The sequence below is a fragment of the Dinoroseobacter shibae DFL 12 = DSM 16493 genome (assembly GCF_000018145.1).
GTDB lineage: Bacteria > Pseudomonadota > Alphaproteobacteria > Rhodobacterales > Rhodobacteraceae > Dinoroseobacter > Dinoroseobacter shibae.
The window spans coordinates 1577481-1633229 of the sequence record NC_009952.1 but is presented as its reverse complement, the minus strand read 5'-3'; the positions used below and the strand labels follow the sequence as shown (position 1 = coordinate 1633229).

The 55749-nt window shown below is 66.3% G+C and carries 55 protein-coding genes (2 of these 55 running past the window's edge); 24 read left to right on the top strand and 31 right to left on the bottom strand.

The genetic code is table 11. From position 1 onward, the window contains the following. The 3 genes from DSHI_RS07980 to hflX all read left to right on the top strand — a co-directional run. Positions 1-196 carry the 3' end of a TrkH family potassium uptake protein gene (locus DSHI_RS07980; RefSeq protein WP_012178240.1) on the top strand. It extends 1313 nt beyond the left edge of the window, so the window shows 196 of its 1509 coding nt (coding positions 1314-1509); the start codon falls outside the window, past its left edge; it ends in the stop codon at positions 194-196. A 125-nt stretch (positions 197-321) separates the two neighbouring features. After that, entirely contained in the window at positions 322-555 is a 234-nt protein-coding gene (gene hfq / locus DSHI_RS07975) for an RNA chaperone Hfq (protein WP_044027689.1), read from the top strand. A 41-nt stretch (positions 556-596) separates the two neighbouring features. Further along, positions 597-1844 carry a GTPase HflX gene (gene hflX / locus DSHI_RS07970; RefSeq protein ID WP_012178238.1) on the top strand — a complete coding sequence of 416 codons (1248 nt, stop codon included), beginning with the start codon at positions 597-599 and terminating at the stop codon, positions 1842-1844. A gap of 103 nt (positions 1845-1947) precedes the next feature. On the opposite strand, the gene DSHI_RS07965 is transcribed toward hflX, so the two are convergent. The 3 genes from DSHI_RS07965 to hemB form a co-directional block, all read right to left on the bottom strand. Further along, positions 1948-4431 (bottom strand): penicillin acylase family protein, encoded by a 2484-nt coding sequence (locus DSHI_RS07965; RefSeq protein WP_012178237.1) that lies wholly within the window; start codon positions 4429-4431, stop codon positions 1948-1950. Between the two features lie 74 nt (positions 4432-4505). After that, positions 4506-5075: a lipid-binding SYLF domain-containing protein gene (locus tag DSHI_RS07960; protein WP_012178236.1), complete on the bottom strand. Its 570-nt coding sequence runs from the start codon at positions 5073-5075 to the stop codon at positions 4506-4508. A 188-nt stretch (positions 5076-5263) separates the two neighbouring features. Further along, positions 5264-6265, bottom strand: coding sequence for a porphobilinogen synthase (gene hemB / locus DSHI_RS07955; RefSeq protein WP_012178235.1), 1002 nt, complete (start codon positions 6263-6265; stop codon positions 5264-5266). Positions 6266-6409: 144 nt separating this feature from the next. Between hemB and DSHI_RS07950 the strand changes: the two genes are divergently transcribed. Both DSHI_RS07950 and mfd read left to right on the top strand, forming a co-directional pair. Beyond that, the gene (locus tag DSHI_RS07950; RefSeq protein ID WP_012178234.1) at positions 6410-6940 is read left to right on the top strand and encodes a hypothetical protein; all 531 of its coding nucleotides are present in this window, start codon (positions 6410-6412) and stop codon (positions 6938-6940) included. A 404-nt stretch (positions 6941-7344) separates the two neighbouring features. After that, positions 7345-10827 carry a transcription-repair coupling factor gene (gene mfd / locus DSHI_RS07945; protein ID WP_012178233.1) on the top strand — a complete coding sequence of 1161 codons (3483 nt, stop codon included), beginning with the start codon at positions 7345-7347 and terminating at the stop codon, positions 10825-10827. Positions 10828-10959: 132 nt separating this feature from the next. On the opposite strand, the gene DSHI_RS07940 is transcribed toward mfd, so the two are convergent. Beyond that, positions 10960-11391, bottom strand: coding sequence for a hypothetical protein (locus DSHI_RS07940; RefSeq protein ID WP_012178232.1), 432 nt, complete (start codon positions 11389-11391; stop codon positions 10960-10962). Positions 11392-11528: 137 nt separating this feature from the next. Next, on the bottom strand, positions 11529-12737 hold the full coding sequence (locus tag DSHI_RS07935) for a multidrug effflux MFS transporter (RefSeq protein ID WP_012178231.1): 1209 nt from the start codon (positions 12735-12737) through the stop codon (positions 11529-11531). Positions 12738-12852: 115 nt separating this feature from the next. Between DSHI_RS07935 and DSHI_RS21345 the strand changes: the two genes are divergently transcribed. Then, a complete protein-coding gene (locus tag DSHI_RS21345) occupies positions 12853-13173 on the top strand; it encodes a hypothetical protein (protein WP_012178230.1) in 321 nt (106 codons plus the stop codon). Here DSHI_RS21345 and DSHI_RS07925 read toward each other — a convergent pair. Both DSHI_RS07925 and DSHI_RS07920 read right to left on the bottom strand, forming a co-directional pair. Next, the gene (locus DSHI_RS07925) at positions 13140-13808 is read right to left on the bottom strand and encodes a DsbA family oxidoreductase (RefSeq protein WP_012178229.1); all 669 of its coding nucleotides are present in this window, start codon (positions 13806-13808) and stop codon (positions 13140-13142) included. The genes DSHI_RS21345 and DSHI_RS07925 overlap by 34 nt on opposite strands. After that, entirely contained in the window at positions 13795-15306 is a 1512-nt protein-coding gene (locus DSHI_RS07920; protein WP_044027687.1) for a class I adenylate-forming enzyme family protein, read from the bottom strand. The genes DSHI_RS07925 and DSHI_RS07920 overlap by 14 nt, the downstream gene beginning before the upstream one ends. A 66-nt stretch (positions 15307-15372) precedes the next feature. On the opposite strand from DSHI_RS07920, the gene DSHI_RS07915 reads away from it, so the two are divergent. Then, positions 15373-15999, top strand: a complete 627-nt coding sequence (locus DSHI_RS07915) for a helix-turn-helix domain-containing protein (protein WP_012178227.1) — start codon at positions 15373-15375, stop codon at positions 15997-15999. A 69-nt stretch (positions 16000-16068) separates the two neighbouring features. On the opposite strand, the gene DSHI_RS07910 is transcribed toward DSHI_RS07915, so the two are convergent. The 3 genes from DSHI_RS07910 to otnK are packed head-to-tail and all read right to left on the bottom strand — an operon-like array spanning position 16069 to position 18733. Beyond that, complete coding sequence (locus DSHI_RS07910; protein ID WP_012178226.1) at positions 16069-16833, bottom strand: hydroxypyruvate isomerase family protein; 765 nt, start codon at positions 16831-16833, stop codon at positions 16069-16071. Further along, complete coding sequence (otnC, locus tag DSHI_RS07905) at positions 16830-17480, bottom strand: 3-oxo-tetronate 4-phosphate decarboxylase (RefSeq protein WP_012178225.1); 651 nt, start codon at positions 17478-17480, stop codon at positions 16830-16832. Before otnC ends, DSHI_RS07910 begins: the two co-directional genes overlap by 4 nt. Continuing rightward, positions 17477-18733, bottom strand: a complete 1257-nt coding sequence (gene otnK / locus DSHI_RS07900; RefSeq protein ID WP_012178224.1) for a 3-oxo-tetronate kinase — start codon at positions 18731-18733, stop codon at positions 17477-17479. Before otnK ends, otnC begins: the two co-directional genes overlap by 4 nt. A gap of 174 nt (positions 18734-18907) precedes the next feature. Between otnK and aroQ the strand changes: the two genes are divergently transcribed. Continuing rightward, the gene (aroQ, locus tag DSHI_RS07895) at positions 18908-19360 is read left to right on the top strand and encodes a type II 3-dehydroquinate dehydratase (RefSeq protein WP_012178223.1); all 453 of its coding nucleotides are present in this window, start codon (positions 18908-18910) and stop codon (positions 19358-19360) included. After that, a complete protein-coding gene (locus DSHI_RS07890) occupies positions 19357-20139 on the top strand; it encodes a LuxR family transcriptional regulator (protein WP_012178222.1) in 783 nt (260 codons plus the stop codon). The genes aroQ and DSHI_RS07890 overlap by 4 nt, the downstream gene beginning before the upstream one ends. Before the next feature lie 301 nt (positions 20140-20440). Here the strand turns inward: DSHI_RS07890 and tsf are convergent, their stop codons facing one another. Beyond that, complete coding sequence (gene tsf, locus DSHI_RS07885; protein ID WP_012178221.1) at positions 20441-21316, bottom strand: translation elongation factor Ts; 876 nt, start codon at positions 21314-21316, stop codon at positions 20441-20443. Positions 21317-21411: 95 nt separating this feature from the next. Continuing rightward, complete coding sequence (gene rpsB, locus DSHI_RS07880) at positions 21412-22191, bottom strand: 30S ribosomal protein S2 (protein ID WP_012178220.1); 780 nt, start codon at positions 22189-22191, stop codon at positions 21412-21414. Between the two features lie 395 nt (positions 22192-22586). Between rpsB and DSHI_RS07875 the strand changes: the two genes are divergently transcribed. Both DSHI_RS07875 and DSHI_RS07870 read left to right on the top strand, forming a co-directional pair. Then, positions 22587-23471 carry a PfkB family carbohydrate kinase gene (locus DSHI_RS07875; protein ID WP_044027686.1) on the top strand — a complete coding sequence of 295 codons (885 nt, stop codon included), beginning with the start codon at positions 22587-22589 and terminating at the stop codon, positions 23469-23471. 55 nt (positions 23472-23526) lie between these two features. Next, entirely contained in the window at positions 23527-24339 is an 813-nt protein-coding gene (locus DSHI_RS07870) for a DUF502 domain-containing protein (protein ID WP_012178218.1), read from the top strand. Positions 24340-24542: 203 nt separating this feature from the next. Here the strand turns inward: DSHI_RS07870 and DSHI_RS07865 are convergent, their stop codons facing one another. Further along, positions 24543-26363: an extracellular solute-binding protein gene (locus tag DSHI_RS07865; RefSeq protein WP_012178217.1), complete on the bottom strand. Its 1821-nt coding sequence runs from the start codon at positions 26361-26363 to the stop codon at positions 24543-24545. Between the two features lie 305 nt (positions 26364-26668). On the opposite strand from DSHI_RS07865, the gene DSHI_RS07860 reads away from it, so the two are divergent. Beyond that, a complete protein-coding gene (locus DSHI_RS07860) occupies positions 26669-27442 on the top strand; it encodes a 3-hydroxybutyrate dehydrogenase (RefSeq protein ID WP_012178216.1) in 774 nt (257 codons plus the stop codon). Positions 27443-27465: 23 nt separating this feature from the next. Continuing rightward, positions 27466-28506: a patatin-like phospholipase family protein gene (locus DSHI_RS07855; protein ID WP_012178215.1), complete on the top strand. Its 1041-nt coding sequence runs from the start codon at positions 27466-27468 to the stop codon at positions 28504-28506. A gap of 12 nt (positions 28507-28518) precedes the next feature. On the opposite strand, the gene DSHI_RS07850 is transcribed toward DSHI_RS07855, so the two are convergent. The 11 genes from DSHI_RS07850 to DSHI_RS07800 all read right to left on the bottom strand — a co-directional run bounded on the left by DSHI_RS07850 (position 28519) and on the right by DSHI_RS07800 (position 40742). Beyond that, positions 28519-29046: a hypothetical protein gene (locus DSHI_RS07850; RefSeq protein WP_012178214.1), complete on the bottom strand. Its 528-nt coding sequence runs from the start codon at positions 29044-29046 to the stop codon at positions 28519-28521. 64 nt (positions 29047-29110) lie between these two features. Then, entirely contained in the window at positions 29111-31057 is a 1947-nt protein-coding gene (locus DSHI_RS07845) for an amidohydrolase (RefSeq protein WP_012178213.1), read from the bottom strand. Positions 31058-31176: 119 nt separating this feature from the next. Then, positions 31177-32211: a S1C family serine protease gene (locus tag DSHI_RS07840; RefSeq protein WP_012178212.1), complete on the bottom strand. Its 1035-nt coding sequence runs from the start codon at positions 32209-32211 to the stop codon at positions 31177-31179. Between the two features lie 72 nt (positions 32212-32283). Further along, on the bottom strand, positions 32284-33240 hold the full coding sequence (locus DSHI_RS07835; protein ID WP_012178211.1) for a calcium/sodium antiporter: 957 nt from the start codon (positions 33238-33240) through the stop codon (positions 32284-32286). Between the two features lie 157 nt (positions 33241-33397). Beyond that, positions 33398-34084: a phosphate regulon transcriptional regulator PhoB gene (gene phoB / locus DSHI_RS07830; protein ID WP_012178210.1), complete on the bottom strand. Its 687-nt coding sequence runs from the start codon at positions 34082-34084 to the stop codon at positions 33398-33400. Between the two features lie 4 nt (positions 34085-34088). After that, positions 34089-34802 (bottom strand): phosphate signaling complex protein PhoU, encoded by a 714-nt coding sequence (phoU, locus tag DSHI_RS07825; protein WP_012178209.1) that lies wholly within the window; start codon positions 34800-34802, stop codon positions 34089-34091. Continuing rightward, entirely contained in the window at positions 34802-35596 is a 795-nt protein-coding gene (pstB, locus tag DSHI_RS07820) for a phosphate ABC transporter ATP-binding protein PstB (RefSeq protein ID WP_012178208.1), read from the bottom strand. Before pstB ends, phoU begins: the two co-directional genes overlap by 1 nt. 16 nt (positions 35597-35612) lie before the next feature. Further along, the gene (gene pstA / locus DSHI_RS07815; RefSeq protein WP_012178207.1) at positions 35613-36965 is read right to left on the bottom strand and encodes a phosphate ABC transporter permease PstA; all 1353 of its coding nucleotides are present in this window, start codon (positions 36963-36965) and stop codon (positions 35613-35615) included. Then, a complete protein-coding gene (gene pstC / locus DSHI_RS07810) occupies positions 36962-38431 on the bottom strand; it encodes a phosphate ABC transporter permease subunit PstC (RefSeq protein WP_012178206.1) in 1470 nt (489 codons plus the stop codon). Before pstC ends, pstA begins: the two co-directional genes overlap by 4 nt. A 71-nt stretch (positions 38432-38502) precedes the next feature. Further along, positions 38503-39528 carry a substrate-binding domain-containing protein gene (locus tag DSHI_RS07805; protein ID WP_012178205.1) on the bottom strand — a complete coding sequence of 342 codons (1026 nt, stop codon included), beginning with the start codon at positions 39526-39528 and terminating at the stop codon, positions 38503-38505. A gap of 152 nt (positions 39529-39680) precedes the next feature. Then, entirely contained in the window at positions 39681-40742 is a 1062-nt protein-coding gene (locus DSHI_RS07800; protein WP_012178204.1) for an ATP-binding protein, read from the bottom strand. A gap of 162 nt (positions 40743-40904) precedes the next feature. Between DSHI_RS07800 and DSHI_RS07795 the strand changes: the two genes are divergently transcribed. Next, complete coding sequence (locus tag DSHI_RS07795; protein WP_044027683.1) at positions 40905-41327, top strand: hypothetical protein; 423 nt, start codon at positions 40905-40907, stop codon at positions 41325-41327. A gap of 103 nt (positions 41328-41430) precedes the next feature. Here DSHI_RS07795 and DSHI_RS07790 read toward each other — a convergent pair whose 3' ends face one another. The 3 genes from DSHI_RS07790 to DSHI_RS07780 all read right to left on the bottom strand — a co-directional run bounded on the left by DSHI_RS07790 (position 41431) and on the right by DSHI_RS07780 (position 43556). Next, the gene (locus tag DSHI_RS07790; RefSeq protein WP_012178202.1) at positions 41431-41955 is read right to left on the bottom strand and encodes a gamma carbonic anhydrase family protein; all 525 of its coding nucleotides are present in this window, start codon (positions 41953-41955) and stop codon (positions 41431-41433) included. Continuing rightward, positions 41952-42605, bottom strand: coding sequence for a guanylate kinase (gene gmk, locus DSHI_RS07785; protein ID WP_012178201.1), 654 nt, complete (start codon positions 42603-42605; stop codon positions 41952-41954). Before gmk ends, DSHI_RS07790 begins: the two co-directional genes overlap by 4 nt. Before the next feature lie 66 nt (positions 42606-42671). Then, entirely contained in the window at positions 42672-43556 is an 885-nt protein-coding gene (locus DSHI_RS07780; RefSeq protein WP_012178200.1) for a YicC/YloC family endoribonuclease, read from the bottom strand. A 163-nt stretch (positions 43557-43719) separates the two neighbouring features. Here DSHI_RS07780 and DSHI_RS07775 point away from each other — a divergent pair, with 163 nt between their 5' ends. Continuing rightward, the gene (locus DSHI_RS07775; RefSeq protein ID WP_012178199.1) at positions 43720-44457 is read left to right on the top strand and encodes a PAS domain-containing protein; all 738 of its coding nucleotides are present in this window, start codon (positions 43720-43722) and stop codon (positions 44455-44457) included. 78 nt (positions 44458-44535) lie between these two features. Here DSHI_RS07775 and DSHI_RS07770 read toward each other — a convergent pair whose 3' ends face one another. Next, the gene (locus tag DSHI_RS07770; protein WP_012178198.1) at positions 44536-45912 is read right to left on the bottom strand and encodes a class II 3-deoxy-7-phosphoheptulonate synthase; all 1377 of its coding nucleotides are present in this window, start codon (positions 45910-45912) and stop codon (positions 44536-44538) included. 174 nt (positions 45913-46086) lie between these two features. On the opposite strand from DSHI_RS07770, the gene DSHI_RS07765 reads away from it, so the two are divergent. Together DSHI_RS07765 and DSHI_RS07760 are read left to right on the top strand one after the other, a co-directional pair. After that, positions 46087-47106 carry a GlxA family transcriptional regulator gene (locus tag DSHI_RS07765; RefSeq protein ID WP_012178197.1) on the top strand — a complete coding sequence of 340 codons (1020 nt, stop codon included), beginning with the start codon at positions 46087-46089 and terminating at the stop codon, positions 47104-47106. Positions 47107-47196: 90 nt separating this feature from the next. Beyond that, positions 47197-47766, top strand: a complete 570-nt coding sequence (locus tag DSHI_RS07760; RefSeq protein ID WP_012178196.1) for a hypothetical protein — start codon at positions 47197-47199, stop codon at positions 47764-47766. 17 nt (positions 47767-47783) lie between these two features. Here the strand turns inward: DSHI_RS07760 and DSHI_RS07755 are convergent, their stop codons facing one another. Beyond that, positions 47784-48893 (bottom strand): PQQ-dependent sugar dehydrogenase, encoded by a 1110-nt coding sequence (locus DSHI_RS07755; protein ID WP_012178195.1) that lies wholly within the window; start codon positions 48891-48893, stop codon positions 47784-47786. Between the two features lie 235 nt (positions 48894-49128). On the opposite strand from DSHI_RS07755, the gene DSHI_RS07750 reads away from it, so the two are divergent. From DSHI_RS07750 to DSHI_RS07725, 6 genes are read left to right on the top strand one after another with little or no spacing between them, the layout of a single operon-like run. Continuing rightward, entirely contained in the window at positions 49129-50316 is a 1188-nt protein-coding gene (locus tag DSHI_RS07750) for an ABC transporter substrate-binding protein (protein WP_012178194.1), read from the top strand. Between the two features lie 59 nt (positions 50317-50375). Then, a complete protein-coding gene (locus tag DSHI_RS07745; protein WP_012178193.1) occupies positions 50376-51158 on the top strand; it encodes an ABC transporter ATP-binding protein in 783 nt (260 codons plus the stop codon). After that, positions 51155-51988, top strand: coding sequence for an ABC transporter ATP-binding protein (locus DSHI_RS07740; RefSeq protein ID WP_012178192.1), 834 nt, complete (start codon positions 51155-51157; stop codon positions 51986-51988). Before DSHI_RS07745 ends, DSHI_RS07740 begins: the two co-directional genes overlap by 4 nt. Before the next feature lie 3 nt (positions 51989-51991). After that, complete coding sequence (locus DSHI_RS07735; RefSeq protein ID WP_012178191.1) at positions 51992-52351, top strand: hypothetical protein; 360 nt, start codon at positions 51992-51994, stop codon at positions 52349-52351. Continuing rightward, positions 52351-53361, top strand: a complete 1011-nt coding sequence (locus DSHI_RS07730; protein ID WP_012178190.1) for a branched-chain amino acid ABC transporter permease — start codon at positions 52351-52353, stop codon at positions 53359-53361. Before DSHI_RS07735 ends, DSHI_RS07730 begins: the two co-directional genes overlap by 1 nt. Continuing rightward, on the top strand, positions 53358-54662 hold the full coding sequence (locus DSHI_RS07725) for a branched-chain amino acid ABC transporter permease (RefSeq protein WP_012178189.1): 1305 nt from the start codon (positions 53358-53360) through the stop codon (positions 54660-54662). The genes DSHI_RS07730 and DSHI_RS07725 overlap by 4 nt, the downstream gene beginning before the upstream one ends. A 109-nt stretch (positions 54663-54771) precedes the next feature. Here DSHI_RS07725 and DSHI_RS07720 read toward each other — a convergent pair whose 3' ends face one another. Beyond that, entirely contained in the window at positions 54772-55221 is a 450-nt protein-coding gene (locus DSHI_RS07720; protein WP_012178188.1) for an iron-sulfur cluster assembly scaffold protein, read from the bottom strand. Between the two features lie 60 nt (positions 55222-55281). Between DSHI_RS07720 and hisI the strand changes: the two genes are divergently transcribed. After that, positions 55282-55641 (top strand): phosphoribosyl-AMP cyclohydrolase, encoded by a 360-nt coding sequence (hisI, locus tag DSHI_RS07715; RefSeq protein WP_012178187.1) that lies wholly within the window; start codon positions 55282-55284, stop codon positions 55639-55641. A gap of 3 nt (positions 55642-55644) precedes the next feature. On the opposite strand, the gene DSHI_RS07710 is transcribed toward hisI, so the two are convergent. Further along, positions 55645-55749, bottom strand: the final stretch of a protein-coding gene (locus DSHI_RS07710) for a thiamine phosphate synthase (protein WP_012178186.1). The gene runs 519 nt beyond the window's last position; the window shows 105 of its 624 coding nt (coding positions 520-624); the start codon falls outside the window, past its right edge — the gene reads right to left on this strand; it ends in the stop codon at positions 55645-55647.

Below are 55749 nucleotides of genomic sequence, written 5' to 3'. Positions count from 1 at the left end.
CGAAGAAGCGACACTGCTGACCTTCGCTGCCTTGACGACCACCGGCCCGATCGCCTCGATTGCGACCGAAGCGCCTATTTCCTATGCAGCACTGCCCGATGCCGCCAAAGCCATCCTGTGCGCCGCTATGGTCCTTGGCAGGCTGGAAACACTGGCCATCCTTGCGCTGCTGAACCCCGATTTCTGGCGCAACTGAGCCGCATTTCCCCTATGTCGTTGCCATTAGGGGTGGAATCCCCCGCGCGCACCCATCATAGTCTGTAAGCACAGCGACAGATGCGCAGGAATTTGCGCGCACCCAAAAGAAAAAAGGCACACAGAATGGCCGGCGACAAACAGAATTTGCAGGACGCTTTTCTCAACCATGTTCGTAAAACAAAGGTGCCCGTCACCGTTTTTCTGATCAACGGGGTGAAGTTGCAGGGGGTGATCACCTGGTTCGACAACTTCTGCGTACTCCTGCGCCGCGATGGGCAAAGCCAACTGGTCTACAAGCACGCCATCTCCACCGTGATGCCGACCCAGCCCATCAGCCTGTACGAGGGCGACGACTGACCGACCTTCATGACCATGCCCCGACGCGCACCCGCGCCCTGGTGCTGCACCCCGAACTGACCGCCGACCGCGGCCGCCGCCTTGCGGGCCCTGCGCTCGAAGAAGCCGTGGCTTTGGCCGCTGCCCTGCCGCGTCTCGACGTGGCCGGGGCCGATATCGTGCGCCTGTCCAAGGTGCAGCCGGGCCTGTTGTTCGGCTCCGGCAAGATCGAGGAATTGCGCGCCCGGATCGAGGCCGACGAGATCGGCCTCGTGCTGATCGACGGCCCCGTCAGCCCGGTCCAGCAGCGCAATCTCGAACGGGCCTGGAAGACCAAGATCCTCGACAGCACCGGCCTGATCCTCGAGATCTTCGCCGACCGCGCCCGCACTCGCGAAGGCGTGTTGCAGGTCGAACTGGCCGCACTGGCCTATCAACGCACGCGTCTCGTACGCTCCTGGACCCACCTGGAACGCCAGCGCGGCGGGCTCGGTTTCGTCGGCGGCCCCGGCGAGACCCAGATCGAGGCGGACCGCCGCGCCATCGACGAGGCGGTCACACGCATCAAACGCCAGCTCGCCAAGGTGGTGAAAACGCGCGAGCTGCACCGCGCCGCGCGCAAGAAAGTACCATACCCAATCGTCGCGCTCGTGGGCTACACCAACGCCGGAAAATCGACCCTGTTCAACCACTTGACCGGGGCGGAGGTGCTGGCCAAGGACATGCTCTTCGCCACGCTCGACCCGACCATGCGGGCCTTGAAATTGCCCGACGGGCTGGAGGTGATCCTGTCCGACACTGTGGGCTTCATCTCAAGCCTGCCCACGGAACTGGTCGCGGCATTCCGCGCCACACTCGAGGAAGTGCTGGATGCCGACCTGATCCTGCATGTCCGCGATATCGCCCATCCCGACAGCGCCGCACAGGCTGAGGATGTCCACAAGATCCTCGAGGCTCTCGGCGTCAAGGACGAGCGCCCGATGATCGAGGTCTGGAACAAGCTGGACCTGCTGCCCGAGGCCGAAGCCGAGGCCCTGCGCACCAGTGCCGCCCGCCAGGACGACGTGCTGGCGATCTCGGCGCTCAGTGGCGAGGGGTTCGACACCCTGCAGGCGGCGATCTCCGCCCGGCTGACACCCGCGCTGCTGGACGAAGTGGTCGTCGTGCCCTTCGCCCAGGGCCGCGTCCGCGCGTGGTTGTTCGAACAGGGTGTCGTTCTGGACGAAAGCCAGGATGAGGACGGCTACCACCTCTCCCTGCGCTGGTCGCCCGTGCAGAAGGCAAGGTTCGAAGCGCTCCTGCACGCCTGAAACCGGTTCCCGCCACGTGCAGGGACCAAGGCGCTTCGAAGCGCCTTGCCAGCACGCACCCTTGGCCTGATTACTCGATCGTCAGGCCGCGTCCGCGATCGGTTCAGGGCCGCGCAACGGCGAGGTCGGGGTAGAGAAGTGTCACCCCATTCGCTCCGGCCCGGGCAAGCTCCGGATCCAGTGTCATCGGGATGTATTCGCCCCGCCGCCATAGCTCCCCCAGATCGTCGTAATGCCGCGACAGGGGATGGCCCGACTGCCCGGTGGAGATGATGAACACCGAACTGTCGGGATCGGCGAAGTCGTAGACCCCCCGATATCCGCCCCCATGAGTGTTGCGGTAAGGGTTCGCCCCGGTCCCTGCCGTCAGCCCGCGCATCAGCGTCGTGTCCCCGCCGCTCGTCGACTGGCGCAGGTTCACGATCGGCCCTAGAAATGGCGCATCCCCCAGCACCGGATGGTCATGGGTCGCCTGGTGTGCATCGCCCCAGCGCCAGCCCTCCACCGCGCTGCCGAACCGCTCCGTCAGCTCCAGCAGCGCATCGTCCAGCGCCCGGCGCGCCTGCAGCGTGCAGTCCTCCACAGCGCTCGTCTGGACCACGTCGCACCAGACCGCCGCCCCGTCCACGTCCCGGAACACCCGCTCCAGAAACAGCACCTGCGGCCGGTCGAATTCATCCGCCAGCGGGCCCAGCTCATCCCGGATCAGCCGCTCCTGCAGCGCACGCATCCAGGCGGTGTAGATCAGCGGCTCGGGCAGATGCTCGCTCATCTCGCCGTTCCACTCCGCCAGCAGGTCCAGCGCCCGCCGCCGCAACGCCGCCTCGCTGCCCTCGGGGGCCGCTTCTTCGGAGAACCACAACTCCCGCGCCACCAGCGGCAGCAGCACCCGCGCCCCCTGGCTCACGGTGTCCAGCTGCGCCTCGATGAAACTCTCCCGCGTATGCACCTGCCGCGCGGACATCAGTCGCTCCCAGCGCTGGATGCGCTGGGTATCGCCCCAGTCGAACGACATGTGCAACGGGAAGGGCCGGTCGATCACCTTGTTGTTGGTATTGCCCAACAGGCCCCCGGGCGGGTCGATCACCTGCGGATTCGCGACAAAGCCCAGCGTGCCCTGCCACCGGTTCTGAACCCGCCAGCCCGGCGCCGGCAGTCGTCCGAGGCTCTGATGGGCCGCCGCGCGCCGGGGCAGGGCGCCCACGGTCTGAAACGCGATCCGCTCCCGGTCAGCCAGGGTCAGGTTCTGCGCCGGGGCCACGAAACTGCGCCCGGCCTTGATCCCCTCGTCGACATTGCGCGCCGCCATCAGCGCGATCGCCGCATCCATGGAGGTGTCCGCATCGCTCAGCGCGGTCCATTTCAACGCCGCCACATGTCCCTCCGGCGTCACCGCCCCGAGGTTGTAGTGGGTGCGCGGGATCACCGGCCCGTTCTCGGTCCAGCGCAGGGTGATCGTCACCGGCGCGGCATCGGCTACCTCGATCACCGTGCGGCGGCTCTCGAAGGGTTTGAACCCGTCCGGGGTCAGGTATTCGCCCGGATTGTCCGGGTTGAGCTGCTCGATCACCAGGTCCTGATCATCCGCGTAGCTGGAGGTCAGCCCCCAGCCGAGAAACGCGTTCCGCCCTGTCAGGACCGCCGGGATCCCCGGCACCGTGCCCCCGATGACACCGCCCGCGCCCAGGTCGAGCCGCGCGAGGTACCATTGCGAGGGGGCGGTGAATTCCAGATGCGGATCATTGGCCAGAAGCGTGCCGCCCGCCGCCGACCGGCTCGGGGCTGCCGCCCAGGCGTTCGAGGCCCCGGCAAGCGCGCGCGGGCCCACGGGCGACAGCGGATCCAGAGGCAGGGGGCCGCCTGCGAAGGCCTGTCGCCGGTCGATGCCGGGCACAAGGGCGGCATATTCCGGCAAATCGATCAGCCCCGTGCCCGGCGCCTCGGGCAGGATGTCGCGCACCCGCTCCGGCGGCAGGGCCAGGGAGATCCGCGCACGCAGCACCTCGGTCTGCAGATGCCAGGACAGTTGCAGCGCCATCAGCTTGATCAGCACCACGCTGTCGGCGGGCTGCCACGGCGCGATCTCTGGCTCGAACAGGAAGAACTCCGGCGCACCGCGCCCCAGCGCACCCTTGTTGACCTCCGCGATCCAGGCATTCACACCGGCAGCATAGGCCTCCAGCGCCGCTTGCGTCTCCGGACGAAGATCGTCGATCGACGCCTGGGCCAGTCGATAGAAATCGAACCGTCGCAGCAGGTCGTCGATCTGCAGGGTCCGCGCCCCGAAAAGCTCCGACAACCGCCCCTGGGCCGTGCGCCGGAACATCAGCATCTGCCACAGCCGGTCCTGGGCATGGACAAAGCCCAGGCCGAAGAAGCTGTCGGCGTCGGTCTGCCCGAAGATATGCGGGATGTTATGGGTGTCGCGCACGATCTCCACCGGGGCCGAAACGCCCGCGAGCGCATAGCTGCCATCGTAATCGGGGATCGAGCGCGACGCGAAGTAATAGACCAGCACGAGTGCGACGCCGAGGCTGATCAATGCCCCCACGAAAAGCCGGAACATCCATTTCAGGATCCGCCCCATGGCGTCACACCCCTTGCAAGGCCGCGCCCGGGCCCGTGATTTCCGCCTGTCCGCGCGGCTTCAGGCCGCCGGGGTCAGGGGATGATGCGATTATAAACCGTGCCGTCCAGGGTCGCACCCGCAATCAGGCCCGCCTGACCGAAAATGATCCCCACGACGGGGTCGATCGCGGTCAGGGTCTCGGCACTGATCTGCTCGCCGGTATCGGCCAGGGCGATCTTGAGATCCCCGCCCACGGTCAGACCGGCGCCGTTGCGGAAGTTCCGCAGTGCCTCGTCGGTCATGAAGAAGATCGCATGGGCATATTGCTGTGCTCCGATCTGCAACCCGATGCTGGCCTGCGTCGCCTGGTAGTAGTCGATGGTCGCCCCGTTGATCCGCAGCGCCCCGCGCCCATAGGATCCGCCCAGGCCGAACCCGGCCTCGGTGATCAGCGGCATGATCAACACGCCCGCCGCCTTGTCGCCCAACTCGCGGCTGCCCGGCACGTCGGACTCGAGAAATTGAATGGCCGCATCCACGCGCTGATCGATCTGGGCCGCCCGCTGGGCGCTGCCCTCGACCGAAGCGCATCCCGCCAATAGGCCCATGCCCGCGATCAGGCTCGCAGCCAGGGCGCCCCGCCGTGTCCAATCTTGTGTCATCTGCTCGCTCTCTTTGTCCTGAAACCGCCCGCGCGCGCCGTCATGTGCCCGTGGCGGATGCCTCTTATGGGGGTCGGGGTCTCTATGGACCCTTGATCTTGTGAATACACCAATATGAACGCGGGTGTCACGCCACAAGCCCGCGATCTGGGATGGATTCGGCCTGAATCGGCCGGTTTCTGCACCTCTCAGGCGATTCCGCGGAGCCGTTCGGCCACCACAGGGGCGAAATAGGTCAGGATTCCATCGCACCCCGCGCGTTTGAAGGCCAGAAGCGACTCGAACATCACCTTGTCATGGTCGAGCCAGCCATTGGCGCTCGCCGCCTGCAACATCGCGTATTCGCCTGACACCTGGTAGGCATAGGTCGGCACCCCGAAGGCGTCCTTCACCCGGCGACAGATGTCGAGATAGGGCATCCCCGGCTTGACCATCACCATATCCGCACCCTCCAGCAGGTCGCGCTCGATCAGGCGCAGCGCCTCGTCGGAATTGCCCGGGTCCATCTGGTAGGTGTTCTTGTCGCCCACCAGCGCGCCGGACGCGCCGACCGCGTCCCGGAAGGGACCGTAGAACCCGCTGGAATACTTCGCCGCATAGCTCAGGATGGTGACATCCGAATGGCCCGCCGCCTCCAGCGCCGCCCGCATCGCGCCGATCCGCCCGTCCATCATGTCCGAAGGCCCGAGAATATCGGCCCCGGATTCCGCCTGGGCCACGGCCATCTTGACCAGTGCCGCGACGCTCTCGTCATTCACGATCACCCCGTCGCGGACGATCCCGTCATGGCCGTTGATGTTGTAGGGGTCGAGGGCCACATCGGTCATCACCGCGATCTCGGGCACCTCGGACTTGATCGCCCGGATCGCCCGGTTGCTGAGGTTGTCGGGGTTCCAGGCCTCTTCGCACAGCTGGGTCTTGAGGGACGGATCCGTATAGGGAAACAGGCAAATCGCCGGAATGCCCAAGCTCGCCGCCCGCTCCGCCGCCCTCACCGCGCCCTCGACCGTCAGCCGCGACACCCCGGGCATCGAGGGGATGTCCACCGCGCCTTCGGGCTCGCTGACAAAGATCGGCCAGATCAGGTCATGGACGCTCAATTCCGATTGGCGCGTGAGATTGCGCAGGGCCGGGGTGCGGCGCAGACGGCGGAAGCGGGCATGGGGGAAGGGGGCTTGGGTCGGTCGCATCTCGGGCCTTTCCTGTCGTTGATCGTGGGTGCCACGATTTCAAGGGCATCTCAAGGCTGGAACTCGCCCGCGCTCCTGCCTATGGTCCGCGCAACTGTGGATCGGGCCGCTGGTCCGGACGAATGCGTATCGGGAAGCCGTTCCTTGGACCTCTATCTCACGATTGCCGAACTGATCGACACCAGGTCGTTTTCCTCCGTGTGGTTCTGGATCACCCTCGCCGTGTTCTGGTCGATCATCAGCCACTACGTCGTGGGCGTGCCGTTCGACCTGGTGCAACGCGCCCAGCGGCGCGACGATCCACGGGCCTGGGACGACCTGGAGCGGCTCAGCCGGATCAACGCGCGGCGGTTGAGCTTCATCGGGTCCAGTGCGGGGCTGATCGTCACCGGGGTGGCGGGCTTCGTGCTCTCGGCGCTGTTCCTGTTGGGCTTTGCCTACCGGGTGGAGCTGTGCCAGGCGCTGTTCCTGCTGGCCTTTCCGTTCTGCCTCGTGAGTCTTTTGACGCAACGCACGGCGCGGGAGATCCTGGCCAAGGATCCGACCGGCGAAGACCTTGTCCAGGGGCTGAAACGGCACCGGCTCTATACTCAGCTGATCGGGATCGTGTCGATTTTCGTGACCGCGTTCTGGGGGATCTGGCAAACCATGAGCACAGGCGTGCTCGGCAACTGAGCCTTGGGACCAGCGGCGCGCGCATGCCTGCGGCCCGTACCGGGCCGATGCCAAAGGGGGGCGCTGCCTCCGCTGCGCTGCGCGCGTCTCCCCCGGAGTATTTTCGCAAAGACGAAGACGCGAATGCGGCCTGCCTGCTCAAGTCTCCAAGTATCCCGGGGAGAGCGCGAGAGGGGCTGGCCCCTCTCGCCCCCCGCGACGTGCAAAGCACGGCGCAACACCTTCTCGAACGACGTGCAAGGCAAGGCGCAAACCGTCAAGGCGCCGACATTCCGAAAAGGGTCGGCCAGAACCCGGCTCCGGGCCGTCGGAGCGCGCCGGCAGCCCGTGGGGGGCAATCGAACCGGTCCATGACGCCGGCGCGCGAGGTTGACAGTCCCGTCAAACCGCGTACCTCCAGCGCCATGACTTCCCAGACCGTTCCAACACATCTGCGCGTCACCGGCGTACCCGAAGGCTTCGACGCCCAGATCGTGCTGCGCGAGGCCTCCCGCCCGGACGGGCAGGCCGTGTTCGTCGCCCGCGACGACAAGCGCATGGCCGCCATGGCCGCCGCCCTTGCGGTGACCGCGCCGCAGATCCCCGTGCTGCGCTTTCCCGGCTGGGACTGCCTGCCCTATGACCGCTCCTCCCCGAACCCGGAGATCTCGGCCACGCGCATGGCGACCCTCGCGGCGCTGGCCCACGGGGTGCCGGGGCCCTTCGTGCTGCTCACCACCCTGTCGGCGGTCACCCAGCGTGTGCCCGCCCGCGCCACCCTGGCCGAAGCCAGTTTTTCCGCCCAGGTCGGCGGGCGCATCGACGAGGCCGCGTTGCGGCAGTTCCTGACCCGCATGGGATTTGTCCAGGCCCCCACCGTGACCGAGCCCGGCGACTACGCGATCCGCGGCGGCATCATCGACATCTTTCCGCCGGGCCAGTCCGGGCCCGTGCGGCTCGATCTGTTCGGCGACGTGCTGGACGGCGCGCGCCGTTTCGATGCCGCCACCCAGCGCACGACCGAGAAACTGGACGCGATCGAGCTGGCCCCGGTGTCCGAGATCATCCTCGACCCCGCCGCCATCACCCGGTTCCGCCAATCCTACCGGATCGAATTCGGTGCCGCGGGCACCGACGATCCGCTCTACGAGGCGGTCTCGGCGGGCCGCAAACATGCAGGGATGGAGCATTGGTTGCCCTTCTTTCACGACCGGCTGGAGACATTGCTGGACTACGTGCCCGAGGCCAGCCTGATCCTGGACGACCAGTTCGAAGCGATGCATCTCAGCCGCTGGGAAGGGATCAAGGACCAGTACGAAACGCGCCGCCATGCGCTTGCCCAGAAGGGGCAGATGGGCACGGTCTACAAACCTGCCCCGCCCGAAACCCTCTATATCCCGCCGGCCGACGAGACAGCGCTACTGGCCACCAAGCGCACCCTGCAGCTGTCGGTGCTGCCCTCGGCTTCGGGCCCCGGGGTGACCGACGCGGGCGGGCGGATCGGACGCAACTTCGCGCCCGAGCGGCAGTCCCAGGCAACCGGGCTTTTCGAGGCGCTCGCCACCCATATCACCGAAAAACGCAAGACCTCCCAGGTGGTGATCGCCAGCTGGTCCGAGGGCGCGCGCGAACGGCTTCGCGGGCTGCTGGAGGACCAGGACCTGTCCGGGCTGACCGAGATCGCGCGCCTGTCGGACATCCCGGAGGGCACCGGCGGCGTCCACCTTCTGGTCTGGGCGCTGGACGAAGGTTTCGAGGGGCCCGACCACCGGAGCACACGCCTGACGGTGATCTCCGAACAGGACGTGCTCGGCGACCGGCTGATCCGCACCACCAAGCGCAAGCGCCGGGCCGAGAATTTTTTGCAGGAGGCCACGAGCCTCAGCGCCGGCGACCTGGTGGTCCATGTCGATCACGGGGTCGGGGCGTTCAAGGGGTTGGAGACGGTCACCGCCATGGGTGCGCCCCATGAATGCCTGCTGCTGGAATACGCGGGCGGCGACCGGCTCTACCTGCCGGTGGAAAACATCGAGCTTCTGAGCCGCTTCGGCCAGGAAATCGGCATGCTCGACAAGCTGGGCGGCGGCGCCTGGCAGGCCAAGAAGGCCAAGCTCAAGGAGCGCATCCGCGAGATGGCCGACAAGCTCATCCGCATCGCCGCCGAACGCGCGCTCCGCCGCGCCCCCATGCTGGAGCCGCCCCCGGACATGTGGGAGGCATTCTCCGCGCGCTTCCCCTACACCGAAACCGACGACCAGCTCTCCGCGATCGAGGACGTGGTCCATGACCTCGCCGCGGGCACGCCGATGGACCGGCTGATCTGCGGCGATGTGGGGTTCGGCAAGACCGAGGTCGCCATGCGCGCGGCCTTCATCGCGGCCCTCTCGGGCGTGCAGGTCGCGGTGATCGCACCCACGACGCTGCTGGCGCGCCAACACTACAAGAGCTTCGCCGACCGCTTCCGCGGCTTCCCGCTGGAGGTCCGGCCGCTCTCGCGCTTCGTGCCCGCGAAAGCCGCGGCCGACACGCGCAAGGGCCTCGCCGCCGGGTCCGTGGACATCGTCGTGGGCACCCATGCGCTCCTGGCCAAGGGCGTCCGGTTTCACAATCTCGGCCTGCTGATCATCGACGAGGAACAGCGCTTCGGCGTCGGCCATAAGGAACGCCTGAAAGAGCTGCGCTCGGACGTCCATGTCCTGACCCTCACCGCGACCCCGATCCCGCGCACCCTGCAACTCAGCCTCTCGGGGGTGCGGGACCTGTCGATCATCGGCACGCCCCCCGTCGACCGCCTGTCGATCCGCACCTACGTGTCCGAATTCGACCCCGTCACATTGCGCGAAGCCCTCCTGCGCGAACACTACCGCGGCGGACAAAGCTTCTTCGTCGTCCCACGCATCAAGGACATCCCCGAGATCGAGGCGTTCCTGCGCGACCAGGTGCCCGAGGTCAGCTTCGTCGTCGCCCATGGCCAGATGGCGGCGGGTGAGCTCGACGACCGGATGAACGCCTTTTACGATGGCAAATACGACGTCCTGCTGGCCACGACCATCGTCGAGTCGGGCCTCGACATCCCGACCGCCAACACGATGATCATCCACCGCGCCGACATGTTCGGGCTCAGCCAGCTTTACCAGATCCGGGGCAGGGTGGGGCGCGCCAAGACCCGCGCCTATGCGTACCTGACCACCAAGCCCCGCATGAAACTCACACCCGCGGCCGAAAAACGCCTCCGCGTGCTGGGCAGCCTCGATAGCCTCGGCGCGGGCTTCACCTTGGCCTCCCAAGACCTCGATATCCGCGGCGCGGGCAACCTTCTGGGCGAGGCGCAGTCGGGCCAGTTCCGCGAGGTCGGCTTCGAGCTCTACCAATCCATGCTCGAAGAGGCGATCGGCAAGATCAAATCCGGCAGCCTCGAAGGGCTCACCGACGATGACGGCCAATGGGCGCCGCAGATCAACCTCGGCGTGCCCGTGCTGATCCCCGAGGCCTACGTGCCCGACCTCGACGTCCGGCTCGGCCTCTACCGCCGCCTGTCGCAGTTGACCACCAAGGTGGAGCTCGAAGGCTTCGCCGCCGAGCTGATCGACCGCTTCGGCAAGCTGCCCAAGGAGGTCAACACGCTCCTGCTGATCGTGCGGATCAAGGCGATGTGCAAGAAGGCCGGGATCGCCAAGCTCGATGGCGGCCCCAAGGGCGCGACCGTGCAGTTCCACAACGACAAGTTCGCCAATCCCGCGGGGCTCGTGAAATTCATCAACGATCAGAAGGGGCTGGCCAAGGTACGCGACAACAAGATCGTCGTCCGCCGCGACTGGGCCAAGGAAAGCGACCGGATCAAGGGTGCGTTTTCCATCGCTCGCGACCTGGCGGTCGAGGCGAAAGCCGCCAAGGCCCAGGCAGGCTGAGGCTGCCAAGCAAAAGCCCGGCCGCAGTAGGCGACCGGGCTGAGCGGGGCACGCGCCCGCGGACTTCAAGCTGCGCGGATCAATCCTACCCGGGCAACCAACAACACCTGTCAGACGTCGGTCATTTTTTCGTCACCGGTCATCAGGGTCGATGATGACGGGCCCGCCATCCCCGCCATCTCCGTCTCCGGGCTCGTCGCCGCCACCGGTCGAGGCCCGCCGCGACGGCTCGCTCTCGGTGTCGACGCCCCCGGCGCTCACCCCGAAATCGATCCCGCCGCTGGTGAAGTCGTAGCCAAGGTCCAGCCCGACATAGAAATCCTTGTCGAGGTAAGCGACCCCGAGGGTCGGACGTAGCCTGCCGGACTGCAACATGTAATCCACGCCCAGGCTGCCCACCGCGCTTTCCTCTTCGTCATCGGAGAACACGCGCACCCCGAGTCCGACCTCGGAGGCACCGCCACCCAAGGCGATGCTGATCCCGAACCCGAGCGTCGGATCCGCCTGGGCCGGCAGGGCCGTGCCCATCGCCAGCAGAATCGCTGCGGAGATATGTTTCCTCATGCCACCATCCTCATGTTTCTTAACCACAAGGTTAACAGTGACGTCTGGCACCGAGTCGCGCAAGATACCGGGCGTCACACCCGGGCCCGGCGCGACCAGGACGCCACGCGCCCTGCGGTAGCCCGTGCCGCCTCGTCTCAGGCCGGCGCCTCACCCCGCGCGCCCAGCACCTTCATCACGGCCAGCGCCCCGAGGCACAGCACCAGAACCCCCGCAACGCCCGGCACCGGCGTGCCGTCGAACAGCAGCCCGATGGGAATGGCCAGTAACACCGACCCCATGGTCGACAGCGCCCCCACCACCGAGGCCGCCGTGCCCGCGATATGCCCCATCGGCTCCATCGCGATGGCATTGAGGTTGCCCAGGGTCATGCCCGCCATGAAGAACACCCCCGTCACCCAGACGAAATAGGCCCAGAAATGCAGTGCCTCGGGCCAGCCCACGACACTCACGGACAGGAACACGCCCGAGACCGCGATCTGCCCGGTCAGCACCCCGCGCACCATGCGCCGCATGCCCAGCCGCACCACCAGCCGCGAATTGATGTAGCTGGCGCTCGACGCCAGAAGGGCGATCACCGCGAACCACAGATGGAAGGTCTCCGCCTTGCCGAAGGTCACATCGAACACCGGCTGGGTCGAGGACAGCGTCGCAAATAACGTGGCATAGGCCATGGTTTGCGCCAGGATCGACAGGCGCACCACCCGGTCGCGCAGCACTTCGACCACATTGTCCGCCACACCCCGCACCGAGAGCGGCCTGCGCGCCTCGGGCGCCAGGGTTTCGGCCTGGCGCAGCATCATCCAGCCCACCGACAGCATGGCAAACAGGATGAAGGAGGCGAAAATCGCCCGCCACCCGGCGAAATGGATGATGACCGCGCCAAGGCTCGGCGCGATGGCCGGGATCAGCGCGAAGATCAGGAAGACAAGCGACATGATCCGCGCCATGTGCCGCCCGACATAGAGGTCGCGCACCATGGCGATCGCCACCACCCGCGGGGCGGCCGCGCCGAACCCCTGCAGCACCCGTGCCGCCAATGCCAGTTCCAGCGATTGCGCCGCCCAAGCCAGCCCCGCCGCCGCGCAATAGAGCACCGCGCCCGCCACGATCACCGGCTTGCGCCCGAAGGCATCCGACAAGGGCCCGGCCACCAGGGTGCCCAAACCCATCCCGAATACGAACGAGGTCACGATCAACTGCGCCCGGTTCACGTCACCGGGCGTCAGTTCGGCGGCGATCTCGGGCAGGGCGGGAAGCATCGCGTCGATGGAAAACGCAATCGTCGCGAACAGCATCGCCATCAGGGCAATGAACTCGGCTTGGGACAGGCGGGCGGGGGGCATTGGTCACTCCGTGGGCATCCGCGCTCGCTATCACGGCTGGGCGGGGTGTACCATATGCCGCATTGCTATACCCGACAAAAATAATCAGGATTTAATCATAACCAAGGAGACCCCGATGCCCCGAAGCCAAACCCCGATCCTCACCGCCGCGCTCTGCGTCCTGGCCGCGCCGGCCTTCGCCTCTGGTCCCGGCGAGACCCACCATGGCGGCACCGCCTTTTTGCCGAACGGTGTGCTGACCTACGCGCTCTTCGAATCCACCATCGAGCATGTGGACCTGGCCAGCTGCCCGGCGCAATTCGACCCCGAGGTGGTGTTCTGCCGCATGACGCTCGCCTCCGATCTCGCCCATGTCTTCGCGTTCCGCTACGACGGCGAGCAGCCGCTCCTCGCGATCAAGAGCTACGAGCTGGATGACGAGTTTCTGCCGTTCTGATCGGCGATTTGCTCCCGAAGCTCGGCGATCACCTTCTCCCACAGCTCCGGAGGCTGCGCACCGCTCAGAACATGCTGATTCGCCACGACAAATGTCGGCACGCCCGTGACACCGCGCTCCCGCGCATGGGCGTCCCGCGCCAGGATGTCATCCGCATCCGCGTCGCTCGCCAGCAGGCGGCGCACCATCTCGCCGTCCATCTCCGCGGCCTGCGCGATCTCGACCAGCACCTCCCGGTCGCCGATATCGCGGCCTTGGGTGAAATACCCCTCGAACAGTTTCGAGACCACGGCGATCTGCCGCCCCTCGACCCCCGCCCAATGGATCAGCCGGTGGGCGTCCAAAGTGTTGGGCGTGCGCTGAATGGCCCCGAAATCCACCGGCAATCCGGCGGCCTTCGCCGTGTCCTCGATGCGCCCGTATACCTCGCGCGCGCCCTCCGGCCCCCCGAACTTCGCCTGCAGGTACGCGGTCCGGTCCATCCCCTCGGGCGGCATGTCGGGGTTGAGCTGGAAAGGATGCCACTCGATGGTGAACGGGTGGTCGGGCGCGTTGCCAAGCGCCTGATCCAGAGCCATTTTCCCAATATAGCACCAGGGGCAGATCGGGTCCGAGAGTATATCAAGCTTGATCATGGCGTGCCTCATACGCCGCGCGCAGCGCCCGGCGATCCAGTTTTCCGGTCCGCCCCTTGGGCAGGGTTTCGACCGGAATGTAAAGCCGTGGCTGCTTGTACCGGGCCAGATGTTGCGCGGCCTCCGCGGCAAGTGCGGCCTCCGTCACCGGGGCGGCGGCGACGTAAAATAACGCGATCACAGTGACATCCGCCTTGATCTTCACCTCCACCGCCGCCGCCTCGCCAATCTCCGGCCGCCCGTGGAACGCCTTTTCGACCTCCAGTGGCGAGACCCGGAATCCGCCCGCGTTCATCATGTCGTCGCCCCGGCCGAGGTAGCGCACCGCGCCATCCGAGGCGATCTCCACCATGTCGCCGGTCACGAACCAATCGCCGGTCAGGGGCAGGCGGGGCCGACCGCCCTCCAGGTAGCCCAGCATCAGCCCCGGATCGCCGCGATGCACGCCCAGAACTCCGGATGTGCCCCGCGCCACCTCGACCCCGTCGGCGTCCAGCGCCGCGATCCGCCGCCCGGCCTGGGCAAACCCCGCATGGCCCGGGGGGGCCTGTCGGCCCGGATGGGCCGAGATGAAGGTGGAGCATTCCGACATCCCCAACGCCTCGTAAAGCTCGGTGCCGACACGGTCCCGCCACGCCGCGCGCAGGCTGTCGGGCAGCGCTTCGCCCGCCGTCAACCCGTGGCGCAGACGGGGGAGCCGGGGCAGGGCTTCTTGCTTCAAAATCTGTCGGTATACCCCTGGAACCGCGGCAAAAATACTGGCCCCACTCGCGGCCAGCGCCTCGGGCAGGGCGGCACTGTCTGTCCCGGCCTCGGGGATCAGCGCCGTCGCCCCCATCGCCCACGGATCCAGCAGCCCGACGCCCAGCGTATAGGTCCAGTTGAACGCCCCGGCATGGAGGATCCGGTCCTCCGGCCCCATCCCGTACCAGTCGCGCCACATCATCCGCCGGGCCCAGATCGCGCGATGCGCATGGGCCACCGCCCGCGGCCGCCCCGAACTGCCCGAGGTATAGACCACGTAAGCCATGCGGTCCGGATCCCCCGGCACCGGCGCCAGCGGCGCGTCCCGGTCCGGCACCAGCGCCTCCAATGCCACCACGCGGCCCCGCGACGGCCCCGCAACGCCCGGCGCCTGCACCGTCAGCGCCGGGGCGAGGTCCGCCGCGATCCAGTCGACCTCCTCGACCGTCAGCGCCGCCGAGGTCGGCACCGGCACCACGCCTGCCGCCACCGCAGCCAGAAACAGCAGCGGAAACTCCACCGTATTTCCCAACCGCATCAATAGCTTGTCACCAGGCGCCAACCCTTCGGTCCGCAGTGCTGCGGCATAGCCCGCCACCGCCCGGCGCAGATCTCCGAAGGTCCAGCGCACCGCGCCACCGCCCAGCACCTCCAGCGCGATCTTGTCCTCATCCCCGGCGGCCAAGACATACCCCGCCAGGTTGAATGGCGCGGGGCAGGGTGCGGCGGGGTCGAAATCGTCGGGCAACGGCATGACCCCCGTGCTAGGCCCCGCGCGGCGCGGTTGCAAGTCGCCTGACAATTCAGGACAATACCCGCCATGACAGAGCCCGACAAAGAACCCAGCCTGATCCGTCTGCACCGCGAGAGCGGCGACACCATCCCGGTGGAGCCACTCAATCTCGGCAGCCGCGTGCGCGACCTGCGCAAGGCGCGCAACTGGACCCTGGAACAGGCCGCGGGTCAGGCTGGGCTGGCCCGGTCTACCTTGTCAAAAATCGAGAACGGCCAGATGTCGCCCACCTACGAGGCGCTCAAGAAACTCGCCGACGGGCTCGAGATCACCATCCCGCAGCTCTTCACGCCGCCGCGCAAGGCCCAGGTCAACGGGCGCATGGCAATCACCCGTTCCGACGCGGGGGAGGCGCATCCAACCGCCACATATGAACATGAGCTTCTCGCCGCAACCCTCACGAAAAAAACGATGTTACCCTATCGCGCCCGGGTCCGCGCCCGCAACTTCGAAGAGTTCGACGGCTGGGTCCGCCACGACGGTGAAGAGTTCCTCTACGTGCTGACCGGCGCCATCCGCCTGATCACCGAATTCTACGAACCGGTCGAGATGCGCCGCGGCGACAGCGCCTATTACGACGCCTCCATGGGCCACAACGTCATCTCCATCAGCGAAGATGACGCCAGCATCCTCTGGGTCACGTCACTGGCGTGAGAACAGGGCTGCTTGAAAATCTAAATATGAATTTCTCATAATCAGTATTATGTAAATAAAAGATCTGAATCAGGCCTTGTATTGCTGCATCCAGCCCAGGGTCGCGTCAGTATCGCCCCCCGGTTTGTACTCCGCGCCCAGCGGCACGTCCCAGCCCATCGCGGCAATCACCTCGAACAGATGGGCGTAGTTCACCTCGCCCTCATCCGGAGCTCCGCGCGCCGGCACACCCGCGAACTGGATATGGCCGATGATCGGCTGCAGCTGCCGCAACCGGTTGGTCAGATCACCCTCCATCAGTTGCACGTGGTAGCAGTCGAACATCAGCCGCAGGTTCGGCGCGCCAACCTCGGCGACGATTGCTTCGGCCTGGCGCGTTGTGCTCAGGAAGTAGCCCGGCGCATCGTAGTGGTTCAGTGGCTCGATCAGAACTGTAATCCCTTTATTCTCAGCTATCTCACAGGCATACTTCAAGTTCCCTGCGAAGCACTTCCGCGCCGCCGATCCCGACGCGAACCCAGCCATCACATGCACCGCGCGCGCCCCGATCGCCGCGCCATAATCCAGCGCCTCGTCGATCGCCGCGCGCGCCTCCATTTCGCGCCGGGGCAACGCCGCAAGCCCGTTTTCGCCCGCCGACACATCGCCGCGCCGTGTATTCAGACCCAGCATCGGCAGCCCCGTGTCCTCCAGCGCTGCGCGGACCTCGGCCGCGGGCGTGTCATAGGGCCAATGGCACTCCACCGCGTCGAATCCGGCGGCGGCAGCCGCATGAATGGCGTCCGGCAAGCTTCTGTCATTCCAAAGAAAACCTAGATTTGCCGAAAACTTCATGCGTCCCACTCCACGTCGAACTTCTCCACCACCGCGCGCACCTGTTCTGGGCTCAGCATCCGCGGTTGCAGCCCTCGCGTCAGCATCGCGAGCCGCGCGGTTTCTTCCAGTTCCTCGACCGCGTTGCACGCCGCCTCCACATCCTTGCCCGCGACCACGGGGCCGTGATTGGCCAGCATCACCGCGCTTCGCCTGCCCGCCAGGCCCCGCACCGCGTCCCCCATGGCCGGATCGCCCGGCAGGAACACCGGGAGCAGCTTCACGCGCCCCAGCTTCATGATCCCATAGGGCGTCAGCGGCGGCAAGAAATCCTCCGGATCCACATCGGGCATCATCGACAAGGCGACCGAATGGCACGAATGCAAATGCACCACCGCGCCCGCCGTGCTGCGCGTCTCGTAAAACGCGGAATGCAAAGGCATTTCCTTGGTCGGCTTGTCGCCCGATACCAGGTGCCCCGCCGCATCGAACCGGCTCAGCCGTCCGGGATCGAGCCGCCCGAAACTCGTCCCCGTGGGCGAGACCAGCAGCCCGCCATCCTCCGTCCGGGCCGAGATGTTGCCGGTGCTGCCCCCGGTCAGCCCGCGGTCGAAGATCGACCTGGCCAGCAGGCAGATCTGCTCGCGCAGCCGCACCTCGGCACTCATAGGGTGTCCACCAGCGCCAAGGCATCGGCAAAGAAGCTCTCGGCGCCGAAATTGCCGGATTTCAGGGTCAGTGCGATGTCCACACCGCCGCTCTCTGCGAAACACCAGGGCACGCCCGGCGCGATCTCGCGGCGCACATCGAGCTGCACAACCCCCAGCGCCTGGGTCACCGCCCCCGAGGTCTCGCCGCCCGCCACCACGAAGCGCCGCGCGCCCCGGTCCCGCGCGGCCACGGCGATCCGGGCCAGCGCGTCCTCGACCAGCGCGCCCGCCTCGGCCACGCCCAGGGCCTGCTGGGCTGCGCGGACCTCGCCGGGCTCGGCGGTGGCGTAGACCAACGGCGCATCCTGGAGCGCCTGCGCCTCCAACCAGGCAAGCGCGGCCCCTGCCCCCTCGGTGCGCAGCACCAGCGGGTCGAGCTTGTAGCCCGGCGCACGCCGAAGATACGCCGACACCTGCGCGCGGGTCATGGCCGAACAACTCCCCGACAGCACCACCGCCCCAGGGGCCAGGTCCGGCGCGGCGGCCCGCGCCTCCGCCGCCCCACCGCTCAGCAGCCCGGGCAAGGGCGCGGCCACTGCGCTGCCCCCGGTCATCAGCGGCATGTCGTGGCACGCCTCGGCGATCACGCCCAGATCCGCATCCGCCACCGCATCCACCACCACATGGGCCACGCCCGCCGCGTCCAGCCGACCCAGCTCCGCGCGCAAGGCCCCTGCCCCCCGCGCCACGCAAAGCCGGTCCACCAGCCCCACGGGCCGCGTGACCTGCGGCGCGAGCAGCCGCATCAGGTTGGCATCGCGCATCGGCGTCAGCGGATGATCCTTCATCGGGCTCTCGTCGAGCGGGTCGCGCCCGACAAACAGGTTGCCCATGAAAACCGCGCGCCCGTTTTCTGGAAAGGCCGGGCAGTAAATCGTCTGCTGCACCCCCAGATCCGCCATCAGCGCCTCGGCCACGGGTCCGATATTGCCTTGGGGCGTCGAATCGAAGGTGGAGCAGTATTTCCAGAATACCCGCTCCGCCCCCGCCGCCCGCAACCACGCCAGCGCCGCGCGGGCCTGCGCCACCGCCTCGGCCACCGGCGCCGTGCGGATCTTCAGCGCGATCACCTCGATCCCGGCGGTGTCCTGCGGCGGGCCGTCGGGCACGCCCATGCGCAGCCGCACCGCGGCACCGCTGCGTGCGAGCAACCCGGCCAGATCGGTCGCGCCCGTGAAATCATCCGCAATACAGCCCAGTACCGTCGCCATTCTGTCCTCCCGCAACACGCCCGCGCACAGTTGCACCCAAGGCGCGGCTGAGCAAGCGCCCGCGCGCGCACAACCCACGGTAGAGGGTTGCTCGGATTGAGAAATTCTTAGATTTTCGGGCAGCAAATGGTATCAAGGGGTCCGACCCCGTCGGTCCGATCCCTGGAGCGCCCCATGCACATCACCATTCTGAACGGTCCGAACCTCAACCTTCTGGGCACCCGCCAGCCCGAGGTCTATGGCGCGACCACCCTGGCGGATATCGAGCATATGTGCCAACGCAAGGCGCAGGCGCTCGGGCTCGAGATCGAATTCAACCAGACCAACCACGAAGGCGTGCTGATCGATCAGATCCACGCCGCCCGCAGCGAAAGCGACGGGCTGATCATCAACGCGGGCGCCTATACCCACACCTCCGTGGCGCTGATGGACGCGGTGGCCTCCGTCAGCCTGCCCACGGTCGAGGTGCACCTGTCCAACATCCACGCACGCGAATCCTTCCGACATACCTCGTTCCTGTCGCCGGTGGCGCTGGGGCTGATCTGCGGCTTCGGCGCGACCGGCTACGTCATGGCCCTCGACGGGATCTGGGCGCATCTGACCGCCGCGGATTCGGCCAGGCCATGAATATCGGCACGCCCATTGACGCGCGGCTGGCCAACCTGTCGGAGATCACCGCCACGCAGTCGATCGAGGAAGCCTGGGCGCTGCACTGCACCCGGATGGCCGAGTACGGGTTCGACCGATTGTTCTACGGCCACACCCGGTTCAGCACGCCCAGCACCTATGCCGATCGCCACGACGCCCTGATCCTCAGCAGCCTGCCCCAAGGATATGTGGAGCGGTATTTGAGGGAAGGCCATTACCGCAACATTCCGATGATCCGCTGGGCCGAAAAGAACGACGGCGCCTGTAGTTGGTCCGAGGTCTATGCCCGCCTGCATCCCGATGAGATGACCCCGGGCACCCGCAAGGCGCTCGGCACGCGGCAGGCTTTCGGGATCGAGAACGGCTATTCGATCAGCTTTCGCAACCTCTGCCAGGGCGGGTTCGCAGCGATCAGCCTGGTGGGCCGCGAGGGGCTTTCCCAGGCCGATCTTGACAAGATCTGGGCGTCGCGCGGGGCCGAGATCGAACTGGCCAACCGGGTCTTTCACCTTGTGGTCAGCAGCCTGCCCTCGCGCCGTCCGAATCGATTGACGCCTCGGCAGCGCGAAGTCCTGGAATGGGTGGCGCATGGCAAAACCGTGCCCGAGATCTGCCTGTTGATTGGTCGTAAACAGGCAACAGTCGAGAAACACCTGCGTCTCGCCCGCGAAGCGATGAATGCCCAGACGACGGCGCAGGCGGTGCTAAGGGCTTCAATATCCAAACAGATATTCGCGAAAAATTCATCCCAGACATGAATTTTACCGATGGGTAAGGTTTTCCGGACTTTCCAAACTGCAAAGGCAGTGGCACCGTGCCGCCGTTCCGTGAGTGGTGGCTTTAGGCCATGGAGCACGTCGTAGGTGCAGCGTCCTTGTTTCGATGTCGCGCCGAAGACACGCCGGCCGGGGGGGTGTATTTTTCCACTGCCCTGGTCGGCATTCACATCTCCCCAGCTTCGCGCCCCGGCACTGCAGTCCCGCGCCGTCGTGACAACCGCCCTAGCCCTAATAAAAAAGGGCCCCCGAAGGGACCCTTTGAAAAGCCGTGGTGGGGTGATCAGCCGTTCATGGTTTTCGCGACTTCCGCGGCGAAATCCTCTTCGACCTTCTCGATCCCCTCGCCCACTTCCATGCGCACGAAGCCGGTGATCTCGACGCCGGCTTCCTTGGCCGCGTCGCCCACGGTCAGGTCCGGATTCACCACGAAGGCCTGGCCCAGAAGCGTGACTTCCGACAGGAACTTCTTCATCCGACCCACGATCATCTTCTCGATGACCTGCTCGGGCTTGCCGCTTTCGCGGGCGATGTCGATCTGAACCTGGCGCTCTTTCTCGACCACCGCCGGATCCAGATCGGCCTCGGACAGGGATGCGGGGTTGGCGGCGGCGATATGCATGGCGATCTGCTTGCCGATGCCGTTATCGGCCCCGGTCAGCGCGACCAGCACGCCGATCTTGCCCATGCCATCGGCGGCGGCGTTGTGAACGTAGCTCACCACCGTCTCGCCCGACAGCTTCTCCATCCGGCGCAGAGTCATGTTCTCGCCGATGGTGGCGATCTTGTCGGTCAGGATGGTCTCGACGGTCTTGCCGCCCACCTCGGTGCCCTTGAGCGCATCGAGGTCGCTTGCCGACAGGGCGGCCTCGGCGAAGGACGCGACCATCGCCTGGAACTCGGCGTTTTTCGCGACGAAATCAGTCTCGGAATTGACCTCGACCGCCACGGCCGCGCCATCGGCCACGGCCACGCCCACCAGACCCTCGGCGGCGGTGCGCCCGGATTTCTTGGCGGCCTTTGCGAGGCCCTTGGTGCGCAGCCAGTCGACCGCGGCTTCCATGTCGCCGTCGGTCTCGGTCAGCGCCTTCTTGGCGTCCATCATGCCTGCGCCGGTCTTGTCGCGCAGCTCTTTTACCAATGCAGCGGTAATCGCCATTTTGGTGTCTCCTGAAAAAGGGGTCATGGGGGCGGACCGGGGTCGTGCCCGGTCCGCATCTCGGTTCCGCATCGGGGCCGTCGGCCCCGCGGGGCTCAGCTCTCGGCGGGGGCGGCGGCCTCTTCGGCCAGGGCCTCCTCGACGCCGCCCTCTTCCAGCGCGCCCAGGTCCACGCCGGCCGCACCCAGCTGCGCCGACATCCCGTCCAGCGCCGCACGGGCCACCAGGTCGCAATAGAGCGCGATGGCGCGGGCCGCGTCGTCATTGCCCGGGATCACGTAATCCACGCCGTCCGGCGAGCAGTTGGTGTCGACCACGGCCACGACCGGGATGCCCAGCTTGTTGGCCTCGGCGATCGCCAGGTCCTCTTTCTTGACGTCGATCACGAAGATCAGGTCCGGCACGCCGCCCATTTCGCGGATCCCGCCCAGGGACGCCTGCAGCTTGCCCTGGTCGCGTTCCATGCCAAGACGCTCTTTCTTGGTGAGCCCCTCGAAGCCGCCTTCCATGGCCTCGTCGATGGACTTGAGCCGCCCGATGGAGTTGGACACGGTTTTCCAGTTGGTCAGCGTGCCGCCCAGCCAGCGGTGGTTCATGTAATACTGCGCGCAGCGCTCGGCGGCCTCGGCAATGGGCTTCTGCGCCTGCCGCTTGGTGCCGACGAAGAGCACACGGCCGCCCTTGGCGACGGTGTCGCGCACCGCCTGCAGCGCCTGGTCCAACATCGGGACGGTCTGCGTCAGGTCCATGATGTGGATGCCGTTGCGGTCGCCGTAGATATACGGGGCCATCCGCGGGTTCCAGCGCTGTGTCTGGTGGCCAAAGTGCACGCCTGCTTCGAGAAGCTGGCGAATGTTGAAATCGGGAAGCGCCATTCCAAGGTTCCTTTCCGGTTTGCGCCTGAGAGGGGCCACAGAGCATATGCTCAACCGGCGGACGTCTTGGGGATGTCTCCCCCAAGGGCCCAAGCCCCTCCTGTGAAGTGCGCGCGTCCTACGCCGGGTTGGGCGGGAATGCAAGCCCCACGGCCCTGCCCGCGGCGAAACGGGCGCGGAGCCTGCGGGAGGCGGGCCGCGGTAGGGCTGGCCGCGTCGGAGGGGGCGCTGCCCCCACGGCCCGTGCCAGGCCGCCCCCTGGAGTATTTCCGCACAGATGAAGCTTGCCCGGGTGGGGGTGTCAGCATTGATCGATGCGCGATGGGGCCAGAGAGCGGGTCGCCCGGGATCGTGGCCCCTTCCCCGCCCTGCCGGGCTGTGAGACAAGACCGGTCATGACACCGGATATCCTTTGTATCGGCGCGGTCCTGTGGGACATCATCGGGCGCGCGCCCCGCGAGATGAAATCGGGCTATGACGTGCCCGGCCGGATCTCGCGCATCCCCGGCGGGGTGGCGATGAACATCGCCATGACCCTGTGCCGGTTCGACCTGCGTCCCGCGCTTCTGTCGGCGGTGGGGCAGGATGCGGAGGGCGACGAGCTGCTGGCCCATGCAGAGGCCATGGGGATGATCACCGCGCATGTGTTGCGCAGCGCACGGCCCACGGATCGCTACATGGCCATCGAAGGCTCCAACGGGTTGATCGCGGCGATTGCGGATGCCCATTCGCTGGAAGAGGCGGGCGCGGAGATCCTCGCCCCCCTGGCCGATGGGCGGTTGGGCTGTCCCGAGGCGCCCTGGCGCGGGATGGTGGCGCTGGACGGGAACCTGACCGATGCGATGCTGGCCGAGATCGCCGAAAGTCCGCTTTTTGCCCGGGCCGATCTGCGGGTGGCGCCGGCCTCGCCCGGCAAGGCCAGGCGGCTCCTGCCGTTCCTGTCGGCCTCGGCCGCAACGCTTCATGTCAACCTGATCGAGGCCAACCTGATCTCGGACCATCCCAGCCAGACCACCCAGCAGGCGGCGCAGGTGCTTCTGGGCATGGGGGCGCACCGGGTGGTGATCACCGACGGAGCGAACCCGGCCACGGACGCCTCGGCGCGCCATGCGCACACGGTTGCGCCACCGCCGGTGCCGGTGCGCCGGGTGACCGGTGCGGGCGATACCTTCATGGCCGCGCATATGGCGGCGGAAATTCGCGGCGAAACGCCCGCGGGTGCGCTGGAGGCGGCGGTGCAGGCGGCGGCCGATTACATTTCCGCCGCCGAGAGCGCGTGAGCCGGGCCTGCCCCGTGCGCCCGGGCGCGTCCCGCCCGGTGACTGTGCCTGAAAAATGCGCAGCGGGCGGCTTTCCGGGCCTGCAGCGGTCTGCCTGCGCTTGTGTGCCGCCGCACACCTGCCTAGATACAAGGCGACCGCAGCCCGAGACCAACCAGCCTTGAAACTAGACCCCGACCTTCCCCCGCCCGCGAAACGAGGCCTGTTCGCCCGCGTGCGCGCGAATTTCCTTACCGGCCTGATCGTGATTCTGCCGATCGCGGTGACCATCTGGCTCGTCTGGTCGGTGATCGGGATCATCGACGGCTGGGTCTTGCCCTTCGTGCCCGAACGCTACAACCCGGTGGTTCTGATCAAGCAGCACTTCGACGTCACCGTGGATATTCGCGGTGTGGGCGTGGTGTTCTTCCTGATGTTCACGCTGATCGTGGGCTGGCTGGCCAAGGGGCTGCTGGGGCGGTCGATCATCCGCTGGACCGAAGGGGTGGTCACGCAGATGCCCGTTGTCCGGTCGGTCTATGGCGGGATGAAGCAGATCGCGGAGACGGTGCTGGCCTCGGGCAGCACGTCCTTCGACAAGGCCTGCCTGGTGGAGTATCCGCGGCGCAACATCTGGGCGATTGCCTTCATCTCGACCAATGCCAAGGGGGAGATCGCGGCCAAGGGCGATGACGAGATGATCTCGGTCTTCCTGCCGACCACGCCGAACCCGACCTCGGGGTTCTTGCTGTTCGTGCCGAAACGGGACGTGAAGGTTCTGGACATGACGGTGGAGGATGCGGCCAAGCTGGTGATCTCGGCGGGCCTGGTCTATCCGGACACGGACCCCAAGAAGGTGCGCGAGCAGGCCTGGATCAAGTCGATCTGAGCCGCCTGCCCCGCCGGGTTAACGCGCGGCCGCGTTTCGCAGGATTTTCGCCGACAAATTTTTTCGCCGAATGGTGGGATTTCAAGGGCTTCCAGAGATTTGTTTCGCATGCGAAACATTCCATTTTCTGAATGCGTTAATGCCCCCAGGCAAGCGCATGAAATCGTGCATATTTCATGGACAGTGCGAGCGTTGCGCCTCGCTCATTCGGCGGATTTCGACCACCACACATCCGGGTGAAACGAGATCCAGTCGCCATAGGCGGGCAAGGCTTCCGGGTAGGTCAGATCGGCCGCGTGCGCGATGCGGGAGACCGGGTTGAACCAGATCGGGATGACATAGCGTCCCGCGGTCAGCACCCGGTCGAGCGCGCGCACGGTGGCGATGTAGTCCTCCTGGCTCTTGGCACTCAGCATGGCGTCGATCAGCCCGTCCACCGCCGCACTGTCGATGCCGGGCCAGTTGCGGCTGCCGGGGATGTCCACGCCCTCCGAGCCCCAATAGAGCCGCTGCTCGTTGCCGGGGCTGAGCGACAGGCCGCGGGTGTAGTAGGTCATGTCGAAATCGTAGGCATCGGTGCGCTCGCGGTACTGAGCGCTGTCGACGGTGGTGATGTCCACGGAAACGCCCAGCCGTTCGAGGGACTTGGCGTAGATGTTGATCATGGACTGCACTTCGGAGCTGCCCTGGGACAGGAGGATCTCGAAGGTGAAGGGGGTGCCGTCGGGGCGGGTCATCACGCCTTCCTCGATGGTGTAACCGGCCTCGTCCATCAGGCGCAGGGCGGCGCGGATGTTGCGGCGGTTGGCCTCGGAGCCGTCGGAGACCGGCAGGGTGTAGCCCTCCAGCGCGCCGGGGGGCAGTGTGTCGGCGTAGGGGGCGAGCAGCTCGGCCACCCGGCCCGTGGCGGGGCCGTCCTGCATCGCCAGCACGGAGTTGGAGAAATAGGAGGTGATGCGCGGCACCTCGGCACCATTGAGGGTGCGGTTGATCAGCTCGAAATTGAAGGCGTGGATCAGGGCATCGCGCACGCGCCAATCGGCGAAATCGGCGCGGCGGGTGTTCATGGCAAAGCCGGTGATGCCCGAGGGGCGTTCATGCGGGATGACGGATTTGACTACCTCGCCCGCCTGCATGGCCGGAAAGTCGTAGTCGCGGTTCCATTTGGCGGTGTTGGTCTCGCGGATCGAGGTGAGGATGCCGGCCTTGAACGCCTCGAACATCACACCGGCATCGCCGAAGAATTCCATCCGGATCTCGTCGAGATTGTGGACCCCCCGCCGGATGGGCAGGTCGGCGGCCCAGTAATCGGGATTGCGGCGCAGGGTGACGAAGCGGCCCGGCTCGAAATCCGCGATCACGTAAGGCGCGGAGGAGATCGGGGCTTCGTCCAGCCCGCTTTCGGCGAAATCCTTGCCCTCCCACTGGGCCTTTTTCAGGATCGGACGCATGCCCATGATAAGCGCCAGTTCGCGGTTGGGTTCGGTGAAGGTGATGCGCAGGGAGCGGGGTCCGGTGGCTTCGGCGGATTGCACCTGCGCCCAGGCGCCGAGATAGCGCGGGTGGCCGACGGTGCCGAGGGTTTCGAACGACCACAGCACATCCTCGACCGTCACCGGGCTGCCATCGGAGAATCGCGCCTCGGGGCGCAGGGTGAAGGCGACCCAGAGCCCGTCCGGGTCGACCTCCACCGATTCGGCCAGAAGCCCGTAAAGTGCGAAGGGCTCGTCGTAATTTCGGGCCATCAGGCTCTCATGGGCGAGAAATCTGAGCTGCCACGGGACGCGCCCCTTGAGGATGTGGGGATTGAGGCTGTCGAAGCCGCCGACCTCGCCCAGAACGATCCGGCCGCCCTTGGGCGCATCGGGGTTGGCGTAGGGGAGAGACACAAAATCCGGTGGAAGGGCCGGGTCGCCATACATAGCGATGCCATGGGAGGGCGCGGCGAGCGCGCCGGGGACGGCGAGGAAACCGGCGATGAGGGCGGCGTGGCCAATGCGGATTGCGCGGCGGAGTTGTTTCATTTTCTGCTCTGATCCCGAAAGTTCATCGGTTTTTGTCTCAAACCGTACCGAGCGTCGGGCGGGGCTGCAAACTTTTCCCTTGGATACGGGCGTTTGATTGCTTATAACGAATGTACTGCTCGATAGGTTTCTTGCCTGTATGAAACCTGCCTCAATGACTTAACGCCCGCTTCGTGCGGGCGTTTTTTTTGGGGCCGGTCGGTGCGATGCCCCCCCTGCCCCTCTGCGGGGCCTTTGTGTTTCCGCGCCTGCATCGTTAGCTTCGCAGTTGCAGAATATGCGCAGAGAATCACGGGAGCTTGCCGATGTCGCTGAAGGGAAAAACCGCCGTTATCACCGGGTCGAATTCGGGGATCGGGTTGGGGATTGCGTGGGAGTTGGCCCGCGCGGGTGCGGATGTAGTGCTCAACAGCTTCACCGACCGGGAGGAGGATCACGCCCTAGCCGACGAGATCGCCCGCGAGACCGGGGTTTATGCGCGCTACATCAAGGCGGACATGTCCAAGGGCGACGACTGCCGGGCGCTGATCGAGAGCGCGGGTACCTGCGATATCCTGGTGAACAATGCGGGTATCCAGCATGTGGCCCCGATCGACGAGTTTCCGGTCGACAAGTGGGACGCGATCATCGCGATCAACATGAATTCGGCGTTCCACACCACCGCCGCCGCCCTGCCGATGATGCGCAAGGCGGGCTGGGGGCGGGTCGTCAATATCGCCTCGGCGCACGGACTGACCGCGTCGCCCTACAAGGCGGCCTATGTGGCGGCCAAGCACGGAGTGGTGGGCATGACCAAGACCGTGGCGCTGGAGACCGCGCAGGAGCCGATCACCTGCAACGCGATCTGCCCGGGCTATGTGCTGACCCCGCTGGTGGAGGCGCAGATCCCTAACACGATGGAGAAATACGATATGGGCCGCGAGGAGGTCATCAAGCAGGTGATGCTGGAGCGCCAGCCGTCGAAGGAATTCGCGACCGTCGAGCAGTTGGGCGGCACCTGCGTGTTCCTGTGCTCGGATGCGGCGGCACAGATCACCGGGACGACGATTTCGGTGGATGGCGGCTGGACCGCGCTCTGAGCCGCGAGGGAAAGGGGCGCGCCATGGCACGCAAGAAGCGGATCAACCTGGCCCTGCAGGGCGGCGGCGCCCACGGGGCGTTCACCTGGGGGGTGCTCGACCGGCTGCTGGCCGAGCCCGAGATCGAGATCGCGGGCATCTCCGGCACCTCGGCTGGCACCCTGAACGGCGCGGCGGTCAAGGCGGCGCTGGCCAAGGGGGGCACGGCGGAGGATGCGCGCGAGAACCTCGACTGGCTCTGGGGGCAGATCGCGGGCATTCACGACACGCGGTTCGCGCCCTGGCTGGAGGTGTTTCCGCCCAGCGTGATCGCCACGGCGCTGGAATACTCGCCCTATCTCGCCATGGCGGAAACGCTGGAGCAGTTCATCTCCCCCTATGATACGCCGTTCTCGGCGCAGAACCCGCTGGCGCGGATCGTGGAGAGGTTCAATTACGACAATATCTGCTGCGATACCGGGCCGAAGTTTCATGTCTGTGCCACCAATGTGCGGACGGGCAAGCTGCGGGTGTTCACCGGCACAGAGATCGGGGCGGCGCCGATCCTTGCCTCGGCCTGCCTGCCGACGTTGTTTCGGGCGGTGGAGATCTTCGACCCCGAGACAGGGCGCGACGAGAGCTATTGGGACGGGGGCTATTCCGCCAACCCCGCCTTGGAGCCGCTGACCCAGGATCCGGACCTGCCCGGTGACGTGGTGATCGTGCATATCAATCCGCTGCACCGCGAGGAAATCCCGACCTCGGCCAAGGAAATCGCGAATCGGGTCAACGAGATCAGCTTCAACTCGTCGCTGATCCAGGAGCTGGCCCATATCAATTCGATCAACGAGATGCTGGCGGATGGGCGGCTCAAAAAGGGGACCATGAAGGACGTGCTGATCCACATGATCGCCGATGACGGGCTGATGGTGAAGCTGTCGGAGGCGACGAAGGTCTACCCCAACCCGGCGGTGATCGCGTCGCTGAAGGCCGCTGGCGAGGACGCTGCGGAAGCCTTCCTCGACCGCGACCTGAGCAGTGTGAACGTCAAGCCCACGGTGGACCTGGCCCGGCTGGTGTGCTGAGGCGCGTCAGCCTTAGCTGTCCTGCCGGGGAATGGTGGCCTGGAAATTGCCGTCTATCCGCATCCCGCCGGTATCGGCGTCCACGATCAGCCCGTCTTGGGGGTTTTCGGTCATGTAGGCGGTGAAGCTGCCCGCGATGGCGAGGTCGCTTGGCCCGGCCATGAAGGCGGTCACGGTCAGGTCGATATTCTCGTCATCCGCAACCAGGGTATCCCCGTCGTGATCGAGGGACACGGTGACCTGCTGCGGGTCGATCTCGGTCATGCCGGCCTCTGCTTCGATCTCGAGCACCAGGGTGCCCTGGCCTGCCGGGCTGTGGGGTTCGGGGGTGCCGACGATGCGGATCTCGGTGTCTGCGCCGGTTTGGGAAAAGCCGCTGACCGGGCCTTCGCCGGCGCTGGCCACGACCCAGCGCGCGTCATCCAGCTCGAGCGTGCCAGTGATAGACCCGGCGCCGGTCTGCGCGGCGACGGGGGCCGCGGCAAGGCCGAGGCACAGGGGCAGGATGCGGGCGGTCAGGGTTGGGAAGTTGCGCGTCATGGGGATCCCTTTGCTGTTAGGTTGCCTGACCGTTCAACGCGCGGGCCCCGGGCCGGTTCCGGGGTCAGGGAAGCAAAGGCGTGTCCGGCAGGGACAGGTTGGCGGTGATCAGGTCGCTCAGGGTGCGGGCGACGCAGGCGCTGGAATGGGGCGCGCGTGCCAGGGTCGAGGGGCGGATGCGGCTCAGCATGCCGGGATTGCCTTGCATCTCGTGGGCGATGGCCACGGTGCGCAGGAACCCGGCATAGGGGTCGGTGCCGTCCCTGCGCGGGCGGTAATGCAGCCGCCCCTCGCGCAAGCCCGCGGCGTAGATCGTCTGTCCCTCCTTGATGGTCTCGACCACGGTGATCGTGTCGAGTTGTTCGGGATCGATCACGGTCGGATCGTCTGACAATATGACGAGATCGGCCAGTTTGCCCGGCGCGAGGGAGCCTTTGCTGTCTTCCTCGAAATGCTGGTAGGCGGGCCAGATCGTCATCGCCTTGAGCGCGGTGAGCACGTCGACCCGGTGGTCGGGGCCGATGATGTCGCCGGACCGCGAGCGCCGGGTGACGGTGGCGTCCAGGATGCGCATGCTATCGGGGAAGGCCACGGGCGCGTCATGGTGGCTGGAGAACATCATGCCACGCGCCCGTACCCAACCCGTGGGCGAGATGTTGTCGGCGGCCACGGGCCCCACGGTGCGGTCACGGTGCCAGTCGCCCCAATAGAAGGTGTGCATCGGAAAGAGCGAGGGGAACACATCGAGCCGGTTATAGGCGTCCACCTGGTCCTCGCGCAAAAACTGCCCGTGGATCAGGACCGGGCGGCGGTCGGCGGCCCCGTGAGTCTCTGTCGCGGTCTGAATGGCCGCGATCAGCATGTCGGAGGCCCCTTCCCCATTGGCATGGGTCTGGATCTGCACCCCGTTGGCGAAGGCCCAGTCGACCGCGTCGAACACCTGGTCGCCGCTGGCCGAGGCATAGCCCGCGTAATCGGCGCGAACCCCTTCGGGCGGGTCGTAATAGGGCCGGTCGCGCAGGGCGGTGAAGCCCTGGGGCGATCCGTCGATGGTCAGCTTGCCGCCGCCGACGCGGATCCGGTTCTCGTAGACCCGCGCGTGGTGTTCCAGGATGTAGTCGCGGGCCAGCAGCACATCGGGGTAGACCACCACGTCGATGTCCAGCCCTTCTTCGGCGGCGACGGATTGCATCAGCTCGGCCACGGGCGGGAGCGCGCGGCCTTCCTGCGCGGTGGTGTAGCCGAAAGAGGCGATCAACTCGGTGCCCGCGCGAAAGATCGCGCGGTTGGCGGCTTCGTCCAGCCCGCCGAGCAGACCGCCGATCACCATGTTGGCGGCGTTTTCCTCGAGCACGCCGTTGGGTGCGCCATCCGGGCCGCGGCGGATGACGCCCCCCGCCGGGTCGGGGGTGTCGGCGGTGATGCCAGCCTGTTCGAGTGCCAGTGAGTTGGCCACGCCGAGATGGCCGGATTGGTGGATGGCATAGACCGGGATCTCGGTGGAGACGGCGTCGAGCTCGTCCCGTGTCGGATGCCGCTGCTCGGCCAGCTGGGCGTCGTCATAGCCGAAGCCGAGGATGAGACCGGCGGCCGCGACACGCTCGGGCTGGGCCTCGGCGAAGGCGCGCAGCACCGCTTGCAGGGTCGGGATGTCGTTCACGGTGCCATCGGGTGCGGGCAACAGGTTGGCCGAGAGCGCCTGCAGGCCGATCATGAAGACATGGCCGTGGGCGTCCACGAAGCCCGGGATCATGGTGCGCCCGGCCAGGTCGATCATCTGCGTCTGGGGTCCCTGGAAGGCGGTGACCTCGTCGAGAGGTCCGACGCCGAGGATCACGCCGTCCTTTTCGGCCAGGGCCTCGGCGCGCATGGCGTTGTCTTCCATGGTCAGGATCGGCCCGCCGGTCCAGATCCGGTCGGCGAAGGCGGTGTCGGTGTCGGTGTCGGCCAGTGCGAGGGGGGCGGCGAGGGCCGCGAGAAGGGCGGCGATCAGGGGCAGAAAGCGCGGCATGGCATGGCTCCGGTTCAGCAGGCGCCGTGGGGCGCAAGGGGCCGGTCGGCGGGTCGGGCCGCGGCCGGGTGTTCGCGGTCAGCCTAGAAACTCCGCCCCTTGGGTGCAACAGGCCGGTGTCAGGGCGCGGCCAGGGTGACGCGGACCTCGCGCCGGGTGCCGTCGCGCCAGACCTCGAGGGTCACCTCGGTGCCCGGGTCGAAATCGTCGAGCACGCTGCGCAGGTCGCTGCCGCTGGCGATGGGGCGGCCCGCCAGGCGCTGGATCACGTCGCCGGGCACGAGAAAGCCCGCCCCATCCCGCCGGGCCGGGCGCAGACCTGCGGCGGCGGCGGGGCCGCCCGGTTCTATCGCGAGGATCACGGCGCCTTCGACGCCGTTCTGCCGGGCCAGCGCGTCGATGCGCGGATCGAAACGGATGCCGAGGACCGGCGGGCGATACATGCCCCGGGCGATGAGTTGCGGCACCACGCGGGCGACCCGGTCCACGGGCACGGCAAAGCCGATTCCGGCACTGGAGCCCGAGGGGCTGAAGATCGCGGTGTTCACGCCGATCAGCCGCCCGGAGCTGTCCAGAAGCGGGCCGCCGGAATTGCCCGGATTGATCGCCGCGTCGGTCTGGATAAGCCCCTCGATCGTGCCGGTGCCCAGCGGGATCTCGCGCTCCAGCGCCGAGACGATGCCCGTGGTCAGCGTCCAGTCCAGCCCGAACGGATTGCCGATGGCCAGCACGCTTTGACCCACGCGGAGCGCGTCGCTGCGCCCCAGGGGGAGCGGGTCGGGACGGCGCGTGCCGAGATCGACGCGCAGCACCGCGAGGTCGTATTGCGGGGCCGTGCCCACCAGCCGGGCGGGCAGCACGCGCCCGTCGGCCATGTGCACATCCGCCCGGGCCGCGCCGCGGATGACATGGGCGTTGGTGACCACATGGCCGTCGCGGTCCCACACGAACCCCGAGCCGGAGCCGCTGGGCACGATTTCGGCCCGGCGCATCCAGGGATCGACCCGGCGCTGGCCGGTGGTGATCGACACCACGGCGGCGCGCGACGTCTCGAACAGGGAAATCAGGCGCTCTTCGGGGGCGGTCAGTTCGGATGCCCGGGCGGGTGCGACCAGGGCCAGCAGGCAGAGCGCGAGGGGGAGCCAGAGGCGCATTATCGGTCTCCTTTGCGTCGGTGCTGGGGATTTAGGGGCGCGGGGGCGGCGGTCCAAGGGGGCCCGCCGCGCTCAGCCCGCCAGCAACACGCCGAGATAGACCGCGTAGCAGGCCAAGAACACCGCGCCCTCGCGGCGGCTGACCGTCCAGCCGGTGCGGGCGAAGGCAAACAGCAGCAGCGTCGCGCCGCACATCACCCAGATGTCGAGGCGCAGTATCTCGGGCGGGATCGGCATCGGCTGCACCAGGGCGGTGACCCCGAGGATGCCGAGGATGTTGAAGATATTGCTGCCGATCACGTTGCCGACCGCCACGTCCCCCTGCCCCTTGCGCACGGCGACCACCGCGGTGACGAGCTCGGGCAGGGAGGTGCCGATGGCGACGATGGTCAGGCCGATCACGGTCTCGCTCATGCCGAGGTCGCGAGCGATGATGACCGCGCCGGAGACCAGCAGACGCGCGCCCAGAAGGATGACCGCGAGACCGACGAGCGCCAGCCCGAGTGCAGCCGCGCGCCCTCGTCCGGAGCGGGGCACCAGCGCGGCCTCGTCGGCATAGACCGCCGCCGCCTCGGTGCCGCCTGCGCGTTTTTCGGACCACAGGGTGAAGCCGAGATAGGCCAGCAAGGCGGCCACCAGACCCGCGCCGACCCCGCGACCGATCTCGCCCCACAGCACCGCGCCGAGGCAGAGCAGCGTGGCCAGACCCATCACCCCGCCGTCGCGCCGCAGGGCGGCCGGGCTGACGGCGACCGGGGCCAGCAGCGCCGCGATGCCGAGGATCAGGAGGATGTTGCCGATATTGCTGCCGACCACGTTGCCGATGGCAAGTCCGGGGGAGCCGGAAAGGGCGGCCTGCAGGCTGGTGGCCAGCTCCGGCGCCGAGGTGCCGAAACCCACCAGTGTCAGCCCGATCACGAGCGGAGAGAGCCCGAAGCTGCGCGCGGCCGAGACCGCGCCGCGCACGAGCCACTCGCCGCCGAGCACCAGCCCGGCAAGGCCGGCGAGGATCAAGAGAACTGCTTCCACGGGGGCGTCGGGTCCTGGGCCCCAGGTCGCGGGCACCGTGGCGGTGCCGGGATCCGCGCCTGTCTGGCAAAGACTTGGAGATCGCTCGGGGCGGGATCAAGGCCCCTGCCCTGCGCGGGTGCGAAAGTTGCGCGGTCGGCGGGAAGGCGCCGGGCGCTCAGCCGAGCGCGTAGCCTGCCCCGCGCACGGTGCGCACCGGGTCGGTACCGCCGTGTTGGCACAGCGCCTTGCGCAGCCGACCGATATGGACGTCCACGGTGCGGGTATCGACATAGATGTCGCGCCCCCAGACCCGGTCGAGCAGTTGCTCGCGCGACCAAACGCGGCCCGGTTTTTCCATGAAGGTCGCCAGCAGGCGGAACTCGGTGGGCCCGAGTTTCAGGGCCTGGTCGTCGCGGAAGACCCGGTGGCTCTCGGCGTCGAGCAGAATGTCGTCGTAGCGCAATTGCTGTCCCACCGTCGCCGGGCGCACCCGGCGCAGTTGCGCGCGCACCCGGGCCATCAGCTCCACCACCGAGTAGGGTTTGACCACGTAGTCGTCGGCCCCGGTTTCCAGCCCGCGCACCCGGTCGACCTCTTCGGAGCGCGCCGAGAGCATGATGATCGGGATCGCACGGGTGTCGGGGCGGGATTTCAGGCGGCGGCAGACCTCGATCCCCGAGACCGCCGGCAGCATCCAGTCCAGCACGATGATGTCGGGGGTTTCTTCCTCGACCATGACCATGGCCTCGTCGCCATTCTCGGCCTGGACCACGCGAAAGCCTTCGGCCTCGAGGTTGTAGCACAGCACGTCGCGCTGTGCCGGTTCATCCTCGACCACAAGAACGGTGGGTTGGTCGGACACGGGCCTACCCCTGGGCGTCCAAGCTGGTGCGATCCTGCTTCGGCCGGTCCTCGTCGGGCAGCTCGCCGGTGACCATGTAGATCACCTGCTCGGCCACGGAGGTGACGTGATCGCCCATCCGTTCGATATTCTTGGCAATGAAATGCAGGTGCATGCAGGCGGTGATGTTGCGCGGGTCTTCCATCATGTGGGTCAGGAATTCGCGGAAGAGCGCATTGTACATCTGGTCGACTTCCTGGTCGCGCATGCGGATCGCCTCGGACATCTCGACATCGAGCCGCAGGTAGGCGTCGAGCGCATCGCGCAGCATCATCTCGACATCGCGTGCCATGCGTTTCAGCGAAGCCGCGGAATTGCCCACGGGCTGCAGCTGCACCAGGATCGAGGTGCGCTTGGCCATGTTCTTGGCGTAATCGCCGATGCGTTCGAGATTGGCGCTCATCTTGATCACTGTCAGCACCACGCGCAGATCTCCCGCGGTGGGTGCGCGCAGGGCGATGAGGCGCGCGGCCTCTTCGTTGATCTGCTCTTCCAACGCGTCGATCTGCTTGTCGCGGGTACGGACGGTTTCGGCCAGATCCTCGTCCCGTTCGGCCAGCGAGCGGGCGGCGTCGATGATCTGTTCCTCCACCATGCCGCCCATCTTCATGATGAGGGCCTGGATCGCTTCTAGGTCGCGGTCGAAGGCCGAGGCGATATGTGCGTTGTCGATGACCATTAGCCGATCCGTCCTGTGATGTAGCTCTCGGTGCGGGGGTCTTCGGGGTTGGTGAAGATATGCCCGGTCTCGCCGTACTCGACGAGATGGCCGAGATGGAAGAAGGCCGTGCGTTGGCTGACGCGGGCGGCCTGCTGCATGGAGTGGGTGACGATGACCACGGAATAGCGCTCGCGCAGCTCGTCGATCAGTTCTTCGACCTGGGCGGTGGCGATGGGATCGAGGGCCGAGCACGGCTCGTCCATCAACAGCACCTCGGGCGAGGTCGCCACCGCGCGGGCGATGCACAGCCGCTGCTGCTGGCCGCCCGAGAGGCCCGTGCCGGGCTGGTCGAGCCGGTCCTTGGCCTCGTCCCACAGCGCGGCGCGCCGCAGGGATTTCTCGACGATCTCGTCCAGCTCGGCCCGGGTGCGCGCCAGCCCGTGAATGCGCGGCCCGTAGGCCACGTTGTCATAGATGGACTTGGGGAACGGGTTGGGTTTCTGGAACACCATGCCGACCTTGGCGCGCAGTTGCACCGGATCCACGCGGCGGTCGTAGATATCCTCGCCATCGATGCGGATGTCGCCCTCGATGCGGGCGGTGTCGATGGTGTCGTTCATCCGGTTCAGGCAACGCAGGAACGTGGACTTGCCGCAGCCCGAGGGGCCGATGAAGGCGGTCACCGTCTTGTCGAGGATGTCGACGTTCACGTCCTTGATCGCGTGGGTCGTGCCGTAATAGACCTGAACGTTCTTGGCGGCGATCTTGGTCTGTTCGGTCACGGCTCTCTCCGTCAGGCGCATATCGTTCATGGGGTCGCTCCTTGTGTTACCAGCGACGCTCGAACCGGCGGCGCAGAAGGATCGCGACGGCGTTCATGATGAGCAAAAAGACGAGCAGCACAATGATCGCGCCCGAGGCACGCTCGACAAAGGCGGGATCGGAACGCTGCGTCCAGTTGTATATCTGCACCGGCAGGGCCGAGGCGGGATCGAAAAAGCCCTCGGGCGGGGCGGCGGGGTATTCGCGCACGAAAGCCACCATGCCGATGAGCAGGAGCGGCGCGGTCTCGCCCAAGGCCTGCGCGAGGCCGATGATCGTGCCCGTCAGGATGCCGGGGGCGGCGAGCGGCAGGACATTGTGGAACACCGCCTGCATCTTCGACGCCCCCACGCCGAGGGCCGCATCGCGGATCGAGGGCGGCACGGATTTCAGGGACGCGCGGGTCGAGATGATGATCGTCGGCAGGGTCATCAGGGTCAGCACCAGCCCGCCGACGATGGGGGCCGATTGCGGCAGGCCCGCAAAGTTGATGAAGATCGCGAGCCCGAGGATGCCGAACACGATCGACGGCACCGCCGCGAGGTTTGAGATATTCACCTCGATCAGGTCGGTGAGCCGGTTTTTTGGCGCGAATTCCTCAAGATAGATCGAGGCCGCAACGCCGATGGGCAGCGCCAGGCACAGCACGATCATCATCATGTAGAGCGAGCCCATGATCGCCACGCCGAGCCCCGCGGCCTCGGGGCGTTGGCCGGAGGCGTCGGGATTGGTAAAGAAGCCCCAGTTGAAGCGCTTCTCCAGCGCCCCCTCCTCCAGCAGTGCATCGGTCAGCTGCAGTTGCGCGGGCGAGACGTTCTTGTCGAGCGAGGCGCTCTCCATGGACACGCGGCCCTTGAGGTATCCGTCGATGCGGCCATTGGCCAGCAGCTCGAAGGTCTGGGTGGTGCCGACGACCTGCGGGTTGGCGAGCACGAAGTCGCGCAGTTGCGCCGGGGCGTCCTTGGAGATGATGGCGCCCGCGTCCTTGGCGGTCAGCCCCTCGATCTCGATCCCCGCCTCGGCCAGCTTGGCCTCCATCGCGGTGGCGATCAGGGGCGCGTAGCCGAAGGTCGAGACCTTGCGCATCACTTCCAGGTCGCGTGTGCCGGATTTGTCGAGCTTGTCCTCGGGCAGCGCGATCTCCAGCGTGACATAAGTCTGCTGGAATGCGCTGAGGCCGTTCGACAGGATCGAGGCCAAGAGCAGCACCAGCGCGAGAATGCCGGTGATCACGGCGGCCAGGCCGTACATCTTGAACCGGGCCTCGGCGGCGTTGCGTTTCGCGGTCCGCGCGTCCTGCACCAGGAGCGAGGATGTCTTCGGCACAGGTACCGCGCCGGGCAGGCTTGCGTCGCTCATTCGTACTGCTCCCGGTATTTGCGGACGATGTAGAGGGCCAGCACGTTCAGCCCCAGAGTGATCACGAAGAGCGTCAGGCCGAGGGCGAAGGCCACGAGGGTTTCGGGACTGGCGAAATCCGTGTCGCCGGTCAGCTGACTGACGATCTTGACGGTCACGGTGGTCATCGCCTCGAACGGGTTGAGGTCGAGCTTGGCCGCCGCCCCTGCCCCGAGCACCACGATCATGGTCTCGCCGATGGCGCGCGAGGCCGCCAGCAGGATCGCCCCCACGATGCCCGGCAGGGCGGCGGGTACGACGACCTGCTTGATCGTTTCGGAATGCGTCGCACCCAGCCCGAGGGAGCCGTCGCGCATGGATTGCGGCACGGCGTTGATGATGTCGTCCGACAGCGAGCTGACGAACGGGATCAGCATGATGCCCATCACGAGGCCCGCGGTCATCACGCTGGAGCTGGAGGAGCCGAGCCCCATGGGTTGCGCGAAGTAGTCCCGCAAAAGCGGGCCCACGGTGATCAGCGCAAAGAGACCGTAGACGATGGTGGGAATGCCCGCGAGGATCTCGATCAGGGGCTTGGCCATGGCGCGGACGCGTGGCCCGGCATATTCCGACATGTAGATCGCCGCGAAGAGCCCGATGGGCACGGCCACCAGCAGCGCGATGAACGAGATATAGAGCGTGCCCCAGAGAAGCGGCAGGATCGACAGTTGCGATGCCCCGCCCCGGCCCGAAAAGCTGGGATCCCAGGTGGTGCCGAAGAAGAAGCTGGTCCAGGGATACTGGCTGAAGAAGTTCCGCGTCTCGAACAACATCGACAGGATGATCCCCAGCGTGGTCAGGATCGCGATGGTGGAAGCCAGCATCAGCAGGCCGAGAATGGCTGTCTCGACCGTGTTGCGGGCGCGGAAATCGCGGTTGGTGCGCAGCCAGGACAGGCCAAGCCCGACCAGCGCGATGCCGAGCACGATCACGGTCATCCAGGTGCCGAGGCTGGCGCTGGCCGCCCGGTAGGCTTGTGCGGCGCGCAGGGTGGCGGGGTCGACATCGCTGCCCAGGGCGACGCCCACGGTGCCGAGCACCTGACGGATATCGGTGGCGTCGGCGCGCAGGCTGCGGGCGTCCTCGTCGGTCATGCTGCCTTGTGCCACGGCCGCATCGAGCCCGTCGGCGATGCGGCGCACATCGGACATCACGAGGCCGAGGCTGCTATCGGCGGCGATGGCGGTATCGGGGATGATCGAGGCCACGCGGCTTTCGATGATGCCGGGCTGCACCAGCATCCAGGCCACCAGCACCATGAGCGCGGGCGCGGTGGTGAAGAGCGCCACATTCATGCCGTAGTAGTTCGGCAGGGAGTGCAATTCGCGCAAATCCCCCCCGGAGGAGGCCATGGCGCGGGCGCGTCCCAGCACATAGCCGAGCACGGCGAGCGCCAGAACGGTCACGAGTATCCAGAAAACCGGCATGGAACCTCACGTCGGGGCAAAGAAGAGGAACCGGAGGGGCGTGGCGGCCCCTCCGGTCCCGGGATCGGGGTTTACATGGACTGGCCGGAGGCCACGAGCGTCTGCGTTTCGCCCAGGGCCGGGTCCGAGACGAGGCCATAGGCGGCCAGCGGGCCGTCGGGGCCGGCAATCTCGTCGGCAACGAAGAACTCCGCGAATTCCTGCAGGCCCGGGATCACGCCGATATGCGCCTTCTTGATGTAGAAAAACAACGGGCGCGACACCGGGTAATCGCCGGCGGCGATGGCCTCGGTGGTGGGCACGACGCCGTTCATGGTCGCGACCTGCAGCTTGTCGGTGTTGTTCTCGTAGAACGCCAGGCCGAACACGCCGATACCGTTGGTGTCGCTGGCGATGCGTGCCAGGGTCTCGGTATAATCGCCGTCGATATCGACGGAGCGGCCATCGGTGCGCAGGGACATGCACTTCTCTTCGGCGGTGTCCTCATCGACGCCCGCATCCAACATCGCCTGGAAGAAGCCGCCATCCTGGCAGCCCTGCAGGATCACCTTTTCCTCGAACACTTCGCGGGTGCCGTGCTTGGTGCCGGGCACGAAGGCCTGGATCGGCTGGGCGGGGAAGTCGGGGTTGACCTGGTCCCACGTCTCGAGGCTGTTGGCGACCAGTTCGCCGTCGATGAAATGCTCGGCGGCGAGCGCCTTGTACCAGTCTTCGGGGGTGAAGGCGAAGGACGGGCCGTTGATGTCAGAGGCAAAGACGATGCCGTCATAGCCGATGCGGACTTCGATGATCTCGGTCACGCCGTTTTCGGCGCAGACGGCGACCTCGGCGTCGCGGATCTGCCGGGAGGCATTGGCGATGTCGAGGGTGTTCTCGCCCACGCCTTCGCAGAACCGCTTGAGCCCCGCCGAAGAGCCTCCGGATTCCACGACCGGGGTCGGGAAGTCGAAGTTTTCGCCGAAGGCTTCGGCGACGATGGCGGCATAGGGCAGCACGGTAGAGGACCCGGCCACCTGGACCTGGTCGCGGGCGGCGGCGGCGGACGCGGCGACAAGCGCGGCGGCGGCGACGGTTGCTGCGAGTTTGACAGAATGCATGACGATGCTCTCCTAGGTTGATCCCGAGGCGCCTTTTCCTGGACGCTCAACCGCGCTTCTATGGGTCGCGTGCGATGCTTTTGTTAAAATTTTGTAACGCTTTTATGACGGCGCCTGCTGACGTGGCGGCAGGGGGTCGTGGCAGGGCGCGACTAGCTGCGCGGTGCCGCCCCGGCGGTGGGAATAATCACCGAAAAACAGGCGCCTGCGCCCGGCTCGCTGGTGATGGCGAGGCGGCCGCGGTGGCGTTGCACGATATGTTTCACGATGGCCAGTCCCAGACCGGTGCCGCCCAGCTCGCGGGACCGGTGCTCGTCCACGCGGTAGAATCGCTCGGTCAGGCGGGGAATGTGATGGGCGGCGATTCCCGGGCCGTGGTCGCGCACATCGACCCGCACCGCGGGGCTGCGCAGGTAGGGATCCTGGTCGGTCAGCGACAGGCGCACCTCGACCGGCGACTCGGCGCCGCCGTATTTCAGGGCGTTCTCGATCAGATTGTTGAAGACCTGGCGCAGCTGGTCGGCCTCCCCCAAGACAATGTCGCTCTGCCCCTCCCCGGCCCCGAGATCGAGATGCACCGCGTCCTGCCCGGCCTCTGGGGCGAGCATGGCGCGGGAGGCGCGCAGAACGTCCGACAGCTTGATCCGGTCCTCGGGCTTTTGTCTTTCGGAGAACTCCACCCGGCTGAGGGATAGAAGATCCCCCACCAGTCGGTTCATCCGCCCTGCCTCGCGGGCCATGACGCCGAGAAACCGCGCCCGCGCGGCGGCATCGTCGCGCGCGGGCCCCTGGAGCGTGTCGATGAAGCCCATCAGAGCGGTCAGCGGAGTGCGCAGCTCGTGACTGACATTGGCGACGAAATCCCGGCGCATCTGCCCTGCCTCGTAGAGCGGCGTGATGTCTTCGAGACAGACGAGGATGCCCGACACCGCGTCGGGGCCGAGGGGGGCGGCGGTGACGCGGAAGCGCTGGTCGCTGACATCGCCCGACACGGTGTAATGGCCGGTGGTCCGGCTGCGCGTGCGCAGCGCCTCCTCGATCGCGCGCAGGATCGCCGGTTGGCGCAGGGCTGTCACGTAATGGCGCCCTTGTACCTCTGCCCCGAACAGGGCATTCGCAGCAGTATTCATCGTTTGGACCCGGGCATTTCCGGCAATCAGAAAGGCCGGAATTGGAATGCCCGAGACGATTTCGGAAAGCTCGGCCTGATCCATGGAGCGTCCTCATAATGTTGCGCGGACTATTCTGCGATGGGCTGGGCCATAACAAGCCGCTTTTCTTTCCCGGGCGCTTGAGTCACATTTCCGTTGGGTTAGGGAAAGACGGTGCGCAGTCGGAGAAAGGATCCCGAGGGATCCAAGGGGGATCTTTTGTCCATGCACGATGACTACGAAGGCCGTTTGGCAATGGGGACTCCAGCCAATTTGAACGGGGATCTCAAGACGGCGCGTGTGGCACTTTATCTGCAACTGTCAGATTGCCAGCATGCGGTGGTCGCGCGTAATGCCGCGACGGAAGACCTGCTGATCCAATCGGTCGATTTTGCGGCGCTCAATGAGACGCTTCTTGATAAGTTCCGGCCGGAAGTTGTTGTTGCGCCTCTCTTTTCCGAAGGTTTCGATATCGTCGATGTGGCCGAGGCCCTGTCCTTCGCCGGGTTCTTCGGAGAATTGTGGGCGGTTGGACCGGACCTGCCCAATCCCGGCCTGATCGAGCGGGAAATCCGGGAATTCGCGGGCCACATCCAGTTCCGGATCATCAGCGATCCGCGGGCTGCGCAAATGGCCAGCGGGCACTGACCGATCGCGGCGGCCCGGTCGGGGTCGTCTCTCTCTGATTTTCGAATCGCAAGACGATGTGTCGAGCCGCGGCCGGCCAAACTGCGGCTTCCGCGCAACAGTCTCAGAGCGCGGTCAAGCCCGCCCGGAAGCGGCGCATGTTGGCCTGGTAGCCGGTGGCCGATTCCAGCAGCCCGGCCTGCGCCGTCTCATCGAGGGTGCGCACCACTTTGCCCGGTGCGCCCATCACGAGGGAGAAGTCCGGGATCTCCTTGCTTTCGGTCACCAGCGCGCCCGCACCGATCAGACAGCCCTTGCCGATGCGGGCGCCGTTCAGGATCGTGGCGCCCATGCCGACCAGGCTGCCATCGCCGATGGTGCAGCCGTGGAGGATCGCCTTGTGCCCGATGGTGCAGTTCGTCCCGATCGTGAGGGGGAAGCCCATGTCCGTGTGCAATACGCAGGCTTCCTGGATATTGGAGCCGGTCCCGAGGCGAATTTCCTCGTTGTCGCCGCGCAGGGTGGCGCCGAACCACACGGAGCTGGCCTCTTCCAGAACGACCTTGCCGATCAGATTGGCGTCCGGCGCGACCCAGTAGTTGCCGGAGGCGGGGAATTGCGGGGCGATGCCGTCGAGGGCATAGATCATGTTCTTTCCTTCTCGAACTCTTCCTGCAGGGCGCGCACATGGGCCTGCAGACCCGGTTGCTGGGCGCGGCGCATCCGCTCGGCCGACACGATGCATTTCAGCCGCGCATCGGTCTCGTCGATATCCTCGTTGATCAGGACGTAATCGTAGCTGTCCCAATGGCTGATCTCGTCCCAGCTTTTCTGCATGCGCTTGCCGATGGTCTCGGGCGTGTCCTGGCCCCGGGTTTCCAGCCGGCGGCGCAACTCCTTGATCGAGGGCGGCAGGATGAAGACCGACAGGGTGTGCTTGCCCAGGTCCGAGTTGCGGATTTGCTGCGCACCTTGCCAGTCGATGTCGAACAGAACGTCGCGGCCACCGTCGATGGCGCGTTTTACCGGGGCCATGGGGCTGCCGTAGAAGTTTCCGAAGACATGAGCGTGTTCCAGCATGCCGCCCGTGTGGACCAGGTCGCGAAAGGCATTCTCGTCGAGGAAGTGGTAATCGGTGCCGTCCACCTCGCCCGGACGCGGCGCGCGAGTGGTGGCGGAGACCGAGAAGGACAGGGTCGGATCCCAGGCGATCAGCCGTTTGGCCAGAGTGGATTTTCCAGCCCCCGATGGTGAGGACAGGATGATCAAGAGCCCCCTGCGCGCGGAGTGGATGGTCATGGACGCCCCCTCGTTCGTCTTCGTGCCGTTGCATAGGAGGTTGCGCCGCGCAGGGCAACCACCGCGCTATTCGAGGTTCTGGACCTGTTCGCGCATCTGGTCGATCAGCACCTTGAGATCCAGCCCCACCTGCGTCAGCGCGGCATCGGCGGATTTCGAGCAGAGCGTGTTCGCCTCACGGTTAAATTCCTGCATCAAAAAGTCCAGCTTGCGGCCCATGGAGGCGTCCGCGTTAAGGATTTCGCAGGCGCTGGAGACATGGGTGTCGAGGCGGTCCAACTCTTCCGCAACGTCAGCCTTTACGAACAGAAGGGCCAGTTCCTGGGCGATGCGCTGGGGGTCCGGCGCGCCTTCGCCCGCGGCTTCGAGGATTTGCGCGGTGGCGGTTTTAAGGCGGCTGGCCTGGGTGTCGCGCCGGGCCTTGGCAAGACGGCGCGCGGTGGCAAGGTGCCCCGCGACCTGGTCCAGCGCCTCGGTCAGCCCCGCCGCGGTGGCGGCCCCTTCGCGCTCGCGGCTCTCGACAAAGGCCGGCAAGGCGGCGTCGAGGTCAACCAGCAGCGCGGCTTGCAGCGATGAAAGCGCCTCGTCGGACAGGGGCGCGGTCTCGGATATGCCCCGAAAGTTCAGCAAATCCAGTGCATTGGGAGGCGACAGCTGCACCCCCGCCTGATCGGCGCGCAGCGTCAGGTCCGACAGGGCGCGCAGGGCAGCGTCGAGCGCTTCGGCATTCACGCTCTGACCGCTGCCGAAGGCGCGATTGAGGCGCAGGGCGACGGAGATGTTGCCACGCTTTGCGGCCTTCGCGATCCGGGCGCGGACGGCGCGGTCGAGCCCGGGCAGCCAGTCCGGCAGGCGCAGTTTCACGTCGAGCCCGCGACCGTTCACGGCGCGGATATCCCAGGTCCAGGTCCAGTCCTCGAAACTGCCTTCCCGGGTGGCGAAACCGGTCATGGATCTAGCCACGGGAGTTAACCATCGGTGATTTTTTCACATGTAATTTTCGAGAATTCCGGACTATTAAGATATCAGTAATCATTATGCGAGTAACCGTTAACATCGGACACTCGCTTCGACAACTCCGGCGTGTTCTGTTTGCCGGCGTGAGGAGTTCCAGGTGCCGGACCACGTATCGAATGTAAGCGACCACGTAACCCAAGCGGATAATACCATCGTGTCTCTGAACAAGAAGAAGGTCACTTTGCGCAGCAAGATCCTGCTGGATGTCATGGACTACTGGGAAAGCATGCGTGACGGGGATGCCCTGCCCCGGCGCGCCGATATCGACCCGCGTCGGATCGAGGGGGCATTGCCCTATGCGTTCATCCTCGAAGAAATCGCGCCGGGCCTGGCGCGGTTCCGGGTCGCGGGGGGGCACTTGAACGACCTGATGGGCATGGAGGTGCGCGGCATGCCCCTCAGTGCGGTGTTCAACCACACCCAGCGCAACAAGCTGCTGCCGATGATCGAGAACGTATTCCGCAGCCCGTCGTCGCTGGAGCTGACCCTGCAATCGCGCAGCCCGGGGGCCGAGACGACCCATGCGGAGCTGCTGATCCTGCCGTTGCTGGACGATGATGGCAACGTGACCCGGGCGCTCGGTTGTCTTGTCGCCCAGGGCGCGATCCTGTCGCCGCCCTACCGGTTCCAGGTCACACAATCGCGCTCCACGCCGCTGCCTGCCCCAACCGAGACCGGGCAGCCTGCCCTGCGCCGCCCCAAGGTGCGTGCTCAGGACCGGGTGCTCGAAGGCTTCCACGAGCCTGCGGCGCGCTATGGCACCCCGACATCGGCCCCTGCTGCCGAAGTGGCACCGGCGCAGTCCCTGCCTGGCTACCTGAGGGTCATCAAGTAACCTGCCCCCAGGACCCGACATGACAACGCCGCCGCCCCTGTCGGGACGGCGGCGCGTTGCCCTGGATCGCAGGTCGGATCAGGCGGTGCGCTTGGCCGCGCCGGTCGCCCCGCGATGGGTTTCGATTTCCTCGGCGACGAGGAAGGCCAGCTCCAGCGCCTGGCTCGCGTTCAGGCGCGGATCGCAGGCGGTGTGATAGCGGCTGGAGAGGTCTTCGTCCGAGACCGCGCGTACCCCGCCGGTGCATTCGGTCACGTCCTTGCCGGTCATCTCGAAATGCACGCCGCCGGGATAGGTGCCCTCGGCGTTATGGACGGCGAAGAACTCCTGCACCTCGCGCAGCACGCTCTCGAAGGGCCGGGTCTTGTAGCCCGACGCGCTCTTGATCGTGTTGCCGTGCATGGGATCGCAGGACCAGACCACGTTGGCGCCTTCCTCCTGAACGGCCTTGACCAGACGCGGCAGGTGATCACCGACAGAGCCCGCCCCGAAGCGCGCAATGAGCGTCAGTCGCCCGGCCTCGTTTTTCGGATTGAGCCGCGCCATCAGCACCTTGAGGTCGTCGGTGGTGATCGAGGGGCCGCATTTCAGCCCGATCGGGTTCTGCACGCCCGCGCAGAAGGTAACATGGGCCCCGTCCGGCTGCCGGGTGCGATCACCGATCCACAGCATGTGGCCCGACCCCGCCAGCGGCAGGCCGGTGGTCGTGTCGATCCGGCAGAGTGCCTCTTCGTATTCCAGCAGGAGCGCCTCGTGGGAGGTGTAGAAATCCACCGTCGCCAGTTCGGAATTGTTCTCGGAGGTCAGGCCCGCGGATTTCATGAAATCCAGCGCATCGGCGATGCGGGTCGCCATTTCGCGATATTTCTCGGCCTCGTCGCGGTCGGTGAAGCCCAGCGTCCAGGCGTGGACCTGGTGGATGTCGGCATAGCCGCCCTTGGAAAACGCGCGCAGCAGGTTGAGCGTCGCGGCCGCCTGGGTGTAGGCCTGCAGCATCTTTTCGGGGTTCGGGATGCGGCTCTCGGGCGTGAAGTCGAGATCGTTGATGATATCGCCGCGGTAGCTGGGCAGCTCGACGCCCTCCTTCACCTCGGTGGGTGCGGAGCGCGGCTTGGCGAATTGCCCCGCCATGCGGCCAACCTTGACCACAGGAACCTTGGCGCCATAGGTGAGCACCATCGCCATCTGCAACATCACCTTGAAGGTGTCGCGAATGAGATCCGCGCCGAATTCACCGAAGCTCTCGGCGCAGTCACCACCCTGGAGCAGGAAGCCCTTGCCATTGGCCACATCGGCCAGCTCGCGCCGCAGGGAGCGGGCCTCGCCGGCAAAGACGAGGGGCGGATACTGGGTGAGCCGGGCCTCCACCGCGGCCAGGGCCGCCGGGTCCATATACTCGGGCATCTGAATCCGGGGCTTTGTGCGCCAGTCAGATTTGCTCCACGCCTTGGTCATTGCTTTCCTCCACAGGTTGCGCGGCCAACAGGATGCTTGCTTACTGGACCGATCCCGGCTTGCCAATGCGCATTGTGCCGCTGATTCCTGCGGAATTCGGCCCGCGCGGGGCCGGTGGGCATTGCACCGACGGCCCAAATCCTGTCTCGTGACACGAAACGTGAGACGGCCTTGATGACCTTGCCTCCGCCAGAACAGCCCGACGCGCGCCGCCCGTCGCTTGGTCCGGTCGCCAAGCCGAAGCGGTATGTCTTCGTGCTGCTGGAGAATTTCACCATGCTGTGCTTCGCCTCGGCGGTGGAGGCCTTGCGGATCGCCAACCGGATGGCGGGCGAGGCGCTCTATGAGTGGCGGCTGGCGGGCGAAGGGGGCGAGATCGCCTATTGCTCGGCCGGGGTCGGCTTCAAGCTGGACATGGATCTCGAAGAACTGAGCCGCGATGACGTGGTGTTCCTGTGCGGCGGGATCGATGTGAAATCGGCCTCGTCAAAGGCATTGCTGAACTGGGTACGGCGGGAGGCGCGGCGCGGCGTGGTCACGGCGGGGCTGTGCACGGCGGGCTATACGCTGGCCAAGGCGGGACTGCTGGATGGCAGGCGCGCGACGATCCACTGGGAGAACCACGACAGCTTTCTCGAAGAATTCGAAGAGATTGAGCTGACCAAGTCGGTCTTCGTGATGGACGGGAACCGCTACACCACGGCGGGGGGCACGGCATCGATCGACCTGATGCTGAAGATCATCGCCGACGACCATGGGGAGGATCTGGCCAATGCGGTGGCCGACCAGCTGATCTACACCAGCATTCGCACCGACCAGGACACCCAGCGGCTGTCCACGCCGACGCGGATCGGGGTGCGCCATCCGCGGCTGAGCAAGGTGATCCAGATGATGGAGGCCAATATCGAAGAGCCGATCAGCCCGTCAGTTCTGGCCTCGGATATCGGCATGAGCACGCGGCAGCTGGAGCGGTTGTTCCGCCGCTACCTGAACCGCTCGCCCAAGCGATACTACATGGAATTGCGGTTGCAGAAGGCGCGCAACCTGTTGATGCAGACGGATATGAGCGTGATCAACGTCGCACTTGCCTGCGGCTTCACCTCGCCCTCGCATTTCTCCAAATGCTACCGGTCGCAATACAATACCACCCCTTACCGCGAACGCGGGTCGCAGGCCGGGCGGCTGTCGGTTTGACAACGCCTGCATGACGGCCCGCTGACGGGTTCGGTGCGATCCTGGCCACGCTCGCCGATTTTGGCGGGCTGTGACCAAGGAGAATTGATCATGAAACTATTAACGAGTGCATTGTGCGCCTTGGCGCTGGCGGGGCCTGTCGCCGCCGCCTCGGTGGATTTCGAGGGGCTGGCCACCAGCCTCAACGGACAGAGCCTGGTCGTGGACGGCTTCACCTTCAACACAACGGCCCCGGCGGAGGTGCGGATCTTCAACGACACGCCCAACCCGCGCACGACTTATGTGTTGTCCTGTGTGCCGGGGGATTGCCAGAACGCGCTGGAGGTGGTGTTCCCCAACGCGACCTCGCAGTTCTCGATGAACATCGTGTCCGACGAGGGCGGCAGCGCGTCCTCCCTCATGCTGAGTTTCACGACGGCGGCGGGGATCGTGACCGACACCTTTACCGGGTTCGACAGCGTGTCGAACACGAAGGATTTCTACACCATCGCCGGGCTCGACAAGGCCACCAGCGTGTGGCTGACCCCGGTGAACGAACCGTCGGGCTTCGGCTATGACGATATGCGCATCGACACGGCTGCGGTTCCGCTGCCGATGCCTGCGCTGCTGCTGCTGGGCGGTCTCGGCGCGCTCGGTGCTGCCAAGCGGCGCAGGGGCTGAGCACGGATCCGGCGGGGCTAGCTGCGCTCCGCCGGGCTCATGCGGTAGAGCGCGCCGTTGCCGACGCTGAGGAACCAGATTGCGCCATCGGGCCCTTCGCGCACATCGCGCAGGCGGGCGGTGGTGTCGCCGGTGATCTCTTCTTCCGCGAAGCTGCCTGCCTCAAGCCGCGACAGGTAGCCGAATTTCAGGCTGCCGACGAAGAAATCGCCCTCCCATTCGGGCCAGAGCGCGCCGGAGTAGATCATCATGCCCGAGGGGGCAATGGAGGGGTCCCAGAAATGGGCCGGCTGTTCCATCCCCGGTTTGGCTGTGCCCTCGCCAATCCTGAGGCCCGAGTAATGCCGCCCGTAGGAGATCACCGGCCAGCCGTAATTGGCGCCCATTTCGACCCGGTTGATCTCGTCCCCGCCGCGGGCACCGTGTTCGACCACCCAGAGGTTGCCCTGCAAATCCAGGGCCGCCCCCTGGGGGTTGCGGTGGCCATAGGACCAGATCTCGGGCTGCGCGCCCTCGGTGCCGGTGAACGGGTTGCTGGTGGGGATGCCGCCGTCGCGGGCGATGCGGATGACGCTGCCGCTTTCGATCGCGAGGTTCTGGGCGCTGTCATCGTCGCCCCGGTCGCCGATGGTGACATAGAGAAACCCGTCGCGCCCCTCGACGATGCGGGAGCCGAAATGCCGCCCGCCACGGGTGCCTTCTTCCATCGCGAAGATGGTGCGGGTGTTCTCCAGGGCGCGGCCATCCGCCGAAAAGCGCCCGACCGCCACAGCGGTGCCCGCGCCGCGGGCCTGCGGCCGGGAGTAGCTGAAGACGACCTCGCGGGTCTGGGCGAAATCGGCCGGGATCAGCAGGTCGAGCAAGCCACCCTGCCCGCCCACGGCGATACGCGGCAGACCGGAGACCTCGGTCCGGGTCCCGTCGGGGCGAATATGCAGCAGCGCGCCGCCCCGCTCGGTGATCAGAACGCCGCCCTCGGGGAGAAAGCCGAAGGCCCAGGGCTCGTCGAGGTCGCGCACGATCTCCTTGACCTCGACGGGTCCGGCGGAGGTGGTGAGCGTTTCCGCCCAGGCCGCGGGGGACAACAGGCTGAGGCCGAGGGCGATCATGGTGACGAGGCGGATCATGGCGGGCTCCGGTATTGGGGGCGCTGGAGATACCAGATAGGTGGCGCGCGGCCCGGACCAAGCCCTCCACCCGCGTCGCACGGGGATGTGAGGACTGATGCCTACGCAGTTCTGGGTAGCCCGGGGCCGCGGAGCCGGTTTCCGCAAGGGAATGTCGACCTTGTCCCCCTTTTCTTTCCCCGATTGGCGCTCTAGCCTGCGATCTGGGCAACAAGATCCAACTTGGGAGTTACACATGAAATCGCTGCTTCTCGCCTCCGTGGCGACCGTGGCCATGGCGACCTTCGCCGCCGCGCAATCGAACGACATCAAGATCGGTATCTCGGTGGGCTTCACCGGGCCGCTGGAATCGCTGGCGCCGCCCATGGCGATGGGGGCCGAGATGGCGATGAAGGAAGTCTCCGACAGCGGATTGCTGCTTGGTGGATCCACGGTCACGCCGGTCCGGGCCGACAGCACCTGCATCGATGCCGGTGCGGCGACCTCTGCCGCCGAGCGGCTGATCACCTCCGACGGGGTGAAGGGCATAATGGGGGCGATGTGCTCCGGGGCGACGGGCGCGATCCTGTCCAACGTGGCGATGCCGAACGGAGTTGTGATGATCTCGCCCTCGGCCACCTCGCCGGCCCTGTCGACGGTCGAAGACAACGGCCTGTTCTTCCGCACGGCACCCTCGGATGCGCGTCAGGGTGTGGTGATGACCGAGATCATCATGGATCGCGGCTTCAAGGAAGTGGCGGTTACCTACACCAACAACGACTACGGCAAGGGGCTCGCGGACAGCTTCGCCGCGGCCTTCGAGGAGGCGGGCGGCACCGTGACTCTCGTGGCGGCCCATGAGGACGGCAAGGCGGATTATTCCGCCGAGGTCGGCGCGCTGGCCTCTGCGGGCGGCGAGGTGCTGGTCGTGGCGGGCTACGTGGACCAGGGCGGGTCGGGCATCATCCAGGCCGCGCTCGACACCGGTGCGTTCGACACCTTCGTGCTGCCGGATGGCATGGTCTCCGTCGCGCTGGAGGAAAACTTCGGGTCCGACATCGACGGATCCTTCGGGCAGAACCCGGGCACCGACAGCGACGGCAAGCGGATCTATGCGGAGATGGTGGGCGATGCATACGATTCGACCTCGCCCTTCTCGGCCGAAAGCTACGATGCCGCGGCTCTGATCATGCTGGCGATGCAAGCGGCAGGCTCCGCCGAGCCGGGCGACTACAAGGATCACGTGATGGACGTGGCCAACGCGCCGGGCGAAGAGATTTTGCCGGGTGAGCTGGCAAAAGGCCTCAAGATCCTCGCCGAAGGGGGCGAGATCGACTATGTCGGCGCCTCGGCGGTGGAGCTGATCGGGGGCGGCGAATCCGCGGGCAATTACCGCGAGATGGAAATGAAGGACGGCAAGGTCACGACTGTCCGGTTCCGCTGAGCGGTTGACATTACCAGAGCAGCCCGGGCATCCCCGGGCTGTTTTCCATGAGGGCGCCCATGATAAAGGTCGAAAACCTGCACAAGCATTTCGGCGGCTTTCGAGCCGTGGACGGCGCCACGCTGGAGATTGCGGAGGGCTCGATCACCGGGCTCGTGGGACCCAACGGCGCCGGAAAGACCACGTTGTTCAATGTGATCGCGGGCAATCTTCAACCGACATCCGGCAAGGTCACCATGCTGGGCGAGGACATCACCGGCCTGCCGCCCCATGATCTGTTTCACAAGGGGCTGCTGCGGACCTTTCAGATCGCCCATGAGTTCGGCTCGATGACCGTGCGGGAGAACCTGATGATGGTGCCCGGCGCGCAATCGGGCGAGACCATGTGGAACGCGTGGTTCAAGCGCGGCCAGATCGCGCGCGAGGAAGCGGCCTTGGGAAAGAAGGCCGACGAAGTGCTTGAATTCCTGACCATAGATCATCTGCGCGACGAGCGGGCCGGGAACCTGTCCGGCGGGCAGAAGAAGCTGCTGGAGCTGGGGCGCACGATGATGGTGGACGCCAAGATCGTGTTTCTCGACGAGGTCGGCGCGGGGGTGAACCGTACCCTTCTGGGCACCATCGCCGATGCGATCCTGCGGCTGAACCAGGAGCGTGGCTATACCTTCTGCGTGATCGAGCATGACATGGATTTCATCGGCAAGCTGTGTGATCCGGTGATCGTCATGGCCGAGGGCAAGAAGCTGGCCGAGGGCACCATCGACGAGATCAAGGCCAACGAGCAGGTGATCGAGGCCTATCTCGGTACGGGCCTGAAGAACAAGGAAAAGACGCCGGCATGAGCGCGCAGAACCCTTACCAGGAGGCGCGCGGGAACAAGGACGCGTCGATCACCAACCCGCGCCCCGGCGGCACGCTGACCCCCGGCACAGCGCCCGAGGGACGCAGCGCTGCCCATCCGGGCGAGCCCTTCCTGATCGGCGACGGGATGACCGGCGGCTATGGCAGCGGCGCGGATATCCTGCATGACTGCACCCTCGCGGTGGACCGCGGCGAGATCGCGGTGATCGTCGGACCGAACGGCGCGGGCAAATCCACGGCGATGAAGGCTGTGTTCGGGATGCTGAACATACATACCGGATCCGTACGGCTCGATGGCGAGGACATCACCGGCCTCAGCCCCCAGGCGCGCGTGGCCAAGGGCATGGCCTTCGTGCCGCAGGTGAACAACATCTTCACCACCATGACCGTGGAGGAGAACCTCGAGATGGGCGCCTTCCTGCGCCGGGACGACATTTCGGAAACGATGGAGCAGGTTTACGAGCTGTTCCCGATCCTGCGCGAAAAGCGCAGGCAGGCGGCGGGCGAGCTGTCGGGCGGGCAGCGCCAGCAGGTCGCCGTGGGCCGCGCGCTGATGACCCGGCCGCAGGTCCTGATGCTGGACGAGCCGACCGCCGGGGTCAGCCCCATCGTGATGGACGAGCTTTTCGACCGGATCATCGAGGTGGCGCGCACAGGCATCTCCATCCTGATGGTCGAGCAGAACGCGCGCCAGGCGCTGGAGATCGCCGACAAGGGCTATGTCCTCGTGCAGGGGCGCAACCGCTACACCGACACCGGACAAGCGCTGCTGGCCGATCCGGATGTGCGCAAATCGTTCCTGGGGGGCTGAGGCATGCGGTTCATCTATCTGGCATTGCTGGCTTTTCTGCCGAGCCTCGCCGCCGCCAACACGGTCTGTCGATTCGACACCGAGTGCCTGGAAACCGAGACCTGCACCGAAAGCGGCTTTGACGTGCAGATCAGCCTGCCCACCGGCACGCAATTCATCACCGGGCGGCTCGTGGCGGAAACCGATGCGGGCACCTATCCGGGGTTCGTGCTCAAGGCCGGGCCGAACGAGCGGACCATGTTCTTTGACGGCGAGAGTCTGCGGATGATGCTGACCCTGATCGGGGTCGAGGCGCGGCTTTCGGTGCATGTGGCCGAGGGGCCGACAATGGTGAGTTATACCGGTACCTGCGAGGCCTTGTGATGGACTTCCTCAACGCCCTCGTGGCTTTCCTCAACTTCGTTGTCGTCCCCGCCACCGCCTATGGGAGCCAACTGGCGCTCGGCGCGCTCGGTGTCACGCTGATCTACGGGATCCTGCGGTTTTCCAACTTCGCCCATGGCGACACGATGGCCTTCGGGACCATGGCGACGATCCTGTTCACCTGGGCTTTCCAGTCCATTGGGATCAGCCTCGGGCCCCTGCCCACGGCTCTGCTCGCCCTGCCCTTCGGCATCCTGGTGACGGGCGCGCTGCTGGTGGGGACCGACCGGTTGGTATACAAATTCTACCGCCAGCAGAAGGCCGTACCGGTGATCTTCGTGATCGCCTCGCTCGGCGTGATGTTCGTCACCAACGCCCTTGTGCGCTTCATCATCGGCCCGGACGACCAGCGCTTTGCCGATGGCGAGCGGTTCATCATCTCGGCGCGGGAGTTCCGCAACCTGACGGGCCTCGACGAGGGGCTGGCCCTGCGCACGACCCAGGGCCTGACGGTGGTGACGGCGGTCATTGTGGTGGCGCTGCTCTTCTGGTTTCTGAACCGGACGCGCACGGGCAAATCGATGCGGGCGTTTTCCGACAACGAGGATCTGGCGCTGCTGTCCGGCATCAACCCCGAACGGGTGGTGATGGTGACCTGGTTGATCGTGGCGGCGCTGGCCACGGTGGCGGGCACGCTTTACGGGCTCGACAAGTCGTTCAAACCCTTCACCTATTTCCAACTGTTGCTGCCGATTTTCGCCGCCGCCATCGTCGGGGGGCTGGGGAGTCCGCTGGGCGCCATCGCGGGCGGGTTCGTGATCGCCTTCTCGGAAGTCACGATCACCTACGCGTTCAAGAAGGTGCTGGAATACCTGCTGCCCGAGGCGCTGGAGCCGGACGGGCTCGTGCAGTTGCTGTCCACGGATTACAAGTTCGCGGTCAGTTTCGCCATCCTGATCATTGTGCTGCTGTTCAAACCCACGGGGCTGTTCAAGGGGAAATCCGTATGACGGTCAATCTGCGCAATCTGGGCCTGTTCGGCATTGTCGCCCTGCTGATCGTGGCCACCGGCGTGATCCAGAGCTGGAACGTGGCGCTCACGATCCTGAATTACGGGCTGATCTCGGCGGTCATGGCGCTGGGTGTGAACATGCAGTGGGGCTATGCGGGCCTGTTCAATGTAGGGATCATGGGGTTCGCCGCACTCGGCGGGCTGGCGGTTGTGCTGGTCTCGATGCCGCCTGTGGGCGAGGCATGGTCCGCAGGCGGGCTGCGCGTGGTCTTGGCGCTGTTCTGGGGGCTGATCGTACTTGCGGGGTCCATTCTGCTCTATCAGCGGATGGCACCGGGGCGGATGCGCACTCTGGCGCTGATCGTCGTGTTGCTGGCGGGGTTCTTCAGCTATCGCGCGCTGTTCGACCCGGCCGTGGCAGCGATCGAGGCGGTGAACCCGGCGGGCACGGGGTATCTTGGCGGGCTGGGCCTGCCGGTGTTGCTGGCCTGGCCCATCGGTGGGGCGCTCGCGGGCGCCGCGGCCTGGGTGGTGGGCAAGGCCGCGCTCGGGCTGCGGTCCGACTATCTGGCGATTGCGACCCTGGGGATCGCGGAAATCGTCATCGCGGTAATGAAGAACGAGGATTGGCTCAGCCGCGGCGTGAAGAACGTGGTCTCGATCCCGCGGCCCGTCCCCTACGAGATCGACCTGCAGAACGACCCCGACTTCGTGGCCCGCATGACGAGCTGGGGCTACGACCCGGTGGTGGCCTCGTCGATCGTGGTCAAGCTCGCGTATGCGGGGCTTTTCGCTGCGGTGCTGCTGGCGCTTTTGTGGCTGCTGGAGATGGCGCTGCGCTCCCCCTGGGGGCGGATGATGCGGGCGATCCGCGACAACGAAACCGCCGCCGAGGCCATGGGCAAGGACGTCAAGAAGCGGCATTTGCAGATCTTCGTCATGGGCTCGGCCATATGTGGCGTCGCGGGCGCAATGCTGGTGACGATGGAAAGCCAGCTGATTCCCTCCTCATACCAGCCCCTGCGCTTCACCTTCCTGATCTGGGTGATGGTGATCGTGGGCGGGTCGGGCAACAACTGGGGTGCGATCCTGGGCGGGTTCCTGATCTGGTTCCTGTGGATCCAGGTGGAGCCGATGGGCCAGCAACTCATGGCGCTGATCACCGCAGGCATGGAAGACGGCTCCGCCCTGAAAGAGCATCTGATCGAAAGCGCGGCCCATATGCGGCTGTTGACCATGGGGATCGTGCTGCTTCTGGTGCTGCGTTTCAGCCCGCGCGGATTGATCCCGGAGAAATAAGGCCTTCACCAGGTATTAAGGTTAACGCGCCCGCCACCCGCAGGCGCGTTTTCCCTATCTCAAGTCCCGAAATATCCCGGGAGGTCCGGAGGGCTGGCCCTCCGGTCCCTCAGGCGCAATGGGCGCTTTCGGCCTCGCGCATGGCAGCCACGGTCGCGTCAAGCGACAGCAGGATCGAGGCATGGCGGTTCTTGTAGTCCCGCGCCGGTTGCAGCACCTCGAACCCGTCGAAGGGCGAGTCGGGCACCGGCCCGCCCTCTTTCAGCATCGCCTTCAGCGCGTCGCGGGCCGCCTCGATCTCTGCCCGGCTGCGCCCGATCACGGCCCCGCCCAGCACCGACGCCGCCGCCTGCCCCAGTGCGCAGGCCTTCACGTCCTGCCCGAAAGCCGCAACGCGCCCCTGGTCCAGCTTCACATCCACCGTCACCGTCGACCCGCAGAGCGGCGAGCGCTTCTTGGCCGAGGCGTCGGGATCGGGCAGCCGCCCGGCATGGGGGATCTCGGCCGCAAGACCCAGGATACGCTGGGAATAGAGTTTGATCAGGTCCGTGTCTGACATGGCTTTTCCTCCGGGTCCTGCGTAAGTAGACCGCAAATCCGCTCTGTTAAGGAGGAGCACATGGAATTCGATCCCGCAAGCCTGCGATATGACGACCAAGGCCTGATCCCCGCAATCGCCCAGGATGCCGCAAGCGGCGAGGTGCTGATGATGGCCTGGATGAATGCCGAGGCCGTGGCGCGCACGCTGGAGACCGGGCGCGTGACCTACTGGTCGCGCTCGCGCCAAGCGTTCTGGATCAAGGGCGAGTCCTCGGGCCATGTGCAGACCCTGGTCGAGATGCGCGTGGACTGCGACCGCGATTGCCTGCTGCTCCAGGTCCGCCAGGAAGGCCCAGCATGCCACACCAACCGGCGGACCTGTTTCTACACCGCGATCCGGGACGGCGCGGAGGTCGAATTGATGGCGCCCATGGTCTGAGCCTCAGCCCAGGGGCGCGGTGAGGGTGCGCAGGGCCTCCAGCGGGTCGTCCGTGCCCCAGATCTCTTCGCCCAGGGCGAAAAAATCCGTCAGCGGTGCGAGGGTTTC

Coding starts and splice junctions, on each gene's coding strand:
- hfq (WP_044027689.1), top strand. CDS start 322: ATGGCCGGCGACAAACAGAATTTGCAGGACGCTTTTCTCAACCATGTT.
- DSHI_RS07965 (WP_012178237.1), bottom strand. CDS start 4,431: ATGGGGCGGATCCTGAAATGGATGTTCCGGCTTTTCGTGGGGGCATTG.
- DSHI_RS07960 (WP_012178236.1), bottom strand. CDS start 5,075: ATGACACAAGATTGGACACGGCGGGGCGCCCTGGCTGCGAGCCTGATC.
- hemB (WP_012178235.1), bottom strand. CDS start 6,265: ATGCGACCGACCCAAGCCCCCTTCCCCCATGCCCGCTTCCGCCGTCTG.
- mfd (WP_012178233.1), top strand. CDS start 7,345: ATGACTTCCCAGACCGTTCCAACACATCTGCGCGTCACCGGCGTACCC.
- DSHI_RS07940 (WP_012178232.1), bottom strand. CDS start 11,391: ATGAGGAAACATATCTCCGCAGCGATTCTGCTGGCGATGGGCACGGCC.
- DSHI_RS07935 (WP_012178231.1), bottom strand. CDS start 12,737: ATGCCCCCCGCCCGCCTGTCCCAAGCCGAGTTCATTGCCCTGATGGCG.
- DSHI_RS21345 (WP_012178230.1), top strand. CDS start 12,853: ATGCCCCGAAGCCAAACCCCGATCCTCACCGCCGCGCTCTGCGTCCTG.
- DSHI_RS07925 (WP_012178229.1), bottom strand. CDS start 13,808: ATGATCAAGCTTGATATACTCTCGGACCCGATCTGCCCCTGGTGCTAT.
- DSHI_RS07920 (WP_044027687.1), bottom strand. CDS start 15,306: ATGCCGTTGCCCGACGATTTCGACCCCGCCGCACCCTGCCCCGCGCCA.
- DSHI_RS07915 (WP_012178227.1), top strand. CDS start 15,373: ATGACAGAGCCCGACAAAGAACCCAGCCTGATCCGTCTGCACCGCGAG.
- DSHI_RS07910 (WP_012178226.1), bottom strand. CDS start 16,833: ATGAAGTTTTCGGCAAATCTAGGTTTTCTTTGGAATGACAGAAGCTTG.
- otnC (WP_012178225.1), bottom strand. CDS start 17,480: ATGAGTGCCGAGGTGCGGCTGCGCGAGCAGATCTGCCTGCTGGCCAGG.
- otnK (WP_012178224.1), bottom strand. CDS start 18,733: ATGGCGACGGTACTGGGCTGTATTGCGGATGATTTCACGGGCGCGACC.
- aroQ (WP_012178223.1), top strand. CDS start 18,908: ATGCACATCACCATTCTGAACGGTCCGAACCTCAACCTTCTGGGCACC.
- DSHI_RS07890 (WP_012178222.1), top strand. CDS start 19,357: ATGAATATCGGCACGCCCATTGACGCGCGGCTGGCCAACCTGTCGGAG.
- tsf (WP_012178221.1), bottom strand. CDS start 21,316: ATGGCGATTACCGCTGCATTGGTAAAAGAGCTGCGCGACAAGACCGGC.
- rpsB (WP_012178220.1), bottom strand. CDS start 22,191: ATGGCGCTTCCCGATTTCAACATTCGCCAGCTTCTCGAAGCAGGCGTG.
- DSHI_RS07875 (WP_044027686.1), top strand. CDS start 22,587: ATGACACCGGATATCCTTTGTATCGGCGCGGTCCTGTGGGACATCATC.
- DSHI_RS07870 (WP_012178218.1), top strand. CDS start 23,527: ATGCGCAGCGGGCGGCTTTCCGGGCCTGCAGCGGTCTGCCTGCGCTTG.
- DSHI_RS07865 (WP_012178217.1), bottom strand. CDS start 26,363: ATGAAACAACTCCGCCGCGCAATCCGCATTGGCCACGCCGCCCTCATC.
- DSHI_RS07860 (WP_012178216.1), top strand. CDS start 26,669: ATGTCGCTGAAGGGAAAAACCGCCGTTATCACCGGGTCGAATTCGGGG.
- DSHI_RS07855 (WP_012178215.1), top strand. CDS start 27,466: ATGGCACGCAAGAAGCGGATCAACCTGGCCCTGCAGGGCGGCGGCGCC.
- DSHI_RS07850 (WP_012178214.1), bottom strand. CDS start 29,046: ATGACGCGCAACTTCCCAACCCTGACCGCCCGCATCCTGCCCCTGTGC.
- DSHI_RS07845 (WP_012178213.1), bottom strand. CDS start 31,057: ATGCCGCGCTTTCTGCCCCTGATCGCCGCCCTTCTCGCGGCCCTCGCC.
- DSHI_RS07840 (WP_012178212.1), bottom strand. CDS start 32,211: ATGCGCCTCTGGCTCCCCCTCGCGCTCTGCCTGCTGGCCCTGGTCGCA.
- phoU (WP_012178209.1), bottom strand. CDS start 34,802: ATGGTCATCGACAACGCACATATCGCCTCGGCCTTCGACCGCGACCTA.
- pstB (WP_012178208.1), bottom strand. CDS start 35,596: ATGAACGATATGCGCCTGACGGAGAGAGCCGTGACCGAACAGACCAAG.
- pstA (WP_012178207.1), bottom strand. CDS start 36,965: ATGAGCGACGCAAGCCTGCCCGGCGCGGTACCTGTGCCGAAGACATCC.
- pstC (WP_012178206.1), bottom strand. CDS start 38,431: ATGCCGGTTTTCTGGATACTCGTGACCGTTCTGGCGCTCGCCGTGCTC.
- DSHI_RS07805 (WP_012178205.1), bottom strand. CDS start 39,528: ATGCATTCTGTCAAACTCGCAGCAACCGTCGCCGCCGCCGCGCTTGTC.
- DSHI_RS07800 (WP_012178204.1), bottom strand. CDS start 40,742: ATGGATCAGGCCGAGCTTTCCGAAATCGTCTCGGGCATTCCAATTCCG.
- DSHI_RS07795 (WP_044027683.1), top strand. CDS start 40,905: ATGCACGATGACTACGAAGGCCGTTTGGCAATGGGGACTCCAGCCAAT.
- DSHI_RS07790 (WP_012178202.1), bottom strand. CDS start 41,955: ATGATCTATGCCCTCGACGGCATCGCCCCGCAATTCCCCGCCTCCGGC.
- gmk (WP_012178201.1), bottom strand. CDS start 42,605: ATGACCATCCACTCCGCGCGCAGGGGGCTCTTGATCATCCTGTCCTCA.
- DSHI_RS07780 (WP_012178200.1), bottom strand. CDS start 43,556: ATGACCGGTTTCGCCACCCGGGAAGGCAGTTTCGAGGACTGGACCTGG.
- DSHI_RS07770 (WP_012178198.1), bottom strand. CDS start 45,912: ATGACCAAGGCGTGGAGCAAATCTGACTGGCGCACAAAGCCCCGGATT.
- DSHI_RS07765 (WP_012178197.1), top strand. CDS start 46,087: ATGACCTTGCCTCCGCCAGAACAGCCCGACGCGCGCCGCCCGTCGCTT.
- DSHI_RS07760 (WP_012178196.1), top strand. CDS start 47,197: ATGAAACTATTAACGAGTGCATTGTGCGCCTTGGCGCTGGCGGGGCCT.
- DSHI_RS07755 (WP_012178195.1), bottom strand. CDS start 48,893: ATGATCCGCCTCGTCACCATGATCGCCCTCGGCCTCAGCCTGTTGTCC.
- DSHI_RS07750 (WP_012178194.1), top strand. CDS start 49,129: ATGAAATCGCTGCTTCTCGCCTCCGTGGCGACCGTGGCCATGGCGACC.
- DSHI_RS07745 (WP_012178193.1), top strand. CDS start 50,376: ATGATAAAGGTCGAAAACCTGCACAAGCATTTCGGCGGCTTTCGAGCC.
- DSHI_RS07740 (WP_012178192.1), top strand. CDS start 51,155: ATGAGCGCGCAGAACCCTTACCAGGAGGCGCGCGGGAACAAGGACGCG.
- DSHI_RS07735 (WP_012178191.1), top strand. CDS start 51,992: ATGCGGTTCATCTATCTGGCATTGCTGGCTTTTCTGCCGAGCCTCGCC.
- DSHI_RS07730 (WP_012178190.1), top strand. CDS start 52,351: ATGGACTTCCTCAACGCCCTCGTGGCTTTCCTCAACTTCGTTGTCGTC.
- DSHI_RS07725 (WP_012178189.1), top strand. CDS start 53,358: ATGACGGTCAATCTGCGCAATCTGGGCCTGTTCGGCATTGTCGCCCTG.
- DSHI_RS07720 (WP_012178188.1), bottom strand. CDS start 55,221: ATGTCAGACACGGACCTGATCAAACTCTATTCCCAGCGTATCCTGGGT.
- hisI (WP_012178187.1), top strand. CDS start 55,282: ATGGAATTCGATCCCGCAAGCCTGCGATATGACGACCAAGGCCTGATC.